Raw genomic sequence first — 54316 nt, 5'->3', positions numbered from 1 at the left:
ATTACTTCGATCTGACAAAGGATGGCTCTCTTACCACCGGTCTTGCCGGTGTGAAAGCGGCCTTCCTTGTCATCTCGGTATCGTCCGACTGGCTCTACCCGCCCTACCAGTCGCAGGAGATTGTCTCGGCCCTGACCGCGAACGAAGCAGAGATCCACTATTGCGAGATCCGCTCCAATTATGGTCATGACGCCTTCCTGCTCGAATCCGGCCAGCTGAATTACATTGTGGGGAAGTTCCTGTCCCACACCGTTGTCGGCGATGTTATGGTACGGGATATCGAGACGATAGAGGAGGGGACAACTATTTCCGTGACCGCCCGGCGGATGATCAAGGCCGGGGTCAACCACCTGCCGGTCCTTTCCACCGGGGGGCAGCTCGTGGGCATCGTCACTTCGTGGGATATTGCCAAGGCAGTTGCGTCCAACTTCCTCTGGTTGGATGAGATAATGTCCCGAAACGTTGTCACGACAACCCCCGGTGAGCCGATCGAGAGTGCAGCAAGAAAAATGGAAGAACACCAGATCTCCGCGCTTCCGGTTATTGACGAAGACCAGCATGTGATAGGGCTCATTACCGTGGATGCCATCAGTGTCCTTGTCGGGAGAGGAAACCCATGACAATTGCCCAACCCCCCGGTAATGCCCTCCTCATCCTAGGGTGCCCGGAAGTCCCGGTCCAGCAGGCGCTCGCGCTCCATATTGCGTGGAGCCTGCAGAAGCAGGGAACCCGCGTTCATGCTGCCGGTAACCCCGCGGTTTTGAACCTGCTGAAAGTGTCTGACCCGGAGAAACGGTACCTTCCGGCGATGCAGGTTCTTGAGAACTGCATTGAGGAAATTGTTGAGAAGAAGCGGACATGTGATCTCTGCATAGTCTTTGCCCACAGCGATGCCGGTATCTCGTATGCGGCAACCCTGCGCCATCTCCTGCCGTCATCGCGTCTTGTGGTCATCATCTTCGGCAAAGACCCTGAAGCACTGGCTGCGCTGGCTGATTTCCCCTGTGAGAAGATTGTGGAAAAAGCGGTGCATAACCCCATGCAGATCAGGCGTAAGATCAACGAGGTGTTCGGATGGGCTGCATAGAGAACCTGGAGTACGAGAAGATCCTGCCGCTCGGCGCCTCGTTTAAGGAGTGTCGGGAATACGTGGAGAAGAACTTTCAGGAGTTCTGGTATGTTGATCCCGGTTACAAGCTCTTTGACGAGTATATCATCGGGCTGCCCCCGATTGCTCTTGGTATCGATGGCGGACGGGTAATCTTCCCGTACACCAAACCCTGTCATGGGACGTACCTGCTCGCAGTGGACGATGCGGTGGAAGCTGAACGCGTCCGGAAAACCGCCCGGAAGAAGAAGTGAACACGCGGCGGTACATGAAATGAAACAACAATGGCTTGTACGGTATTCGGAGATATTCCTCAAATCGGACCCGGTGCGGCGCCAGTGGGAGAATACCCTGATCGCCAACATCCGTGAGGTGATGCCCGGCATCCATGTGCGGAATGAGCGGGGACGGATCTGGCTGGATGGGGATGTGAAACCCGAACTGCTGAAAAACATTTTCGGCATTGTCTCGTTCTCCCTTGTGGAACACATACGGCTCGATGAGATCGAATCCTCTCTTCCGGACTACTGTCGGAGGCATGATATCGGGACGGCCAAAACCTTTGCCCTCCGGATAAAACGGGTGGGAACGCATGAGTTCTCTTCGAATGACAAGGCAAATGAATACGGCAATCTCCTGCGGCGGGAATTCCCGCACCTCAAAGTGAACCTTGCAATGCCCGACAAGGAGATCCACATTGAGATCCGGGCCGGCGAAGCGTACCTCTACGACAATATTACCCGGGCGGTTGGCGGGCTCCCGCTCGGGGTCGAGGGGACGCTCGTTGCTCTTGTCTCGGGAGGAATCGACTCCCCGGTTGCAGCGTGGATGATGATGAAGCGGGGCTGCCGGATCCTTCCGCTCTTTGTTGCGCTCGATACGTTCCTTGACGCAACAACCATTGCCCGGGCAGAACGGGTAGTGGAAATTCTCGCCCGGTATCAGCCCGGTATTGAACTGACCGTGATCCACGACTCCTATCTTGCTGAGGCAAAGCGGGAACTGACGCAGAAGCACTTGGAGAAATACACCTGCATCTTCTGCAAGCGCCGGATGTACCGCGTGGCTACAGCGTTTGCCGGGCAGCACGGGGCAAAAGGTATTGTAACCGGGGAGTCTCTCGGGCAGGTGGCAAGCCAGACCCTTGACAACCTGGTTGTCCTTACGGATGCCGCAACAGATGTTCCGGTTCATCGTCCGCTGATAGGATTCGACAAGGATGAGATAATGAAAATTGCACGCGAGATAGGCACGTTTCCGGAATCCGTATCGAAAGCATCCGGCTGTAAGGCAGTGCCTGCAGGGCCCTCTACCAAAGCCAGACTCGAAACGATCCGAACGATCGAAGCGGAAATGGAATCTACAAAAATACCACTTCCCGGATAATTCCGGAACCTTTTTTCATAATCCATGTCCTGGTAAGAAAAGGAACAAATCCATATACCTGACAGCAATATTGTATCCTATGCCATCTCCCATGGTTGGTCACAAGCTCGGGGTCGATGCCATCCCGGCACCGGACCCGGCGCAGGTTAAGGGAACGCGGGTGGTCGGGATATCCGGTTCGAGCCGGCAGGAGCCGGGGATGTCCAAATCGGAGCGGCTCTTAATCTCTGCCCTTGACCGGTGCAAGGCGCTTGGCTGCGAGACAACGTTTATCCGGCTCAAGGACCTGAAGATCTACGAGTGCGAAGGCAACTATTCGGAAAACCCGGATTACTGTACCTACCCCTGCCAGTCCACCATGAAATACGAGGACGACCAGATGGAGGTAGTCTACAATGCCGTACTCGACTGCGATGTCCTCTTCCTTGCAACCCCGATTCGCTGGAACAACCATTCGGCCCTTGTCCAGAAATTTGTTGAGCGGATGAACTGCATCGAGAACCAGTCCTCGTGGTTTGGAAAACGGATGATCTCAAAGAAAGTTGTGGGCCTCATCATCATCGGGCACGTTGACGGCATGCAGCACGTTGCCGGCAACCTCCTGAACTTCTTTGCCTGGCTCGGGTTCCACAGCCCCGAAGTCTCCATAGCGTCCTGGGTGGGGGAGAATGACGAAGATACGACAAGGGACTGGGATCTTATCCAGAAGAATCCGTACACGCAGGAAGATCTCGTGGACATGGTGCACAGCTCGCTGTGCCTCTCCTGCAACCTGAAAAAGGGGATCTGAACCGGCCGAAGAATTATTTCCCGCACCTGTTTTTCCCTGTCAGATGGGATCTACGGCCAGGTAGTTTTCTCCCTGCCCGTTTACGTCCCGCTCCCTTTATTGATAATTGAAATCTATAACAGCCGCAGATCTCACGAGGGCTTTGTTGAAAAAACTAAGAAATGGTGCGGGAACGAGCAACAAAAAAGATTATTCTTTCCTCTGGAAGAGGAACATGCACCCGCCAATAATTCCCAGTGCTGCAAGGGGCAAAAGCAGCGAGGAAGGGGATTGTGTTGCTGTCGGATACGGTGTTGGGACTGTAGTCTTGGCAGTCACTTTTTTCGTTGGAGTGACCGGTGCAGTAACACTGCTGATGGTAGCAGCGGTTGTCGGAACCGCGGTGACGACCTCCCCCGGTGTTGTAATCTGTATATTGTCGATTACACCCTGTGAAACGTACGCTCCGCCGTAATCCCCGAGAGATCCAATCCAGAGGCGACTCATGCCGTTCAGTTCATCGGTGAGTTTTATGAAATACCCCCAGATTTCCTGCCCGGATTCTTTCTCCCTCACTTTCATGGTAATGGTGTTCTGCTCCTTGTCATAAACCACTGCAACATGATAGGTCTTGTTGATCTCATACTTGACGGTTGATCCCTTGTACGCAGTAACGTCGGACTGGCTGTTCACTTCCACCATCTTGTTGCTCGGGGTGACTACCTGGAGCCACATGATCTGGCCATACTTTCCATTGGTGAATTTCGTAACTATGGCGGGCCCTTTCTCCGGGTTCATCTCGTTGCTGGAAAACACCAGGCGGAAGGTTGAGCCATCCTGCATTTTCGTGAGCATGACGTCGTAATCCAGCTTAAATGAAGTATCCTTGAAACTGACCGGTACCCAGGCATATCCCCCGGTACTGGGATCAATGGTGAAGTGATACCTCCCTGCTCCGGGCTCCCAGTAGTTGGTTGAAGGAACGTTGGTGGTCCAGCGGGGATCACTTGCAAATGAAGTCTGGTAAATCACATTCACATTCTGGTCGTCACCAGTGTCCGCTGCTGCCTGAATGGGCATCACAAGGACAAGCAGGCATACTGCTATTAAGATCAAGAGTGTATGGCGTTTTATTGTCATGGGAATACTCTGCTCATATGTTCCTTGCCATCACCGGCATGGTATTGATGCTGTGCAAGGGCTGGAAATTTGTGTTCTTATGTAGGAGTGATATGGGAATATGTACTATCTACTATGTACTGCTGTCCGTCACTCATAAAAATATCGACCTGTTCATGGGTGGTCTGGCGCCCCTCATTGTAAACTGCTGACAAGCATTAATCCGGAGACCCGGTCCTTCTCTCCAGCCTTTTCACAGGCACTATATTTATGTTAAAATCGCCCAATATTAGAGAGCAACAAAGAGAACATGCGATAATAGTCTAGCGGTAGGACAGGAGCTTCCCAAGCTTCTAACCCGGGTTCGATCCCCGGTTATCGCATCAGGATTATGGAATCGGAACCACAGCGCTCGGCTATACGGATCATTGCGGAGAACCGCCGTGGGGTTCTGCGCGATATCACCACGGTAGTGGCCAACCATGATGCCAACATCGTGATGGTCAGCCAGGAAGTCTTTGATTCCGGACCGTACACCGGTCTTGCGGAACTCTATTTTGAATATGACTGCGGGGATCTTGATACCGAGGACAGCCTTATTTCTGACCTCAACAACATCCCGTCCGTTAAGGATGTCAAGACCTACCAGCCGTTTGGGCATATCTTCGGCACGCGCGTCATCATTATGGGCGGGGGAGCGCAGGTTGCACAGGTAGCGCTTGGCGCAGTGAACGAGGCCGATCGCCACAACATCCGGGGTGAGAGGATCTCCGTGGATACCATACCTCTTGTTGGTGAGCGGACCCTTGCGCTTGCGGTGGACGCGGTCTCGCGTCTGCCCCGGGCCTCGATCCTGGTGCTTGCAGGGTCCATCATGGGTGGGGAGATATCGAAGGCAGTTGACCGCGTCCGCGAAGCGGGGATACCGGTCATTGCCTTAAAGATGGCGGGAACCGTTCCCGAACACGCGGATCTTGTGGTCACCGATCCCATCCAGGCCGGCGTCTTTGCTGTGATGCATGTCAGCAGCAAGGCGGTTTTTGATATCAACCGGGTCCGCGGGCGGGAATTTTAATGGATCTCATCGACAAAGCCGTCTCCATCCTGATGCACGACGGGCTGGTAGTCTATCCCACCGAGACGGTCTACGGTCTGGGCGCGGATGCATTCTCTGACGAAGCGATTCTGCATGTCTACGAAGCCAAGCAGCGGCCGATCTCGATGCCTGTCTCCATCGCAGTCTCGGATTTTGAGATGCTCTGTGCAGTAGCCCATGTCCGGCCCGGGATGCAGGACTTCATCCAGGCGTTTCTTCCCGGCCCGGTCACCGTTATTCTTCCCGCACGCAACAGTGTCCCGGCAATCCTGACCGGGGGTACCGGTCTTATCGGGATCCGGATCCCGTCCCATGAACGTGCTCTCGAGTTAATCGAGCGGTTCGATGCACCCATCACGGCTACCAGCGCGAACCTCCACGGCTCAAAGGAGCCACAGACTCCCGACGAATGTACGGTCCCCCGCGAACTGCTGATTGACGGCGGCCGTCTTCCTGGCATACCCAGTACGGTTGTTGATCTGGCAGAACGCCGGATTATCCGCAAAGGGGCAGAGGCGGGGAAAGTCGAGCAGTACCTGTCATCCCTGTGAGGTTTTTTTATGATCCCGGTCCGGTTGCGCGATTTTATTTCAGATCCTGACGGATGGCTCTATGCCGTATCAACGTATGATAACAGGGAATCGGTTGGCTGTGTGCTCAGGTATGTTCCCTGTGAGGATGGCGAACGGGTCCACCCCTCCGGACGCCGCTACCGGAAGTACGATTTCGAAGAGGCGTACGAAATGGTCAGACAGCATAAACCCCGGTACGCCGGCCTGCTTCACCGTGTGCCGTACCAGGATGTGAAAACCGTGCTCAAGCCTGATCTGGAGCTTGGCCGTATCGTATCAGCCCATCCCCGGGTAAAAAAGCTTGTAGCTCTCATCGGGTTGCCGGAAGGAACCGTTGGATGTACCGGCTCGCTTCTCTGTGAGCTGGAGAACGGGTTGTCGGATATCGATATGGTGGTCTATGGCCGGCACTGGTTTTCTGCCCAGGCGCTCGTACGGCAGGGAATCCGTGACGGCAAGATCGAGGGTCTTTCCGAGGATATGTGGCGCAAGGTCTACGAGAAGCGCAAACCCGAGATCCCGTACGATACGTTCGTTCTCCACGAACAGAGGAAATGGAACCGGGGCCAGATCGAGGGCACGTATTTCGATATCCTCTACACGCGGTCCTACGAGGATATCCGGGCCGCTCCGTCCGGCAAGGGAACCGTGATTGGCAGGAAGACCATTGAGGCAAAAGTTACGGATGCATCACTGTCATTCGATAATCCTGCCGTGTACGAGATCGAACACGAATCGGTGAGCCGCGTTCTCTCGTTCACGCACACGTACAGCGGCCAGGCGCTCGCTGGTGAAACGATCGAAGCCTGCGGTGTCTGCGAGCAGCATGGCAATGAGCAGTGGCTGATCGTCGGGACAACCCGGGAAGCCCGGGGTGAATATATCCTGTCCCGGACCCTGCTCGGTCAATAACCCGAAGAAACGTGAACGTTCCCTTTTAAAACGCTGGTGTATCAGAGCATACCCGCATGTGCCCGTGAGGATGCTCCCTCCATACCCCTCCATGCGGGACGGCACCAGACCTCAACCACATCCTCGTACTGGTCCGGAAAATATTCTTTCGAGGGGATGAACTGGAATTTCCCAAGGATATGCTGCATCACGGGCCGGGGCATAACCACCCGTACATCATATCCCTCCGATAACCACCTGCGGATCAGCGCCTGGGTGTTTCCCTCGTTCTTGTTCCGTGAGATAATATAATGAAGATACAGGCAGTGATTATCCTGTATCTCCAGCCACCCGGAGAAGAGGTCTTCAAAAAAACCCAGCGCATCCCCTTCCGGGGTTCCTGTCTCTACCCGTTTTGCTTTCATGAGTGTCTCCTTTCACCTTTGTGTTCCTGACAGTTCGGAGACCCGGAATAAAAGGAAAAAGGATGCACAGGGTGAAAGTGATGCAGAAATCCACCAGGAGTCCGTCTGGACTGGCAACCCTCAGACTGCCGGATACGGGTGGTATTTCTGTCGGAAAAGTATCACAATATTCAAGAGTCTATAGATAAAGGAAGATATAGGGAAAAGGATATGAGCGACGTTTTGGCAAAAAAACGCAAATCTGAATCGATAACTATCATTGCGTATCTCGCAGTAATTGTTGTTCTTGCTGGTCTTTTGTTTTTTATATCCGGTCGTCTCAACCTTGCAGAATCTCTTGTAACCGCACTGTCAGCCAATGAATCCTACCAGGTGGATGAACTCCTGGTAGTCAGCATTTTTCTCGTTGTTGGGCTGATCCTGTTCATTGTGAAGTTCTATCATATGCTCAAGCAGGAACGCCATGAGAGCGACGTTCTTGAAAACCGCCTGGTTCAGACCCAGGCACGCCTCACGTTTCTCAATACCATTACACGGCAGGATATCCTCAATGAGCTTACTGAACTCTCGCTTGATATGGAACATCCCTTAAGGAGTGCCGATATCGAGAAGGTTAAGGCGGCAATCGCGAGGATCCACCGGCAGGTGAAATTCATCAAGGAATACCAGGATATCGGTGTCAGCGCCCCTGAATGGCAGAATGTTGCAGACACCATCATGCGGGCAAGGGTAGGGGCAAATCTTGGCAAGGTCACCATTGATGTTGAGATCCAGAATCTCGAGATCTACGCCGACAGGCTTCTTGAAAAGGCGTTTTTCTATATGATCGACAATGCCCTAAAACATGGCGGAGAACCGCTCACCCGGATCCGGTTCACGAGCCATATGACGGAAAGCTCGCTTGTTATCGTCTGCGAGGATGATGGTGTCGGGGTATCCCCGACAAAAAAAGGATCGCTGTTTCCTGAGGAATACGGGCGGCACGCGGGATACGGTCTATTCTTTGTAAAACAGATCCTGGCTGAGACCGGCCTGATGGTCCGGGAGGCCGGTCTCCCCGGAAAGGGAGCCCGGTTTGAGATCCATGTTCCTTCCGGGGAATACCGGAAACTCTGACGTCCACCTTTTTTTTAGCCCCTTGGTTTTTCCGGGGAAATGTCAGAAATCCGGATTAAAAACGCGATTCCAACGCCGCTGAATGGTGTTATCAATCATTTCTATCAGCCAGTCATCTGCGAGATTCCACCTTTTAATCGCATGGCACGTGGCAGACGCCCGCTCCCTATTGTCGAAGACAAATCCTCCTGCGAAAATAATATGGAATGAATCATTAAACTAAAATAGAATAATGCATCCATCTGAATGATAATAGTTTCTTTTATCAGGAATTCCGGAAAATGTTCGGACCTCATTTTTATAGTTTTTTTTTATTGTGAACTGCCGAACCCCTCCGTCAGGGGAATCTTTTTATCCTAGGAGCCGTACCGCTAATCACCTTGCATTGACTCCCAGCAGTAATGCGAGAAAGAACGGTCCTGAATATCCCCCGGATATGCACGGACGTTCGTTAACCCGGGTGGTGTAAATGGCAGAAAATATTGGTGCATTATGCAGGAGCGTCCTGGATGCAGTACCAGTTGCCGTACTGTTGATCCGGGATGGTGTTTTTGTTGATTGTAACCGTGCCGCCATCAAGGCGTTCCATGCACGGGATGCAAACGATCTTATCGGTAAAGCCCCCTCGATAATTTCGCCTGAGCGGCAACCGAACGGTAAACTGTCGGACGATGTTGCAGGTGCAAATATTGCTCTCGCCCTGCAGGGCAAGCCCCAGGTTTTCGAGTGGCAGCATAAAACCCTAGACGGAAAATTGTTCTATGTGGAAGTTGCCCTTGAAAAAGTTGAGTACGAGGGCAAGATATACCTTCAGGTCAATTTCCGTGACACAACGCTCCAGAAGAAGATGGAAAATTTCCAGCTGATCTTCCGGGAAAGTCCCATAGCCCAGGTCATTATCGATACGCAGTATAATTTCCTCGAGGTTAATGAGGCGTTCTGTCGGATCATCGGATACCCGATGGACCGTGTCCGTGCCCTCAAAATTACAGAGTTCCGGACACAGGGCTTAATCAAGTACCTGAAAGACTCGGGCCAGTCCTTTACCGATGCAATCCGCGATAAGAAAATTACCCGGGGGGAATCCACCTGGCAGAGCCCGTCCGGTATGCATGTAGTACTAAGAACAAATATCCCGATATATGATGAGAAAGGTGACGTGAGCGGGGTCTATGTCTCGTACACTGAGATCACCAAGATTGTAAAAACCCAGGAATTCATGGCCCGTGAAGTTGAGGCCCTGAACAAAGTCTATGCCCAGATGGCCGAGGGAGACCTTACGGTACGGTATGAACTCAGCCCGCCTGATGACGATACCCGGGAGGTCTACGATCAGCTCATCAAGCTCCGGAACTCGGTTCGTGGTATCGTCGTGAATCTTGAAAAGAATATTGCAGATGTCAACGAGCGGATGCTCAACCTGACCTCAACTGCAGAGAACGCCACACGGAGTGTCGAAGACGGGGCAAAAGGTGTTGCCCAGATCGCAAAGAACACGAGCAAGGTCTCTGAAAATGCAGAGAAAGCCTCAGAAAGTGTTGAACAGATTACGAAAGCGATGCAGGATATGAGTGCCGCTGTGGAGGAGATCACATCCAGTATGGAGAGTGTCTCCCATCAGGCAAAAGAGTCCGGTGACCTGGCGACAAAAGGGGCAGACCTGGCAAAGAACGTGGAGAAAGGCATGGGCGATATTGCGCAGTCTGCCGGTAAAGTGTATGATATTGTCATGGCAATCGAAAAACAGATGGCAGAGATCAGCAAGATTGTCGTACTTATCCGGGATCTTGCCAACCAGACGAACCTGCTGGCACTCAATGCCGCAATAGAAGCTGCGCGGGCCGGGGAGCACGGGAGAGGGTTTGCCGTTGTCGCATCTGAAGTCAAATCCCTTGCCCAGGATTCACGAAGCAGTGCAGAGAAGATTGAGGATATGATAGCAACCCTCAATGCCGTTACAAAAAATGCAACGATTGCTATGGAAGATGCGAGGGCCATTGTCGGGACCGGGACAAAGATGTCGTCTGAAGCTCTGGCAGTGTTCCTGAAGATCAATGAATCCGTTGATCGTGTTGCAAAAAGTGCCTCGGAAGTAGCTGCTGCAACTGAGGAACAGGCAGCAACAACGGAGGAAGTAACTGCAAGCGTGCACGAAGTGTCCTCGATCATGGTACAAACTGCCCGGGAAGCTGGTGATGCCGCAGCTGCAACGGAGCAATCCTCAGCGGCCCTCGACGAGATCTCACGTATGGTATCCAACGTCAACAAAGTGGCAATTGAAGCCATGGAAGCCAACAAGAAATTCAGGGTGGAGTAGGGGAGGGGTTATGGGGGCACAGGCAGGTATACCGCAGACACCCTCCTCCCCACCAGACGGGATGATCCAGGACCGGCAGGGGAGTATACAGGTGGTTGAATTTGTTCTGGGAGATGAACAGTTCGCTATCGACCTGTTCGATGTCCGGGAGGTTGTGGAATATACCACCATCACCAAGATCCCCAATGTTCCCTCATATGTCCGGGGGATAATCGATCTCAGGGGAGAGATCACGACAATCGTTGATCTCAAGAACCGGCTGAACATTCCCGGAAATAACCAGCACTCCGAAGAGTCTGACAGGATCATTGTTCTGGACGACAAAACCACCCGGTCCAAGAGCGGTATCCTGGTTGATGACGTTACTTCAGTATCCACGTTTGAGGCAAACCAGGTGGACTATACTTCTGCCTCGATCAGCCAGGAAGATACGGCCATTATCGGGATCATAAAGCGGAAAGTGAAGGTCCAGGAAAAGGAGAAGAACGAACTGATCATCTGGATTGATATCAAGGCAATTCTGGCGGACATTGCCGGGAAATAGCCTGGCACCAAACCCCGGGTGGCGTCGTGATGGCAAAGATAAACGTCCTGTATGTAGATGATGAGAAGGAGTTGCTGGAGATCGCCAAGATCTTCCTGGAAGTGGGTGGTGAGTTACGGATTGATACAACCCCCTCTCCGGCAGATGCACTTGAGATCCTGAGTCTTACGCCTTATGATGCCATAATCTCCGATTACCAGATGCCGGGCCTGAATGGCATCGATTTTTTAAAACTGGTTCGTGAGAAAGGATATGCCATCCCCTTTATTCTCTTTACGGGACGCGGCAGGGAAGAAGTTGTTATCGAGGCGTTCAATCAGGGTGCAGATTTTTACCTGCAGAAAGGCGGAGATCCCAAATCCCAGTTCGTTGAGCTTGCCCACAAGATCCGGCTTGCGGTGAGCCAGCGCCGGGCCGAGCAGGCACTCTCCGACAGCGAGGAACGGTTCCGGGGCCTGACCGAGAACTCCCTTGATACCATCATGCTCTTTGACCGGGATCTCCGGCACCTTTACGTTAACCCGAACATTGAACCGCAGACCGGAATATCTGCTGCACAATTCGTCGGTAAAACCCACGAAGAACTCGGTTTTCCAAAGGATCTGGTGGATCTCTGGAAAAAGTCCCTTCTGGGCGTTTTTAGTTCGGGGAAAACCGGTCGGATCGAGTTTCAGCTCCCAAACGGCATCTGGATTGACTGGCTGATTGCACCGGTGAAAGGATCTGACGGGAGCATACAGCAGGTGATCACGTCTGCCCGCGACATCACCGAGCGCCGGAACGCGGAGGAACAGATCCGCCTCGCCGAGTTCTCTCTCGAACACTCGGGAATTACCACCTTCTGGCTGGATGAAAATGCCCGGGTTGTCCGGGCAAACCTGGCTGCCTGCAAAGCTCTGGGATATACCCTGGAAGAGTTTGCATCTCTTACCGTTCACGATTTCGATCCCAATTTCCCGGCGAACAAGTGGAAGGAGATCTGGGACCGGATCGCGCAGGAAAAAAATGTTGTCATAGAGTCCTATCACAAGCGTAAGGACGGAGTGGAATTCCCCGTTGAGATCGCCAGCAGTTACTTTGAATATGGCGGAAGAAAGCTCATCTTCTCCTTTGCCCGCGATATCTCTGACCGGAGAGAGGCCGAACTTGCCTTGCGGGAGAGCGAGGCGAAATACCGGACCCTCTTTGAAAAATCAAAAGATGCCACGTTCATCGCCGATAATGATGGATTTGTCGACTGCAATGCAGCGGCCCTTGCCATGCTGGGGATGGAGAGAAAGGATCAGCTTCTCCGGCTCCATCCCTCCCAGATCTCCCCAAAATTGCAGCCAGACGGGAGGGATTCATTGGAAAAATCCAAAGAGTTAATGGCAGAAGCCCTCCGCGAGGGTAGTTATCATTTCGAATGGGTTCACCTGAAGTTGAATGGCGAACCCTTCTGGGCTGAGGTTACCCTGACCGTAATCCCGATAAAGGGGCAGCAGATCCTCCATACGATCCTTCGGGATATTACCGACCGGAAGATGGCCGAGGAGGAACTGCGGGGTGCATATGAGCAGATTACCGCCTCGGAGGAGGAACTGAGGGAGAGTTACAATGAACTGTCACGACGGGAACAGGAGGTCCGTGAAAGCGAGCACCGCCTGGCCGATATCATTAATTTTGCCCCGGATGCAACCATCGCGATTGACGATAAAGGTTCCATTATTGCGTGGAACCAGGCAATGGAGTTCCTGACCGGAGTCCCTGCCCGGTCTGTGCTGGGCAAAGGGAATTACGAATATGCCCTCCCAATCTATGGCGCCCGCCGCCCGTTCCTGTTCGACCTGCTCAATGCAGACCGTTCCGAGCTGGAACGGCTGTATTTTAATATCTATCGGGATGGGAATACCCTCACTGCGGAAACCTCACTTCCCCGGATTGGCGGTGAATCAAGAACCCTCTGGATAAAAGCAAGCCCGCTGTATGATGAGCAGGGCCAAATCGTGGGTGCCATAGAATCCATGCGCGATATCACCGAGCGTCGGAACGCTGAAGACGCCCTTCGGGAGCGCGAAGCCCTGTTCCACGGACTTTTCGACCAGGCCTTCCAGCTGGCCGGCGTGCTGGACCTGCAGGGCCGGCTCCTCCAGGCGAATGCCACCGCCATGTCACTTATTGGTACAGATGGGGGAGAGGTCATCGGCAAACCCTTCTGGGAAACCCCCTGGTGGTCGCATGATCCCCTGGCGAAGGAGAAAGTTCGTGAGGCCGTCAGCAGGGCCGGCCGGGGGGAGATTGCCCGGTTTGAAACCACCCATAACGACGCTGCAGGCAACGTCCATTATATCGATTTCACCCTCAAACCTGTTGTTGATGACCACGGGACGATCCTTGCTCTCCTGCCCGAAGGCCGGGATATAACTGATGCCAAACGTGCGGAATCGGAAAGTGCTGATCGCGAGAAGAAATTCAGGATCCTCTTCGATCTCGCTCCCTATACCTGCACAGTGATGGATATGGAAGGGCACTACCTGCTCGTGAATCGTGCATTTGAGGAAAGTACCGGGTTTGCCACTGGAGAAGTCCTCGGAAAAACGAGCCGTGAACTTGGGCTTCTTGATGCTGATACAGAAAAGACGATGCACCTTCTTCTGGAAGCCGAAGGGAGGCTTGATGCGGTAGAGACCCACATGACGACCAGGGCGGGTGTACGGAGGCAGGTCGTGGTCTCCACCCGGAAGGTACTCCTAGGCAACTCCCCGCAGTTTATATCGGTGACTCTTGATATTACCCTGCGAAAGGAAGCAGAAAAAGCGGTCCGGAAGAGTGAGGAGAAGTACCGCGGTCTCTTTGAGAATGCCGTGATCGGTATTTTCCTCACTTCACCTGAGGGGAGACTCCTTGCCGCAAATACCGCCTTTGCGCGCATGTTCGGCTATGACAGTTGCGAACAGATTATGGCTGAAGTCAATTCAGTAGGGACACAGATCTATGCGGATCCTCTGGAGCGGATTGAGTGCCTGAAACTCTTAACCGCTCATGGCAAACTCGGGCCCCGGCAAGTGAAGGGCAAAAAACGGGATGGTTCTCCTCTGTGGGTATCCATGGCGGCCAGGGTTATCCGCGATGGGACTGATAACATCCTTTCCCTTGAGGGTACTGTTGTGGATATCACTGACCGGAAAATGGCAGAAGATGCATTGAAGGAGAGTGAACAGCGGTTCCGTCAAGTGTTCGAACGATCCCCCCTGGGAATTGCACTTGTTGGAAAGGATTTCAGGTTGCGTATCGCAAATCCTGCATTCAACCGCATGCTGGGATATGGTGGCGACGAACTGGCCGGCAAAACGTTCATGGAACTGACCCATCCGGAAGATCTCCCCGCAAATATCGAGGATACAAAAAAACTCTGGGCCGGCGAGATCGAATCTTTCAGGACTAACAAGCGATACTTACGGAAGGACGGGACCCTGCTTCATGCAACGGTCACCGTTTTTTCTATACGGGATGATTTCGGTGATGTACTGTATACAATCCCTCTTATCGAAGAGATCCCGGTATGCCCGCAGGATCCGGTGCACTGAACGGGACTTTAACCATGTTCTGGTTACCCGACGGTTTTTTTGGAATCCACATCTCGTCTAACGGGTGTGTATCAATCATTTCCGAAACCCCGCTTTCATGGATATGAGGCTGGTGGTCTGACCGGTCAATTTTATTATATAGTATGGTACCGCACAGTCAAGTGTAACCGGCGGATTATGTGCATGCATTAAAGTAGACTAGACCAATTAGTTTGTCAATACCCGGGGTTGTATCGGATGTGTCGATCAGTTCGTACGATAACTCAACAGGATTCCGGCAGGAGCATTCATCTTTATCGGAGTACAGCAGTCACAATTCTCGCTCTTACCACCCTTGTCCTGATCCTTATATCCCCTGTTGCAGCACAACAGGACTTAAGTCCGATACCCGGCCTCCTTCCGGCAGCTCCTGCAAACCTTACGGACGCCGAACGCGCCTGGGTTTCAGAAAACCCCGTTGTCAGTGTCTGTATTGACCCCGCCTATACGCCCATCGAATTCAGGGATAGTTCCGGGGCTTATACCGGCCTTGCCCTGGATTATCTTGAGCGCGTTGGTGAAAGCACCGGCCTCCGGTTCCGGGTACAAGCCCCTGATACCTGGAATGTCTGCATTGATCAGATCCAGAACAAGAAGACCGATCTCCTCAGTGCTGTCTATATCTCGGATCTCCGGAAAGACTACCTCCTCTTCTCCCGGCCCTATTATAAGAACTCCCTTGTCATCGTGACCAAAACCAGTGCCCCCTCCGGTCTTGCCCTTGAAAATCTGGACGGGAAGAGTGTCGCAGTTGTTGACGGGTATACGAGCCACCTGCTCCTCACGGAGCAGTACCCGGATATCAATGCGGTCCCGGTTGCGGATGTTAAGACCGGGCTGACCAAAGTGGCGTTTGGTTCTGCTGATGCATATCTGGGAGATCTCGCAACGGTAACCTATGTTGTTGAAAAAGAAGGAATAACTAACCTCAAGGTCAGCGGGGAGTATGCCCCCTCCGGTGCAGGGCCGCTCCAGTTTGCGTTCGGGGTGCGGAACGACCGGCCGGTTCTGGTCTCTGTTCTGAACAAGGGAATTGCTGCAATTTCTCCTGAAGACAACGCGGTGATCATGAAACGATGGATCTCTTCCTCCCTGACTCCATCAGCGGGAATGGACACCCACCTGCTTCTCTCGCTGCTTGTCATGGCAGTTATTATCCTCATTATCGTAGTAGTTATTCTGCTCCTGAACCGTGCCCTCAAGCGGCAGGTAGCCAGCAAAACTGCCGATCTGGTCCGGGAACTGGAACAGCGCCGGGTGGCAGAACAGGCCCTCCGGGAAAGTGAGAACCGGAATGTTGCGATCCTTGCCGCAATTCCGGATCTCCTGTTCATCCTCTCCCGCGAGGGGCAGTACCTCGATTTCCGGGCTTCCGACAACCGCCTGCTCACACTCACTCCCGATACTATCATTGGCTCCAGCATCCGGAATGCCGGGCTCGATGAACATACCACCCAGGAGATCCTCAATGCAATTGGGAAAGCACTGGACTCGGGTTGTCTGGAATATGTCAGTTATGAGCTTGTGGTCTCTTCCGATGTCAAAAGCTTCGAAGCCCGGCTTATCCGCCTAGATGCAGACCGGGTGCTTGGCATAGTCCAGGACGTAACCGAACGCAAACGAATGCAGAAAGCACTGCAGCTTGCAAGGAGCAAGATGGGCCTTCTCAATTTGATCACGTTCCAGGATATACAGGCAGGGATCTTTTCCCTGGCTGCATATGTTGAACTCATGAAAAAAGAGGCAGTTCCTGATGACCAGGCTGCCTATCTGGAAAAGATGAGCGTTCTCCTGAAACGGCTGTCAGGATCCCTGAAGTTTGCCCAGGATTATCAGGACCTTGGAATTACCCCGCCCCGATGGCAGAATGTGCAGCAGGTCTTCCTTTTCGCCATATCCCACCTGGATTTCCTGGAAATCGGCCGGAAGGGAAGTCTGGACGGTGTTGAAATCTATGCAGACCCCCTGCTGGAGAGGGCCTTTTTCAGCATGATGGAAAGCCTTCTTGTCCTTGGCGCCCCTGTGACCGAGATTACGCTCGGGTATACCGAAACCGGTGCCGGCCTGGTGATGACCATTGGGGGTAACGGAGCGGGTATTTTCGGGGCCGGGAAGGAGATGATCTTCGAGCGGGAATCCGGTAAAACCCACGGGCCCGGTTTATACCTGGTGCAGCAGATCATCTCTATCACCGGCATCACCATCCGTGAAAACGGCGAACCGGGTCAGGGGATCAGGTTCGAGATCCTGGTGCCGAAAGGGGGATATCGTTTTTTTGATAAACCCCACGGCGAGTGATCAGGAGAATTCTGGATGCCGAACCGGAATGCATGGTCCTGTCATGCACAGCAGGGGGGCCAGTGTGGTTGAAAAAAAAGAGGCCCACATTGTTTTTTTACCTGCTCACAGCAGTTCGGAGAGCCGGTGCCCGGCACTGCTCTCGCATTTCTCCTTATATTTGCAGCGGTTGCAGGGTGCATTGAGCGGGTGCTCGGGCATATGGCCCTCGCGGATAGAGGCAAACCGGCGGAGTGTGGCGATTACCTGGCGGCGGTCCCGTGGCTGGACTTCGTGATACCGGCAAACGCCATCCGGGATATACTCGACGCTGCCCCCGGCCACCTCTTTTCCTGTCATCTCCTCAAGACATAACGCAATAGCAGCAATCCTCAGACGATCCGCCGAATAGGTACCCAGCGGCATGGCCCCGGAAGCCCGGATAATCGAGAATGTCCCGTCTCCGGTCATCCGGTCGATCATCCCCACAAATTCGTGTTTTTGCGAGACTACCCGCACATCGGTCTCCCGGGAAGGTTTCCACTCGCTCTTGGTACAGGCAGTTATGCACAGATCCAGAAAATCCCTGAGTGCCGGATCCATGTCCGGGTGGACGGTGCAGATCTCACTCCAGATGGCATCGGCATCCAGGGAAGTGCCGAGATGGTACGAGATCTGTTTGCACACCGCGTACCGATCAGATTCGGTGATGGGATCGTGCTGCTCATAGTAAAACCGGACCGGGCAGGCGTACACCCGCACCAGCCCCGAGATCGTTACATAATCACTCTGTTCTGCCAGGGTAACTCCTCCTTTAAGGGTGGGAAACTGATCGGATTATACTTATTGTCTTACATCTGACGTGAGTGACGGATAACCAATCTTTTCATACCAGCGCCGCTAACCAGTAGCTATGTCAGGCCAGGAAATATCTGTCAATATTCCCCCTACGCTCGATCCTGTTTACAGCAACATGATCCAGATCGCGTACAAAGATGATGAGTTCACGTTCATGTTCCTGCACCAGCTCCCGCAGGTGAACCAGGCACGGGCCAAAGCGATTGTCTCGATCACCCCTTCCCATGCCAAGAATCTCCTCAATGTCCTCTCCAAGACTATCGCGGATTACGAGTCCAAATTCGGGACCATTGCATCCAAGGAGACGGCCGGCAAGGAAAATGTGACCACACTGAGCGGATACTCGTGACCGGATGTTCCGGACAGATATTTTATTAGCGTAAAGGTCGACATTGTGAGGGTATTGCGCCGCCGTGGCTTAGCGGCATAGCGGCTGATTCGTAATCAGCAGGTCGGGGGTTCAATTCCCCCCGGCGGCTTCAATGCTGACGGTCACAATCCGTAATTGCGCGTGATCTCTTTTTTACTGCATGGATTGAGTCAGATTTGGTTTCTGTTCTTATCTCATGTACGTTGTGTTCAATGGGGAATCCTGATGATTATCGGCATGGATAATCCCTGATTCCATGCACTCTGGCCATCTTGGCACCGCACTTCTGCATTCTCACCAATCTCGTTTGCGACCATTGAATCAACCCCTCACATTCTGGGAATCCGGAGGTTTTTCTGCACTCCTCTCCCGACCCAACCTGCCCGACAGTTGATTTCCCCGTGTCATTAGGGTGTATTTCCAGAGAATTCCAGGACAATATCCCGGACTCAATATATTTATCATATCCTTATGCAATTCGTTAGTATGGATCTGACGTTTGTACAGAGCTCTGTTGCCCTTTTTCAGATCCTCTGTGTTATTATCGTCTTTGCCTCCGTTTTCATGAGAAGCCGGTTTTTCCAAGAGATTTTTGAGGGTCACCCGGGACTGACAACCCAGATTCTTCTCATGGTTTTTTTTGGCATGCTCTCTATCTTTGGAACATTAAGCGGGTTATCTGTTTATGGGGCTGTCATCAATATCCGTGACCTTGGCCCTATGGCTGCCGGCCTCATCTGCGGGCCATATATCGGGATTGGTTCTGGGATCATAGGTGGATTGTTCCGGTTTTTTCAGGGCGGGCCTTATATGTGGACCGGGCTGTCGGCCCCGATCCTGTCCGGTATTATCGGCGGGGTGATGTATCTCGCCAACAGACGCCAATTCGTTCCTACCTGGATTGCTGTGGTTTTAATCGGGCTTTCTGAAACGCTTATCTCCTGCTATACTCTCGTTCTCGTGACAAAACCGTCGGAATTTTTATCGGTTGTAACTATGGTTGCACTCCCCATGATCGTTTTTAATATCATCGGTATGTTCATTTTTTCCACCGTAGTTCACCGGATTCTCCATGAGGTGCAGGTACAAAAAGAGAACCAGCAGCTTGCAATCGGACGCGAGTCCCAGAAGAACCTTGGGGCGATCATCAATACCATAGCCTATCCGGTTTTTGTCAAGGATCGTAATCACCGGCTGACGCTCGTAAACGAGGGCTTCTGCCAGTTTTTCGGTTGTTCCCGTAACGATCTTATCGGGAAGACGGAACATGATGTTTTCCCGCAACCCCTGGCTGACCATTTCCGCAATGAGGCTGAGATGATATTCCTGACCGGCGCCGGAAGCGAGAACGAATCTACGGTCACCGGGCCGGATGGTCAGGAACATACCATCATCACGAAACTAAGCCTTTACAATGAGGCATTCGGAAACCCTTTCCTTGTCGGTATCCTCACAGATATCTCGGACCGTAAGAAGATAGAAGATGACCTGAAAGCCAACGAGGAACGCTACCGGGCAGTTTTTGAAACAACGGGGACATCTACGATCCTTTTCGAGCAAAATACGGTCATCTCGCTCGTGAATGCGGAATTTGAACGGATGAGTGGATATTCCCGCGAGGAAATTGAGGGAAAGATGAGCTGGACCGGCTTTATCCATCCTGAAGACCGTGAACGAATCCTTGCCCAGTATCGTCGTATGGGGGAGCACAATGACTCCGCAAAATACCACTATGAGTTCCGGCTCCGGACGCGGGCCGGGGAGATCCGTTCGCTCGATCTCATCATAGGTATTATCCCCGGGACGAACCAGTATGTTGCCTCAATGGAGGATATAACTGAGACCCTCCAGTCGCGTAAGATCCTGGAACTGGTCAACAAGAAGATCAACCTGCTTTCAAGTATCACCCGCCACGATATCCTCAACCAGCTCATGGTACTCAAGGGATACCTCTCCCTTTCAACTTCTATTGTAGAGAACCCGGTCCTGCTGGATTATATCAACAAGGAGCTTGTGGCAACCCAGACCATCGAGCACCAGATCACGTTCACACGGGATTACGAGAACATGGGTGTCAAGGCCCCGGACTGGCAGAATATCAACGGAGCTCTCCTCAAAGCGAAACTCACCCTGGTTCCCGACAATATTGTTGTTGAGGCAGATCCAGGCGACCCGGAGGTATTTGCCGATCCCCTCTTTGAGAAGGTACTGTATAACCTGACCGATAATGCCATCCGGTATGGCGGGGAAAAGATGACGTTAATCCGGGTCAGTTCCCGCGAATCCGACCGGGGACTGCTCATCACGTTCGAAGATAACGGGGCAGGTATTCCCGAGTCTGATAAGAAATACCTGTTCAAGCGGGGATTTGGGAAAAATACCGGCTTTGGCCTGTTTCTCAGCCGCGAGATCCTGTCTATAACAGGGATCGGTATCACCGAGACCGGGATAACGGGTAACGGAGCCCGGTTTGAAATAACCGTGCCAAAAGGTGTGTACCGGTTGAAAAACAGATAAATCTGCAAACACTTATTTTCCTTGTGACTCCTTTGGGTAAGGCCAGAAGGACCTGCCACCTCCTGCGAATCAACAGAGTTTTTTCGGTTTTTTTTAAAACCCGTCATCCCATCCGAGCCGCTGGACCGCATATCCCCCCATCACGAGAAGGATAACAAAGATCAGCGGATACTGCAGTATTGCAAGAAAACTCCCTGTTACCAGGTTCCGGCCCTCGGTTGCAACAGATGTGAGTGCAGGTACATAGGTCCCCAGTGACATGATCGCAGCAAGAATCAGGACTGAAAGCCCCATCACGATAATACCTCCGACAAGCAGGATAAAAATCCCTGTACATTCCTTGAAAATCGCTGTTTTCAGGTTTGCAATCTCCATACCCCAATCTGGGCGTTTTCAGAAAATATACCTGCGGTCTTTGCTGTTTGCCGGGGCTTTAACCGATCTGAAGAAATACACCGGGTTGTATTTCAATAAGGAAAAATGCGGCGATTACAAAAATGGAATCGGATTAGTGTTCTTTGCGTACCGATATGTCCCGCACCGTGCTCATGACCGCGGGCATACCGAAATATTCGGTTATACGGCTGCTGATTTCCACGGGAAGGGAAGACCCGTCCTTTTTCTTCATGACCGTTTCAAAGAGCATGTAGCCCCGGGCAAGGAATGTATCGGCTTTATCGGGTGTGAGGAAAATTTCTGAATCTACATCCAGATCCTGCAGGCTCATCTGCATGAGTTCCTTTTTTGTATACCCGAGGTACCGCGTTGCAATAATATTTGTCTCGTAGATCTTACCGTCGATATCATGCAGGAAGATCGCATCGCTTGCCCCGTCGAAGAGTGTCCTGTACCGGAGTTCGGATTCGATGAGCTCATCCTTGATGCGGTTGCGCTCGGTGATATCAACAAGTGAGCAGACCACGCTGCCATCTTTTGTTAAGGATGCCGTTATCATCACCCAGATCACTGTGCGGTCCTTCCGGCGCAGGGCAATTTCCATGTCGGTGATAATCTCTTCTTTGCGGAGCTTCCGGATAAACCGTGATTCCTGATCCACATCTATCATGAGGGACGAGAATGGCTGTTGTTTCAGTTCTTCCGGTGAGTAGCCCAGGAATGAGGCCGAGTGGGTGTTGATCTCACGGATTTTCTGTGTTTCGATGTCAAAGGTAAAAACACCCGCCTGGGAATGCTCAAAGATCTCCCGGTAGCGCCGTTCCTGGAGGAGCTGGCCAGAGTATGCCGATATGATGATGCCCAGAGAGACAAAAATGTAAAAAAACGCGATGCTTGCTGCATAGAGCTGGATATCCAGCGGTCCGTACAGATAGACGAGCCCGAGAAAGACCCAGCCAAGGAAGACGGTGAAATACACTGCATACCTTGGGTGAAAATAGGCAAGGATCAGGATGGGCAGGATATAGAAATACGGGAAGATGTTAAAATAACCATTTTTTAAGGAGAAGATCGAGATGAGCACAATGCCGATTGTCAGGAGTGCCGTGATCGTGAGTCCCAGTGTATTTTTCGGCGAGATGGTCTTCATATGCGTAATCAGCCCGGCACGTGATCTGTGTGATTCCAGAATGGATCTGAAGATTAATTATATCTTATTATCCGCCATCCCGCATTTTTTCAGATTCCCTGTCCAATCCCGATCACCGGGATGGGAATACATCGCGGAGGGACATCTGTGCGTGGATTATCCGGTTGCTGGTTTTCCCTTCTGGATAAGCCACTCTTTGTCTCCGGCTTTTTTAAAGCGGATCAGGATGTATTTTTCGGAAAATCTGGTTCCTTCAAAGACCACTTCGATCCTGTCGTTTGTCCAGGTGAGTGCCTCATACTTGCCGCTATCGGCAATCTTTACTTCGCCCCCTCCGTATTCTCCTTCAGGAATGGAGCCCTCAAAGCCGATATAGTCCAACGGGTGATCCTCTACCTGGATTGCAAGCCTCCGCTCGCCCGGCTGTTCCGGCAGACCCTTTGGTACCGCCCAGCTCACAAGAGTACCCTCATGCTCCAGACGGAGATCGAAATGATGGTGTTTGGAGAAATGTTCGTGCAGGACAAACCTGCCTCTGCATGGCTCAGTCATACCTGCCACTTCTTTTTTTCACTTGCAATAATTGTAGCGAGTTCCCGTGCGGCCGCGGTAATATCCGGCTTTTCAACCACCGCTGAGATCACGGCAACACCCTGTGCCCCTGCCAGTATTACTTCCGAAATGTTGTCCGGCCCGATCCCTCCAATCGCTATGACCGGGATGGATACGCGCCTGTAGATCTCTTCAAGGACGCTGCATCCGTGTCCGGGTCCTGCATCTGTTTTGGATCCCGTCGAGAACGTTGGACTGAGTGCAATGTAATCTGCCCCCTCCCGCTCGGCCCGGCAGGCTTCGCACGGGTTGCCTACAGAGACTCCGATTATGAATCCCGGCGGGGCAAGCTGCCGTGCGATACCGGGACTGATATCCCCCTGGCCCAGGTGAACCCCGTCAGCGCCGCAGGCAAGCGCAATATCCAGCCGGTCGTTCACAATGAAACATACCCCTGCATCCCGGGTAATCTCCCTTATTTCCCGGGCAATCCGGATGAGATCCGTGCTTTCCCTCATCTTGTCCCGAAGCTGGATAACATCCGCCCCCCCGGCTATCGCAAGCCGGGCTATGTCTGCATGTGAACGGCCTCCGGCAATTGCCTCATCCGTGATGACGTACAGGTCGATTTTCATGTCCGCAGCAAAGCCTACTCCTGCGATGTGATCCGTGCACCAGCAGCGAGATCTGACGGAGTTAGCAGGGCGAGTTCATCGAACAGGGCTGTCTTGAAGCTGAACGGACCTCGTGCTTCTGCGGCTGCCCGCTCTCCCGCGATCCCAAATGCTGCAAGAGCTGCTGCTGATGCAAGTACGGGGTCGGAAGATACTGCGGAAAAGACACCCGTCACGGACGCTGCCATGCAGCCGGTGCCGGAGATGCTACCCATCATGGGATGGCCGTTTTTGACAAGGAGCACCCGTTTCCCGTCCGTTACGATATCCGTGGGGCCGCTTGCCACAACCGTGAGTTTCTCTGTTTTTGCATAGTTACGGACAATCGCTGCAACGTCCCCGGCAAGACCGTGGGAGTCGACCCCCCTCACTTTCCCGCCCGCTCCGGCAAGCACCCCAATCTCCCCGGCATTTCCCTTCAGGATCGAGATCTTCAGTTCACTCATGAGACGTTCTGTGGTTTCTGTCCGGAACCGGGTTGCACCGGCCCCAACCGGATCGAGGATGATGGGGATCTTCCGGTCGTTTGCCATGCCCCCGGCAAGGATCATGGACTCGATCTGTGCCTTGTTGAGCGTACCGATGTTCAGGACAAGAGCCCCGGCAACGCCGGCCATTTCTACAACTTCCTCCGGTGCATCTGCCATGACCGGAGCCCCGCCGGCACACATGGTGATATTGGCACAGTCATTGACCGTCACATAATTTGTGATGTGGTGGACGAGCGGGTGTTTTTCACGCACAAGGGTGAAGAGGTCGGAGAGTTGTTTTGCTTTCATGAGAGATCACGCAGGTCGGGTTATATCCCATAATGATTGTATGACCGGTATGGTCTGCTCGTTAATAAATCGTGAGAACGCGGAGAAAAAGAGTATTTCCGTTGGGCGTTCCTTTTACCGGACGAGCTCCTCGATGGTTGCGAGGAAGAGATCCACGTCACCTTCTGTATTGTAAGGCCCCAGGCTCACCCGTGCCGTTCCATCCGGGAGGCCGAGCCGTCCCATGAGGGGAATGCAGCAGTGGTGCCCGGACCGGATCATGATATCTGCCATCTCGTCGAGCCGCTGGGCAATCTCGTGCGGGTGGAGTCCGTCAATCGTGAAGGAGACCACTCCCACCCGGTCTTCCGGCGTTTCCGGGACATACAGGTGCACCCGGTTGAATTTGCGGAGTCCCTCCACGATACGGGTGGTGAGGGCCTGCTCGTGCTTCCGGACCCTTTCCATACCCATCTTCTTGAGGTAATCGACCGCAACGCCAAGGCCGATTCCCCCGGCAATATTGCCGGTGCCCGCTTCGTACCGCTGGTATCCCTCCGAGAGAATATACTCTGAACCTGTCACGGACTCCACCATACCGCCTCCGAGAAGCAGGGGTTCGATAGTTGGCTCTTTCATCCAGAGCACGCCGGTGCCGGTCGGCCCGAGCATCTTGTGGCCGGAGAAGGCGCAGAAGTCGCAGCCAAGGCTGGATACGTCAACCGGCATATGCGGGGCAGTCTGGGCCATGTCCACGAGAAGCGGGACATTGTGGTCATGGCAGATCCTCGCAATCTCCTTAACCGGGGTGATCACCCCGAGCACGTTTGAGGCATGCGTGACTGCCACGAGGCGGGTCGTACCGGTTATGGCCGCTTCCAGTGCGGTGAGGTCAAGGGAGTAGTTGTCGCGGATCCCCACGATATCTGTGGCAACTCCCCGTTTTTTCAGGTTGTACCATGGCAGGAGGTTGGAATGGTGTTCGAGGATCGTGGAGACGATGCGATCCCCGGCCTTCCAGGGCATGCCCTGTGCCACCATGTTGATCGATTCAGTGGTGTTCTTGGTAAATACCGTAACGCCGTTTTTTCCTCCGATAAATTCCGACACTTTTTCATGAGCGTGCCAGTAACGCTGGGATGCGATCTGGGTGAGGCGGTGCACACCCCTTCCCACGTTCGCCCGATAATTCCGCTCGAACTCAACCATGGACTGAATGACCGGCTCCGGTGAGAGACTTGTTGCCGCACTGTCGAGGTAGATGATGTCCGAGAGCAGGGGAAAGTTCCTGCGCATTGCCTCTACATCCAGGTCTTCTTCGGTTGTATCCTTCAGTCTCTTCTCCGTCATGATCTCTTTCCTGGTCTCTTCCCTTGTTTCTGCGGTTTTCTTTTTCCGTTCCTGTCCAGGCACTGCAAGCAGCGTGTTGTCTGCGTTGAGAGGTATGCCTTTAGCCCTGCAGATCTCCCTCATCTTGGGGGGGAGTTCTCTCCACCTCCAGAGACCTATGTGGCAGTATGCCTCCGGCAACCCTTTCTTGTCAGCCCATGATTCCACGAATGTGTCCCAGCGGCGGGTGTAGTCCGGGTGCGACTTACGGATCATCTCATATTCGCTTTCGAGCATCGCGGGACAGAGATAACACCCGATCCGCTCGATCCCCTGCTCATAGAGGGGGTTCATCGCGGCCTTCTGATACCAAAGATAGAGGAAGACTTCCAGTGCCCGCCAGTTCCGGATGGGCGAGACATTGAGCTGCAGCGGGTTGTCCGGGTTCTGGCTGGTCTCTTCGAGGGTTGCCCGGTTCCATGACTCGTACCACCGGTTACCCTGAATGGTGACACACGGGCCTACCTCGGCAAGAAAGAGTTTGAGCGGGCGCAGTTTCTGGAACTTGCAGCACCAGCGGTTATCTTTCCCCGGGGGTCCGGCTTTTTCCACCGCCTGCCAGAAGTCCCCGGCTTTATCGATGATCTCCACTCCCTCTGACCTTACGAACTCAAGGGTTTCGGGGAATTCAAGGTTTGTGTTGATGAAAAATGCCTTGGTGACCCCGGCTTTCCGGGCAAGATGGAGGACCGCGGTACTGTCCTTTCCCCCGGAGAACGAGACGTTTGCCGTGGGCCTGTCGTGAATGTGCTGTTTTATTGTTCTTATTGCATTGCGTTCGAGGTTTTTGAGGTGATACCGGTTCTTCTCGATCACCTCGTCCCACCCGGGGTTGGGTGGTGTTGCCGGGACAACCGAACGGAGTTCCTTTACCTTGATGGAACCGTCCTTTACCATACCCGTCCCGTATTTGGACCGGTATTTTACGATCGCGGTTCCTTCGGGCACCGGTGAGGTAAGGGCGATCCTCTTCCCCCCGATTCGTCCCTGATCTCTCCGGGCATTGGATTGTGTCTCCAGATCGACGATACCTTTTTTGGCATGGGATACAAGAAACGGCAGAGCTTCCGGTGCTATATCGAGACTGAACTTACGGGTGACCGGATCGAAGGTAAGCCAGCCGAGCCGCTCCCCGTTCATGATAACCAGGTCTGCCCGGTCAACCCCGCCGGCTTTATTCAGAAGAATAACATTTGCCAGCGGGATTTTTCCAAAACGCTCCTGGATAAGGTCGCTGATGAGTTCCCTGTCGGCAGAGAGCGCGGGGCGGAGTTCATAGGGCTGGAGGAGATCGATCACTTTCCCCTCCCTGCCACATGCGCAGCTCTTCGCAACAAGCGGAATATTGCAGTGTTCACACCAGTAGAGGACTTTTTTCACCGGCGGCTCTCGCATCACACAGATTGATGGGGCGCAAAGGGAGATAAGAGAAGCGATTGGGCAAATACCTGTACGTCATTAAAACCGGCTGAAATCATTTTTTTATTGACCGTAAAGTATATGGCTGCACAATCCTGACGGAGAAGTGGTGAAGGACTAATGACAAAACTCACTGCAGAGATGAAAGAGGCATTCTCCAAGATGAAGGTGTTCCCGGTGGCAACTGCATCCAAAGACGGGACCCCGAACGTGGTTCCTCTCGGCATTGTCGAACTGGTCGATGATGAGACCATCTGGATCACGGACAACTTCATGAACAAAAGTATGTCGAACCTGCGGGTCAACCCGAAGATCGCAATCTACATCTGGGGGCCGGAGATCAAGGGCTGCTTCCAGATCAAGGGTGTTACCTCGATCAAGAACAGCGGCAAGGAGTTCGATGAGATGAAGGAGAAGATCAACAAGAAGAACCCGGCCCTGCCCGCACGTTCGCTTGTCATTGTCAAGATCACGGAAGTCTTCGAGTGCAAACCCGGCCCGACCGCCGGAGCAAAACTTCTATGATTTCCCTCTTTTTTTAAAAATCAATCCGGTGGATTTCCCGCCCGACTCTTTCACAGGAATGTAATCTCTCTACCTGATTCTTATCCCGACCAGTGGTGCTTTGGCTCTCATGCGCCAAAAATCCCGGGCCAAAAATTATTTCGATCCCGGTGCCGCAGCCACGATCTTGAGCGCTTCAGTAAGCTCGGGGAGGATCTCTGTCGGGATACCTATTACCATCTCGCCATCTTCAATTCCCGAGAACTTCCGCGATCCGTCACATCCCAGCGAGAAATTGACCTGCCCGTTGAGGTAGGTCTGGGCGCATGTATCTGCACAGACGGACTGGATGCCGGCAAATTCGGCATGGATCCGCCCGCCCGTCCGGAAGAGATTGCTCTGGGACAGTTTCAGCATGGCCCATGGATTGGCAACGATCAGTACAACCTGCGGGTCGAAGGGTGTTTTTTCGAGAGGTGCATACAGTGTTGCATACGTGTCCCCGGTCTTCAGGTGCGGAACGCGGTCGATCGTTCTCTTGCAGGACGCAGCACTCTCAAATTTTCCCAGTTTAAAGTAAAATTCACCCGTCTTCAGGGAATCCGTGATCTCCTTGAGCCCAAGGGACCACGCGCCACCATTACATTCATGATTTTCTGGCAGCGCATAAAAGATCCTGCCTTCGTTTCTCGCAAGACCCACCATCGAGCAGTGCCGGATGGTTTTATCGATCTTTTCCATGCCTGTCGGCATATCCTCTTTCTTTGTTGCAAACCGGAACGCGACCGGCGATCCACGCAGTTTGAGGTATTTCCTGAGAACCTCAGCTGTTTCCGGATAATTGACAGGGATCTTCATTGCTGATGGCATAATGTCTGACCTCATAGTCCCCCATTGGGATTGCACAGTTACTCCATGTCGCGCTGATAGTATAAAACTAATGAACCGGTTCCCGCTCTCCAAGTTGATTCCTGGAGATGCTGCTGAAAATGTTTGTTGATCAATGATATCCAGCACTCAGAAAACCAGAGAATCAGAAGTCCTTTTCCTTTGGTTTCTCATCAATCTCTTTCCCGCAATGGGGGCAGACTCTTGGCGGCTCCTGCTCATCCTTTCGCTTTTTACTGTATTCATCGATGAACCCGGATGCAAGGATACCTGCCGGGAGAGCAAATAGACCTATTCCCACAAGAGCAACGAAGCTGGCGATGACCTTACCCAGCGGGGTGACGGGCACCATATCCCCGTATCCGATCGTAGCCATGGTCTCGATGCCCCACCACATGGACGCGAGAACACTTGAGAATTTTGTGGGCTGTGCATCATGTTCCGCATAGAAGATCATGGCAGATCCCATCACGAGCAGGACAAGCATGACAAAAAAAGCAATAAAGATCTCTTCCTGCTTTGCCTTAAATACCCGGGAAAAGGTTGTGAGGCTTCGGGTGTAATGCCCGATCTTCAGGATCCAGAATATGCGCAGGAATCGGATGAGCGAAGTTAATCCCTTGTGGGCAATGAAGGGCAGGATAATGAACGGCACAATAACGAGCAGATCGATGATCGCAGCCGGTGTGGCCATGTACCGGAGCCTGCCGGTGACCGGCAACCGGAAATCGGGATTCTGTGTGCAGCACCAGACCCGCAGGATATATTCTGCGGTAAAGATGAAAACCGAAACCGCGGCAATAATGTCAAGAATTCTTCCATAGTTCTGGAATATTACGGCGTCTGTCTCTAATACCGCTGCAATGACGTTGATAAGGATGAGGAGGATCAGTGCATGGGATACGAATATCCCTGCCCTACTATCCCTGCTCTGGCTTTCGAGTATCTCATACACCTGCTTCTGGATATCAGTTCCCATTGAGATCCCATCCTGAAATTCCGATATTCCCGGTTTTGTGTTTAATGATATCAGCAATAAATACTGGCATATCTTTTTTGCCGGATTGATCTCGTTTACCGGAGCAAGTACCATCCCGTCCAACGGTTCATGTAATCTTTCTGCTGGGGCGCTTGGCTGCATCTGCCTGTCATCGTTCCTTACCGTAACCTGCCCTTTTAAAAACTGCATGGAATCTGAAATGAATGGAACCGGATTCAGTGATCAGGTTCAATGGATTGTTTTTCAGATGAGCTGGATATTCCGACTGATATCAAAAAAGGATTATGTTGGCTTTTTGTATGATCCGGAAGGACTTGTGCAATCCTCCCTCTCTCTGGAGTGAGAGATGGTTCCCTTGTCCCATCCGGGTGAACAGGTACGGGCCACATGGTGGAAACAACCCCGGGCTACTGACACGTGAGTATGTCGGGATTATCCATAGTTGTTGTCGTTCATACGGCTACGTGGCATGTGTCATGGAACCTTATCATGAACCCGGGTTGAGGAGGTATGGCAAATTCAACTGAGCTGGATGGTCTTTGGGAGAAAGCCCCGTGCCTGTGAATGCAGGTATCTCCCGGATATCCAATGAGATTCCGTTTGGCTCACCCAGAAGTGCCACCGGCGCGGAGCCGGCTTCGCAGTGCAGCCCCTGCATTTCAGCACTCGATGGCGACACCATCAGGGCTACTGAGAGGAGGAGGAATGCAACCCCGGTCAGAATTTTTCCCGTGTCCATAGTAAGGTTCCCATAAATTGTGTATGGTCGGTGAATGCGCTGCGTTCTGCTGCAGCGTCACCCACTCACTACCTCATATGCCCGGACAGATAAATACACAAAATCGCCCGGGTTGATGCATGTAACTTCCGGGTTAGAACAATCAACCTGCAGGATGAACGCATGGGGAGGAAATATAAACCGTTATGCCTAACTCTTCCCATAACCAACGGGTAAAAAAAGATTAGGGATAACCCGGGTGGAGCGTTATGGATCCTGCAGATAAGTCTCCCACAATCATCATTCACGAGGAGTCGGACTCGCTTGAGGAACTGTCAGAGTACCTTGACGTCCTGTCGAGCAGCGCCCGGCTCAGGATATTAAAATTTATTGAAAAGAAACCCCGTGATGCCCGGTCGATCTCAAAGGAGATCGAGACCAGCTACGAGAACACGAAAAAACACCTTGACAAACTGTTGAGTATCGGCGTCATCAAGAAGGATGCCGGCCTTGGAGCGCCCACTTCAAAGGGCATTCACCCGGTATGGGAGTATTCCCTTGTTCCCGGCGGTCTGGAAGCGATCATACGGAACCTCGGTTTCTTCTCCAACACGCGGGTTCAGATCCTGGGAAGCGAGATCTCGCGCAGGCTCGATGAGGTCAAAGGCACCCTCTCAAAAGAAGTACTGGGTAACATGCCTGCAGCGATCGTGCTCGGGGGTCAGGATGATGGAAAACTCTTCCTCCTCAAGCACGATCTTGTGAATATCGGGAGGATCGATCCGGAGAACGCCGATGCCACCGGTCCCGACGACCTTGTCCTTTCCGAGGGCTATACGGCAGTAACGCGCGTATCAAAACCCCACGGACGATTCGTTCACGACAAAGACGGGTGGTTTATTGAAGATTGTGGGAGTACCGGCGGTACTCAGCTCAATAATCGCAAACTCGAAAAGAACGTAAAAGAGCAGCTGCGTGACGGGGATCTCATCGAATGTGCAAAAGGCTCATACGGTGTAAGGCTCCTGGTAATACTCCCGGAAAAAACCTGATACTATAAGCCAGATCAATGCCAACGGATACTCACGAACCAGTAATCTGAAAAACGGATAAAACCCCCATTTCCCCAACCCGGAATATCCATGATACCGATGTACCGAATCCTCTGCGCAGTCCTCTTCACGGCTCTTGCCCTTACTTGTACCTGTGTACCCGTAATTGCTGCAGATCATGTCGTTGCTCCCTCGGGAGCAGAGTTCGCCAGCATTCAGGAGGCGGTGGACTGGTCCAGTAGCGGGGACACCGTTCGGGTGGAAAGTGGAACCTATGATGAGAATGTCCGGCTGGAAAAGAAGATCTCTCTTATCGGGATTAACAGCGGAAACGGCGTTCCGATAATCGATCCCAATGGCAAGGGCAATGCAATCCAGATCCTTGCGGATGACTGTACTGTCGACGGTTTCATCATCCAGAACACCGAGATGGCAAGCGGGATCCGCGTTGCATCCAACAACAATGTCATTCGCAATAATGTCCTCCGGAATAATGGGCTTGGGATATCACTCGTTTCCGCACGGAAAAACAGCATCTCCGGTAACGAAATAACGCAGAACAACCAATACGGCATCTCCCTTGAATCCTCTTCTGATAATCGCATCGAGCAGAATACGCTCCAGAAGAACACCGTTGGCATAACACTTGATGCAACTTCGCTTGCCAACCTCATCATTAGAAACAATTTCCTCAACAACCAGAATGTAATATCCGAGAGTCCATCCTCGACGTGGAGCTCCCTTCTTGCGTATTCCTACACTTACCTTGGCCAGAAAACAGAAAGCCGGATGGGGAATTACTGGAAGGACTACCAGGGGCGGGATAAGAACGGGGATGGTATCGGGGACGTTCCGTACGTGGTCAGTGTCGGGACAATCCAGACCGGGAAAAGTGGAACGGCGCAGAACATCCTGGATGAATTTCCCTTGATGGACCCGCGCGAATATTATACCGGCGTGGTTCTTGCCACAAGCAGCCCGGGCCTGAAACCTACCGTTGTAACCCAGACCTCTTCAGCAGCAACCGTTTCAGCCTCGCCCATTTCTACTCTCACGCTCCAGGGCACGGTCACATCCTCCCCGGATGTGCAGGTTTCCAATACCCATGCCTGGCCTGCGATCCCTTTCAGCATACTAATAGTGCCCATCCTGCTGGTCATTCTGATAATTGTGGCTGGTATCTGGTATCTCCGTAAAAACGGGTCGAAACCCGGTGAGGGGCCGGGCATTAACCCGATCGTACGGGCAACATCGCTCGTGAAAACCGCCATTGGGAAAATCCCATCCCCTGCTACAATTCTCTCGAAGAAGACGGCTCAGTTGGAGGGTGCCCAGACGAGTCCTCATCTGTCGGTAACCGACCAGAAGAACTACTTCCCGCGGGAACTGGAGAATAAATATACCGAAATAATGTTCGTTGGCCGGGGGGGAATAGCATGGGTCTTCTCTGCGGTAAGGAAGACGGATGATGTGCGGGTTGCCGTGAAGATCCCGATCAGTTTCGACGAAGTTACGGGGAAATGTTTCTTAAACGAGATCGCAGCCTGGGAGACGCTGCGCCACCCGAATATTGTTGAGGTGACCGCGGTCAATATCCTGCCCATTCCTTATGTTGAGATGGAATTTGTACCCAGTTCGCTTGAGGCGATCGAAAAGCCGCTGCCGGTGTGGAAAGCAGTCCACCTCATCACCGGTATTGTTGATGGGCTGCAGTACGCTCACGAGCATGGGTTCATCCACAGGGATATCAAACCCCACAACATTCTCTTAACGGAAGATCTTGTGCCCAAGATCACGGACTGGGGGATGAGTAAGGTTCTTGCAGCGGATGTCAAGAAATCGAGCATTGCCGGCTTCTCTCTTTCCTATGCAGCTCCGGAACAGGTATCTCCTGCGGAATTCGGGCGGACCGATGAACGGACGGACATCTACCAGCTGGGCGTGGTGTTCTATGAGCTGGTGACCGGTTCACTCCCGTTTGGCGGAGAGAGTATTGTTGAGGTGGGGAATGCGATCCTGCGCGATCCCCCCATACCCCCTTCGGCGTATAATCCCGATGCAGCAGCTGTCGAGAAGATCGTCCTGAAATGCCTTGCAAAGAATCCACACGACCGTTATTCTTCAGCAGCTGAACTCATGGCCGCTCTCCAGGGATACCTTGACGAAGATGACGACTGATTATAATTCTGGTATCGTGGTGAACAGATGACTACTGGTGATTCCTGAATGACACCCCCTGAAAAAACGTTTGAACCGGCAGAGTGCGGGCATTGTGGCGGGCTCGGCTGCACCTATTGCAATAAGACCGGCACGGTTCTTGTCACCGCTCCCAAACGACAGTGCCTCCACTGTGAGAGCGTTGGCTGCATCTATTGCGGGTTCACCGGCTGGACCGGGCCAAAAAGTAAGTGCGACTGACTCCGTTACCTGTTTCTTTAAAACTTCCCCACAACTTTCCGGGGTAACACGCACTCCTCGTATCTCCTGGCAAAATAGCGATCGGTCATACCGGCGATAAAGTCCCGTACCAGTTCAGCCGGTGTAGCAGAACCAAGATAGGTTTTGCTGACATATCCACTGTCGATAAAATCGGTAAAAATACTGGCTCTGCGGTTATCCTGCTCAAGATCCCGGAGACCTGCAAAAAACAGGGTGGCAAACATCTGTCGGATCTTCTCTCGTTCGGTTATCAGTGCCGGGTTGTCATAGATATTGGTTCTGGAGAATGCCCGCAGGTTGATGAGGGCTTTCTCAACGTCCTGGCTGTACGAGATAAATCCGGTCTCTTCCGCATCGCTGTTCTCAAGGAGATCGTAGATCAGGGTATTGATGATCTGGCCGTTATTCTGGCCAAGGACCTCCCCGCAGATATCCGGTATTGGCATATCCTCATTGATGAGCCCGACTTCGCGGGCATCCTGGATGTCCCTGCCAATGTATGCGATCGTATCTGCGAATTTGACAACACATCCTTCCAGTGTCATTGGTGAACGGGATCGCTTCCCTCCCGCATTTCCCTCAACCTTCTGATCGAATGCCTCAAAACTTTCACAGCGTTCAGGTGCAATCCTGACATCGTCAGCCTCTCCGTTATGGCAGAGGACTCCGTCAAGTACCTGGACCGTCAGATCGCAGTCCTCGATCCTGTCAAGGAACCGGACGCTCTGGACATTGTGGAAAAATTTCCCGATCCCGTTCTTTTCGCAGAGTTCCGAGAGGCAGGTTTCGCCAAAATGGCCGTAAGGGATGTGACCGATATCGTGGCCGACAGCAATTGCCTCGATCAGGTCTTCATTGAGCCGGAGGCATCTCCCGATGGTACGGGCAATCTTCGAGACGAGCTGGACATGGATAACCCGGTGGGTGATATGATCGTTTTCAACGAGATAGAAGACCTGTGTCTTGTCAATATACCGGGTATAGGCCCGCGTATGGATAATCCGGTCCGCATCCCGGGAGTAGGGTGTCCGGATGTCCTCCGGTTTTCTCCCAAAACGGCGGATTGCCCCGGAGCTCCGGGCGGCAAAGGGGGAAAGGAGCGATTCGCGGCGTTCGGTCTGCATCCGGATTGCAGACTCCATCTCTGGATCCGGAACCCGTGTGAGGGCAGATCTCGGCATGTCATCGAGAATCTGTCCCGGAGCATCTTAATGGTGACGAAACCGGCAGAACCCTGCACGATTTTAGAATGCTGGAAAACGTGTATCATGCCGATGCACTCTGGGGGAATGCACCTGAATCGTGAAGCTGGCCGTTATTGATCGAAAGCGTGTCGATCTTCACCCCCGGCATTGCCGAAAGTTGTTTGTTGATTGCCTGTTCAAGACCGGTTTTTGCCTTTTCGCGGAGATTTAAGGAATTGGTATAAGGCCGAGACTGCCATCCGAGAGGTTGATTCTGACGGTACCTGAACCGGCTTTTTCCAGGGTTCCCTTGAGATATACCGGCCCTTTCACCGTGTAGCCGAACTTCTCGAGATCTGCATTGGCAGAGACTCCATCGCGTTCTTGTTGCCAAGTCTGACCTGCATGTTCTTGAGCGGGCCGTTGGCATTGTTGGTAGCCTGCATAATCGATGTCAGTACCTCGCTGGTCACTGTAACGTCCATGGGTGCCGAAGCCCCGTACTTGATCGTTGATGTGAGAGCGAAACTGGATGCAGGGCCGGATAACTTCACGTTCTCCCGTGCAAGCCAGTATACAAAACCGCCCCCGCCCGGCGTATTAGGATCATTGGCGATGATCGCAAGGCACCGTGACATGCCGGTATTCACGCCGCCAATTTCGATAGGAAGTGAGTTGTCCTCCCCATCGCAGGTATAATCGCTTGGGAGTACGCTTACTGCGATCTTCACGTTAAATTCTTCCAAGGCTCAAATAACCCTCATTTCCGAAGGATCCCCCGATACGAGCATCAACCTGTTGGTCGTGTTCTTCTTTTTTACCGTATGGCAGATGCTTTGTTGCAGAACCGGTTACTTGTATTCCTGCCCGGTAATCAGACGGTCGATCTTGGAACGTCTGTGCTTATGATCGGCCATACTTACGCGCTCCCCAAGAATTGGTTCAAGGATCCCGAAGAGAAACGGACCTTGGGAATACATCAGGTCAAATGTATGTTCTTTTTGCCCGTGCATCACATACAGGCTGTCCTGGGTGGAGGTCCTGGTTTCGCAGATGATATCCACGGATTCAATCTCCTGGATGGGAACAATGATCGTTCCCATGGAGCTGGTAGCGATACTGTCCGTTGCCATGGAACGGTATTTCTGCCACGGACCCACACTCCAGTCCTTTGCCCGGAAGTGGGTTATCTCGTCTGTTGTCTCTTCGATAGAACAGGACTCCTGCATCACCTCATCATCTGCGTCCGACATTACCTCATCCGTCTTTGGGTCCCACGTGCAGAATATGAGACGCCGGCTGGTTACAACAAGCGTGTAATGAATAACAGATATCAGTCCCTGTTCCACAAAGGGGACGATCCCGACGACGATTTCACCCGCAGCAGGTCGTGTTCCGGTTGCAGGGGCCGCTGAAACAGGGGATGCAGGTACCGTAACCGGTGAGGTAACTATGGGAATGGCCATACCGCATTGGCCACAGAACTTCATTCCGGGAACGAGGCCGGTTCCGCAATTTGTACAGAATTTTTGACCGGGTGTCATTGGTGAACGGTGAGCCGGCCGGCTATAAAATATGCATATATTGATGACTGCATACGAGACCTTTGTCTCAATCTCCACATCTTTATTGTCTTGTGCGAACAACTGCTGAGAGTACATCATTGTTTTTACTGGAGGCTACCCATGGCAAAGAATACTACACCAAAACAACAGGCGGATGAGGAGTGCAAGAAGGAATGCTCCAGTTGTCCGACCGCAACAACCTGTGCATCGGCAAAGAACGGGAAGGCCGGATTGCCTCCCAAGGTGGATATTGATGTCAAGCACGTCATCATGGTCCTTTCCGGGAAGGGCGGTGTAGGAAAATCAACGGTTTCCGTCAACCTTGCCTATGCGCTCTCGGCCCATGGCAAAAAAGTCGGGCTCCTGGACCTTGATATGCACGGTCCCAACGTGCCCAAGATGCTGGGGATCGAGGATCACAAGCTTGCGATGATGGATGACCGGATCGAACCCGTTCACGTTACAGGTAACCTCTCGGTCATCTCCATGGCGTTCCTGCTGCCCGACACCAGCACCCCCATCATCTGGCGCGGACCCATGAAGATGGCTGCAATCCAGCAGTTTCTCACAGAAGTACACTGGGGATCGCTTGATTATCTCGTGGTGGATCTTCCCCCGGGTACCGGAGATGAAGCCCTGACTATCGCACAGCTCGCCCCCAACGTCCGCGGGGCGGTTGTGGTCACGACCCCGCAGGACGTTGCCACCATGGATGCCCGGAAATCTGCAAAGTTCATCGAGAAACTCGGCCTCCCGGTCATCGGTATTGTCGAGAACATGAGCGGGATGCTCTGTCCTCATTGTGGCGAAGAGATCGATCTCTTCGGTAAAGGTGGCGGTAAGAAGATTGCCGAGGAACTCAAGGTGCCGTTCCTTGGCGCGATACCGCTGGATATCGAGATGCGCAAGGCCGGCGACGAAGGCAGGCCATTCATTATCCGGCGCGGCGACAGCCCTACCTGGAAGTGCGTGGACAAAGTCATGGAAGAGCTCATCAGGGTTGTTGAGGGATAAGCATGGATTACCTGCGGATTCTTACCGGAAAGGAGCAACCGCTCCCCATCTACAAAGGAGTGATCGTGGCGCTGGAGAATCCGCTCGCTTTCCCTGATTTGCTTGAACCGATTTACCGGGAAGCGATGAGCCTTGATGACGATACCCTGGACCGGTTCAGGTTTTCCTTAATGCGCCTTCAGCTCTGGGCGGATGTCCACAGAAATGAGGATCTGGAGAAGGCTATGCACATCAAGTACGTCTCTCAGGTGCTCGAAAAAGTGATCTTCGGCACCCTCGTTATGGAACAGGGTGAACCTTCCGTAGACTGATTTTTTCCGGTCCATAACCTTTTTATCGTCGGGCATGTGCACTGGTGATACGCTTATCACCCTGCCCGTTCAATACTAGGAACATCAATCCCATACCAGAAACCGTTTTACCTATTCGCGGTTATGAATACCAGATAATTATTCAAAAATCGGAGCAACAATGACATCACGCATGCAATCCCCGCACACAACCTGCCCGGGGTGCCAGGAAGAAGTATTTCTTGACGAGCTCGTGGGGGGCAAATGCCCCCTGTGCGGCTGCTCGCTTGAGGATTTCGATGAGGCGTTCGGGGAGTACGAAGGTATCCTCGATCGCTCTGATCTGTCCTGGCTGATCTTCAACTATTTCGTTTTCAAGAAATTTGTGGATCTGGGCGTGCCCCCTCACCAGATCATGGAGTTTGTAGCCGCCTACGAAGCAAACGCGGAGAAACCCCCCGAGGACTGGAACAAAACCGAATTTGTGCTTGAGATCCCGATGAAGACCCTCGACAAAATCCGGCCCAAGCACTGCGTCAAATGCCAGAAATGGTTTTTTGCGGGTGGGAAAAAACAGATTCGGGGCGATATGCGGAAAACCGCTCTGAAGATGGAATATTCCTGCGATCGGTGCTGACGACCTTTCTTCTTGCGATCCCCCTATTTTTCTTTAAAATAATTGTAGTTTCGTGTTTCTACCCATTATGAAGCCATTCAGTTCCGATGAATCCTGCGAACCGGAATAATCCCGTTTTTGAGGAACCTGAATTCCCAGCAGATATGTCCCAATGGCTATATGTCCCCTTTAACCATGCCACTTTTTTAATTTTATCGAGATTTGAGCCATTTTGTGGGCAAGCATATTCATATATTTGATGGGGTATTTTCCTCTTCAATTAGTATTATTATAAATACATTTTGTTTTTAAAAAACAATGTATCCGCTGGGCATTTGGTAAAATTTGTATATGTCCCCGACCTATCTGCTGTGGGGATAGGTGATATTCCAATATCCCTACACCAAGAAGGTGCCATATGAAATTGGTTAACAACAATGACAATGCATTCACCGGTCTCGAGGCAGCGATTGTGCTCATCGCATTCGTTGTCGTTGCGGCAGTGTTCTCGTACGTGGTGCTCGGCGCCGGGTTCTTCACAACCCAGAAGAGCCAGGAAGTTGTCCACACGGGTGTACAGCAGGCAAGCTCAACCCTTGAAATCGTCGGAAACGTGTATGGTAGTGCGAATAATGCCGGAGGGGTAATCAATGCAGTCAATTTCACCTGTGCTTTAGCTCCAGGGGGAACGCCGGTTGATTTTGAGAAGGTGGTGCTGACGTACAGCAATGCAACACAACTCCAGACCCTCACACAGGGAGCAAAAGGAGACGCAGCAACTGCGGGTAAATGGACCATTGTAGCTGTCCAGAACCAGGTAACCACCGATTCGGTCCTTGAACGCGGTGAGCAGTTTGACATTATGGCTATGCCAACCAACGGCATAACAAAGAACGATTATTTCACGATAGAAGTAAAACCATCCATAGGTGCTGCACTCGGTATAACCCGCACTGGCCCGGCTTCAATCCAGAATGTAAATATCCTTTACTAATTTTTTCTTTTTCACCAGTATGTGGTTTCATTCATTCGTCATTGCTTGTGGCTGCTGTTACACAGGCTTACTTTGGTTTACAACTAAAAATTTGTTTACAACCAAAAAAAACAACTATTACTGCCCGCGAGTATAATCCATGCCCAGGATTGTTCCCGTCTGGGCATCAACCCATCCGGTTGCTGTCATCGGCGGGGTTGTAGCACGAAGGGTTTCATCATCGAATGCCACGTTCCATGCCAGGGGGATGCTGCCCGGGCGGGGAGTAACCCCTGGTGCATGCTGGTCTTTCCACTGTAGTTGGGTAGAGAGGATCCTGACACTGTTGATAGATTCAGGGGAAATCTCCATTGTCTTCTGGAGTATTGCAAATGTTGCTTCCCTTTTTGTCACGAGAGGTTCCGAGGCAATGGAAAAAGCATTATCCGGATTGTTCCATCGCCGCTCGTATCCAGTGATATCCCCGGTTACCGGATCAATGGTAACTGTAAATCCATCCCCCTCACAGGGAATATCCAGTATAATCCGGTCATACTCGAACACATACCGGCCTGCAACCGGTGTCCCGTTCTCTTTTTGGGATTCGAACGTCCCAGCACTCATATTGATCGATATCGGACCGTTCCAGCCTGCAATGGTCTGGTCGGCGATCCTCTGTGCCTCGGCAAGGGAGATGACCGGGGCGGCAGGCTGTCCGCCCGCGGGGATCCTGTTGGAGAATGAGATGATCTGGCCGGTCTCCGGGTCCAGGGAACCGGAGAGGAACGTAGTGTTCATTTTTACGAGAAAAAAATCCCATGAACCTGGGGTCGTGGGGATATCCCGGTACCTGACCCGGACCGTATCGGGTTTTTGGGATCGGAAGGAGGTAGTGACAATCCGTTTTGCCTGCTCTGCGGTGATCTTTACCGCGTCCTGCCCCGGGCTGAACGGCTCACCACTGATGGCATCGATCCAGACCGGGACGTTTCCCTCCTTATCCGGATCGGATAGGGGTATGATACCAAACTCATAATACTGTCGTCCTTCCCACTCCGTGAGATTGACACTCGCAACCGTATAATGAAGTGCCGGATACTCAAGGCGGACCCGGTCCGTTGCAGTATCGACTGGAAGCAGGCCGGATCCAGTCAGATTTTGCAGGCCCGACCCAAGAATGATCTGTGGTGTAACCAGGATGGTTGCGTTCTCGGTCCGGCTGCCGGTCGGGGCCTGACTTATTGTCCCATGTTGAGGTGTGTCGGCGGATATTATCATTGAAACTGGTTGGGCCGGCGCTGTTTGTCGGAATTGCTGGTGGATGTCGGGCTGATCTCCCAATATTAATAAGGTCAGAATGACTGCGAGAACCACGATGCCGAAAAAAATTAGGATCTTTCGCAGGAGCCTGCGTTGTTTCTTGGCCACTACATGTCGGCGGTACCGTTCAGGAAGATATGGAGCATCATCCTCTTCCGGGCTCCTTTGTCTGCCGCCTTCCATGAGTCTTCACTACCATATTTCCTGCAGGGAAATAAAAAAAGACCGGGTTTGCAGTCTTTTTTTCCCCATTACCGGGCTCGTGAAATGCAAATCCCCCGGGTAATGGCGGGGAAATACCTGTACCGTTGCTAAAAAAGATGGGCCGGGATAAATACGTTCAGTTTTCCTTGTATCTTTTCCGGGAATAGACATACAAACCGGTCGCAATTGCCGCAATTATCAGGATTATGATAGCAAGGGAAATGGGATCCATGGAGAACCCGATCACGCTCGGGCCATACGCCATATCCCGGGGCCCGGGCAGGGAACTTGCCGTCACTTCCACCCTGAAAACGGAGACGGGTGGAAGCGTGCTCCGGTATTCCGATGGCACGGTCATATTCGTGACGGATACCCCGGTGCCGTTGAGATCAGGTGCTGGGGTAAGGATGCCGATCTGGTTTGCATTTCCTTCCGCAGCGAGTGCAGCCGGAACCAGAATGCTTACGAGAACCAGGGAAATGAGAATCCATGTTGTTTTTTTTATCCGGTGTTTTGTGATTCTATCCATTATGCATCGCTAAGTGGTTCGGAGGGATCGGCCAACAAGTTTGTGGTTTGCAGCAGACATGGCTCCGGGTGTTCGGCAGCAGAAATACCGGGAACGATGGGATGGATCTGATGCGGTTTTTTCGTGGGGGAAAACCCGCGGGAGTAATCAATGGATAAAAAATGGGATGATCAATAGGTACGTCCAACGAGCGTTGCGTTGCCGGGCCTGCCGCAGACAATGCACGCTCCCTCGGTTGCAGAGACATACTGCGAACGGACATCTGTCCCGAGAATGCTCGCATTTGTCTTCTCCTCAATGGCATCCCCGCAACTGCGATCCTTGCACCAGTGGACTACGGCAACTTTTCCCTCGTTGAGGGCCGCATCAAGGGCCGGCATGGAATCCACGCTGACCAGGTGGGATTTCGTGTGCTGCTCGGCCTTTTCCCGGATCGCCTCAGTGATCTCACCGAGTACTCTCGTGATGCCATCCGTAATGGTTGCCAGTTCGAGTGAGGTCTTCTCACCGGTTCGCTTCACGGCCATCACTTTTCCGGCATCGAGATCTCTCGGTCCGAGTTCGAGCCGGAGCGGGACGCCGCGGAGCTCCCACCAGTAATATTTGGCGCCGGGGCGCATGTCACGGGTATCCATCTTCACCCGGAATCCTGCGGCCTTGAGATCCGCCTCCAGTTTCCGGGCGGCTGCGAGCACATCCTCGTGTCGCTTGCCGATTGTGATCGGGACGATGATGGCCTGGACCGGCGCTGCTGCCGGTGGGAGGATGAGTCCCTTGTCATCGCCATGCAGGCTTATGAGTGCCGCAATGCACCGCTCCGATATGCCGTAGCAGGTCTGATTTGCGAGCTGCTGAGTCCCATCCTTGTCCTCGTACGTGATAGAGAATGTCTTTGAGAAGTGGGTTCCGAGGTGGTGGACCGTGCCGATCTGGAGGGTCTTGCCATTGGGCATGATCGCATCCACGGCTATTGTGTAGTCGGCGCCGGGGAACTTGTCCCAGTCCGGCCTCTTTGAGATGATGATCGGGATGCAGAACTTGTCATAGAACTCGCGGGTGAGGCCGAGCTCGTACTCGACCTGGGCTTCCGCTTCGTCCCATGTGGCATGGACCGTGTGGGATTCCATGAAGGAGGTGATCTCGCGGAGACGAATGAGCGGTCTGGTCTGTTTTGTCTCGTACCGGAACGTGTTTACGATCTGGTAATATTTCATGGGCAGGTCTGCATGCGAGCGGAGCCAGAGCGCGTACATCGGGTAAATCGCGGTCTCGCTCGTTGGCCGGAGGGCGAGCTTGACTTCGAGGGGGGTAGTTCCCCCATGGGTCACCCAGTAGACCTCGTCCTCGAACCCCTTGATGTGCTCGGCCTCTTTCATGAACTCCTGTTCCGGGATGAGCAGGGGAAAGAGCGTCTCCTGGTGGTCGCGGTCGAGGAGCTCGCGGAGCTGGTTGTACACGAACTTGCGGATTGCAAACCCGTACGGGTACCAGACATAGAGTCCCTTGACCGGATAACGGACATCCATAATCTCGGCCCGCCACAAGAGATCATTAAACCATGCAGAAAAGTCCTGTTTCTGGGGCAGGGTGCCCGCGTCATCGTCCATGTCCAGTAACCCTCTAAGTTACTAATTGTATGACGACAGGCGTAATAAAAGCCTCGACGCACGCTGCGACTGCAACAAGCGGGAGCACGTACAGGAGGAAGAGTTTAGCATATTTTCGCGCCGCGACTTCCGTATCCGGGCCCCCGTACCATTCAGCAACGAGTGCCTGGGCGAGCAGGATGCCAAGGGCGCCGGCAATGATGAACGCCGGGATTTCAAAGATCCCGTGCGGGACGAGGGCGGCAGCAACAAAGAGTGGGCTGTGATCCTTATGGATGACCTCCATGATCGCGCCTATCACGATCCCGTTGAGACTCATGATAAAGATCGTGAGGATGCCAAAGGAGGCTCCGCCAAGGAAGAGGAGAAGACAGGCTTCGAAGTTATTGAAGAAGAGCTTGACGCACATGTCCGGGGCATTGTCCGTTGACATCTGGCCGGCAACCTCCTTCTGGAACAGTTTCATGAGATCCTGGCCGATATCCGGGTTCTGGGCAGATCCGATCCACCCGACAGTGATGGTTGCAGAGAAAAGGAGGAGGGTGATAATAATGGCGTTTGTCAGGGTCGGATTAGACATACAGGACCATCCGGACCATGTCCCGCACACCCGGAGCAAAGCCTACCACAATCATTGCGAGCAGAACCAGATGCCAGAATGCGGGGTTTGCCTCCTTGCGGTAGATCTGCATGATGTAGATAGCCGGGAACAGCACTACCAGTTTCAACGGGAACATGACAAATGCCGTACCTGTTGCACTGATGAGTGCCGATCCCACGACATGCGCCTCGACATACTGGACCGATGGGTGGAGATCGATCCCGTAGCTTGTTGCGCTGGCATCCAGCAGCTGGCCGAAAAGGAGCGTGATATACAGCGGATCCGCCACATACTTCCACGAGAGGACATAGCGCATAAATAACCAGACCGCGGTTGTCGCCACAAGTGCAATGAGCGGGATTGCGAAGAGGATGAAGAAGTCAATGCCATGATGCGTGGTGCTCCATGCTGTGAGGATGAGGCAGCAGACGAAGAGCGCGAAGATCCCGGCCCCTGCATAGAATGTCACGAACTCTTTTGTTATGCCAGAAACAACGAGCCACCGTGAGATGAACATCATGCCGATGACAAAGAAAAAGAGCACAAAATAGATCAGTGGCGTTACGAGCAGGAATTTCCAGTCGCCGGTTATCATGCCGGTATCCTCGATGACCCGGACAACTCCGCCAAGGATGATGTAAGGCACTGTGGCAAGGATGAAGGACTGGTTGATGGTTATTCCGATATCTGCAAGCCATGTTGATGTCGAGAGCCAGCGGTAGAGTAAATAAACACCGGCAACGAGGATGATTGCGTAGGTGAGCGTATCCACGACATTATAGGCCTGGCCCTGCGTAATGGGATCGATGTAATATTTGTAGATGAAATCACTAATCATCCATGATAAGAATGAGCGCAGATGCAATAAAATTACTCAAACCCCGAGTCTTTGACAAGTCCAAGTGGATGCAGCTGCCACGGGTTGTCGTGATCGGCCACGATGTTCTATCCCAGATCCCGGCAGTCTCTGAAGACCTCAAGCTCGGGTCATCTGCACTGCTTGTTTCCGGGAAGGGTACCATGGGCCTTGCGGGAGAGAAGGTCCGGGATATCCTGTCGGCTTCCTGCGATGTGACCCCCTTCATGGCCGAAGAGATCAGCGTCTCGGTCATCAAGGAATGCGAGAAGGCCGCCCGGGGTATGGATTTCCTGCTCGGGGTTGGGGGCGGGAGGGTGATCGACACGGCAAAGATCGTCTCGTACAATCTCAATCTCCCGTTCATCTCCGTACCGACCGCAGCATCCCATGATGGCATCGCGTCTGCCCGGGCTTCGGTGCCAATGGCTGAAGGGCACTCGTCACTGGAAGCTGAACCCCCGATTGCTATCGTAGCCGATACCGGCATCATTGCTTCTGCCCCGCACCGCCTCCTCGCGGCAGGGTGCGCAGATGTGATCTCCAATTATACGGCAATCCTTGACTGGGAGCTTGCCCACCGGATCAAAGGCGAACCCGTGAGCGAGTACGCCATCGCCCTGTCGAAGATGACCGCTGAAATCCTTGTCAAGGATGCCCACCTGATCAAGCCCCACCAGGAGCAGTCTGCATGGCTGGTGACAAAAGCGCTTGTCTCCAGTGGCGTTGCAATGAGCATTGCGGGATCTTCCCGGCCGGCAAGTGGCGGGGAGCACAAATTCTCCCATGCCCTTGACCGCCTAGCCCCAGGTAAGGCGCTGCACGGTGAGAGTTGCGGGATTGGGACTATCATCTCCATGTACCTTCACGGGGGCGACTGGCGGGGCATACGGGCATCGCTCAAGAGTATCGGGGCCCCAACCACCCCGGCAGAAGTCGGGATCGAAGACGCTGTTGCAGTCGAAGCGCTCCTGATGGCAAAGACTATCCGTCCGGAGCGCTTCACAATACTCGATATGGGGCTTACAAGAGAATCAGCAGGGAATCTCATACAGATGCTCTACCGGGAATGAGGTGAATCGGCATGTCAGAAACAAAGACGAAAGTAACGCTTGTCGGAACTGTTCTTGCAAAGCAGGGTGTCGAGTTCATTTATGAGGGTGAGGTTGCCGAATGCGATACCTGTAAGGTGAAAAAAGCCTGCAACAATCTCCAGAAAGGCAGGAAGTACCGGATTGTCTCGGTCCGCACCACCCACCACGAATGTCTGGTCCACCTTAACGGTGCAACGGCCGTAGAAGTGATGGAAGCGCCCATCACCATCCTGATCAACCCGGATATGGCGATCGTCAACTCCAAGATCAAACCGGAGCTTTCCTGCAACAAGAGTGACTGCAGGAGTTTTGACCTCTGCCGCCCGGAAGGGGTGGTGAATGGTGAGAAGTATGTGGTCAGCGATGTGCTCGGCAATGCCCCGAATATCTGCGAGAAAGGCCGCTCGCTTAAACTGGTCGAGATCCGGCCGGCGTAACCTTTTTTTGTCAATCCGTCTCAACCTCTGTCCGGCAAATGCTGACGGCAGGTTAATCCTTGAATCCGTTGAAACTCCTTTTGATGAATGTACCTGTCCTGCCGTGGCAGAAACATGTCCGGGATGACGGCTGGCTGGCCGAACTCGTTTCAATGAAGTACAAATACACTCCTTTTACAGGAATTCATTCGTATGTGGTGTCTGTCTCTCCTGGTAGATCGAGGGCGAATCATTACCCTGAAAAAAAAGAGGAGTGGATTGCACTTGCCGCAGGTACTGCTGCACTTCACCTTGTGGATATTAAGACCGGTGTGCGGGAATCGAGGGTCTTGGATACCCGTTCAGAAGATTTGGACTGGTTTATATTTCCCCTTTCATTGCGCACTCGATAGAGAACACCGGTAACGGTGAAACCGCGGTCATTGTTTTCAGCAGAACGCCGGAAGATCCTGCGGATACAATTCCATTCCCGTTTGATACATGACATCAGAACACCATTCCCTTGGTTGCGCTGTAATGTACATGCCCCGCTCAGAACCTTTCAAGCAAACCTTGAGTTTATAATTTCAACCGGCATCACGACCCTGCATGAAAACCCGATCCGGATCAATCGAATCCTGAACTAAAATTATTAACCGGACTGTGGTTTTTTATTTTCAATCGAACCTTGATTGAAAATTTTCAAGCGACCTTTGGTTGAAAGATGCTATCTGAAATCATGCTTCCGTCGTGAATTGCATATTTTTATTTATACAAACCTGTTTAACTTTCTGCAACCGCACCTTGATTGAAATTTTTTTCGCAGACTTTGATTAAAATTTTTTCAACAGACTCTGATTTTAAAAAATTCATTGCGATCATGATAGCGATTGAAAATCCGATACGGATCAATCAAACCTTGAACTTTATTTTTCAACCGGATCTTGACTGAAAAAAAACACATGACATTGCACCAAAAAAACAAGATCCTGTCCTTCAACGGTCCATCCTTCCCGCCCACACCCTCTCTGCCAGCCGGACAAGTTCATCATATCCTTCTACTTCCCTCCGCCACCGGACTGGTATCGCATCAAGTCCCCAGTATGCCCCGGCCAGTGCCCCGGTACATGCCCCGACCGTGTCGGTGTCCCCGCCAAGATTGATGGCCGAAAGGATTGCGTTTTCCAGGGTCTTGGCATTCATGAAGCAGGTGAGGGCTGCGTGGGAGCACTCCACCGCATCCAGCCCGGGAATTATGCGATATTGATCATAATTCCCGAGTACGGCATGAACCTCTGGGTTGCTACAGAGGGACCGGGCATGCCGGAACGCGGTCTTCCGTGGAACGCCCCGGCACAGGTTGCTTGCCATGGTGTTGAGGAAGGCCGAGCAGTGGCCGGCAACCGGATCGAAATGGGTTATTGCCGAGCAATCAATGCTTACATTATATACTTCCCGTGCTGGGAAAAATATGCCAAGGGGAAAGCCCCTCATCACACTCCCGTTGGACCGGCTGCTGCCACGACATTTGTCGACAAGGTATGCGGCATGGTGCGGCAGGGTCCCGGATTGCACCAGATCAAAGAAAAGGGAGGATGTCGGGCCGTACCATTCCGTCCGTTTTTTGTAACCGGAAATAAGGCGAGATATAATGTCTTTTTGGTCAAAGCCCCTGCATGCACCAAGCGATTCCGCAACTGCCATAGCCTGTAGGGTGTCATCAGTTACCTCCCCCTTTTTCCGGAAATGGCGCCCACCGGGACGCATTTCGGTCACGAAAGGCCCTGTATGAAGAGATCCCTCCAAAGGCGCACCCAACGCATCGCCAATTGCGAGCGCAACCAGTGATCCCACGTGCCGCATTTTGCCTGTTATAAATCTCACCAGTAAGGTATATGTGCACCACAAAAAAAAGGATCAGGTTAGAGAAGGTGATAGTGTGCAAAAGGAAGAGTTACTGCATTTACATATGCTGATGATCCACATCAAGAAGTATTACGAAGGCGTCACCAACGAAGAAGTCGGAACTGAACGATATAACTCTCTTGAAATTTCACCGGTCCATATTCACAAGGACAAGAAAGCCCACAAGGACGCTCTCCTCACCCTCGGGGATGAGATCGTAACCCATATCCACGGACATTCCCTGCCTGTGGTGAACTATTCTTCAGAGACTGCATCCCAGAAAGTTGCAGCCGAACATTAATCTGTATGGATGAGGCGCTGGCATTCCGGGAGATAATCTCCCGCATCCTCACCCTTCCTCCCGGCGATGCAGCTATTGTTGCAGCCAAAATTGCTGTCTGCCGGAAGTATGGGTTATCTGCGGTACCGAAAAATTCCGCAATCCTGGCCGCTGCCGTACCGGAGGATCGGGAAACCCTCCGGAAGATCCTGATGGTCAAGCCTACCCGGACGCTCTCGGGGGTTGCACCGGTAGCGGTTATGACCTCCCCTTACCCATGCCCGCATGGCAAGTGCCTGCCCTGCCCCGGTGGGCCTGATCACCCGTATCACTCCCCGCAGAGTTACACCGGTGAGGAACCCGCCGCAAAACGGGCACGGGAGCATGACTTCGACCCGTTCCGGCAGGTGCATGCCCGGCTCGAGCAGTTCGAGATCCTCGGCCACCGGGTGGACAAGGTCGAGCTGATCGTGATGGGGGGGACCATGACCGCCCGGCCGGCTGAGTACCAGGAGGAGTTCGTCTCCCGCTGCATTGAGGCGATGAATACCTACCCGGGCGGCTCTCCCTCCCCGGCATACCTCCCGGTTGGCGGGGTAGAGGCCGCGAACGAGACGTCCGCGATACGCTGCATTGCGATCACGTTTGAGACCCGGCCGGACTGGTGCCGGCGGGAACACATCGAGCGGATGCTGGATCTTGGTGTGACCAAGGTCGAACTCGGGGTTCAGCATGTGGATGATGAGATTCTCACGTACAACCGGCGGGGCTGCACGGTTGCTGATTCTGTGGAGGCCAATACACTTCTCCGCGATGCGGGGCTCAAGGTCGGGTTCCACATGATGCCCAACCTCCCCCATTCTACCCTTGAGTCTGACAGGCGAATGTTCGAAACGATCTTCTCCGATCCCCGGTTCAAACCGGACTTCCTCAAAATATATCCAACGCTCGTTACCCCGGGTTCCGAGATCGAGGACCACTGGGAGCGGGGGATCTATTCACCGTACCAGGAAGATGAACTGGTGGATCTCATTGCATACGCAAAAACCTTGATCCCGGAATATACCCGGCTCCAGCGGATCCAGCGGGATATCCCGGCAAAACTGATCGTTGCCGGCTCCCGGCACTCCAACTTCCGGCAGCTGGCCCAGAACCGGCTCAAGGCAACCGGCCGGCACTGCCGCTGTATCCGCTGCCGGGAGATCGGCAGGCTTCCGTCCGTTGCTGAAGCAGAGATTCGGGTTCTGCAGTACGAGGCCTGTGGCGGAACGGAACATTTCATCTCGGCAGTCTCGGGCGACTCTCTGATCGGGTTTGCCCGGCTCCGTTTCCCCTCTGCAGTCTTCCGCGCTGAGCTGGAGAATGCAGCGCTCCTCCGGGAACTCCATGTCTATGGCAGTCTTGTATCCGTGGGGAAGGATGCGGAATCCGAGGAATGGCAGCACCGCAGCTTTGGGCGGATCCTGATTGGCCGGGCCGAGGAGATAGCATCCGGTGCCGGCTTTTTGCGGCTTGCCATCATGAGCGGTATCGGCGTGCGCCCGTATTACCGTAAGATGGGTTATGAACGCAGGGGGCCATACATGATCAGGGATCTCCCATGAACCCGGCCACCACCGAATTCCTCCGCCAGCGTTTTTCCGAGTATTACCGGAAGGCGGTCCTTCCTGCCCCATCATCGCTCGGACAGCGGGAGTGGGGTTTTGTCCTCTTCCAGGCAGGTTCCACCGAGATGCGCATGCGGCGCCATGTGGGTTTCTCCAGCCGGGATGAGTTGGGGGATTATATCCGGAACCTCATCCCCCAGCATACCTACTACTCAACGGCCTACTATGAGAAGCCGGATGCCGGGACCATGGCCGACAAGCACTGGCTCGGGGCCGACCTGATCTTCGATCTCGATGCAGATCACATTGTCCGCGGGCCATACGACCAGATGCTTTCCCGGGTCAAGGTAGAAGTGCAGAAACTTCTTGCCATGCTCATCGATGAATTCGGAATGGACAAAAAGACCCTTGAGCTCGTCTTCTCCGGGGGGCGCGGGTATCACGTTCATATCAAGGACATCGCGTTCCGTGGCTGGGGCAGTGCCGAACGCCGGGAACTGATCGATTATGTCTGCGGGATCGGGATCGATCCCTCTGCCATGCTCGCGGGGAAGCTTCCGCAATCACCCGGCTGGCCACAGCGCTACCGCGCAGCGCTCATTGAGACGCTGCAGTGGATCGCGAGCCTGCCGGAAGACGAGGCTCTTGTGTTCCTCACCTCCCTTGAAGGGATCGGAAAAGAGTCGGCAGGAACCTTCCTGAAAAACTGCGGCGAGATCGTGGCCGATATCGAAAAGCGGCCGAACAGCATGATCTTCAAAAACCGGGTTCTCCATGCGCTGGTAAGTCAGCCGGATGGCGAGTTCAGAACGCGCCTCCTCGCCCGGGCTGCCCTTGCCGATGAACCGGTCACGACCGATACCAAACGGCTGATCCGGATGCCGACCTCCCTCCATGGTGGCAGCGGCATGCGGGTCCAGCCCCTTGAACTCCGGGATCTTGCGGATTTCGACCCGCTCACTGATGCGGTTGTCTTTGGCACAAGGGATGTCCGGGTGGATCTCAAATTTGCCATGAAGATGCCGATGCTCGGAAGTACTTATGAGCTCCAAAAAGGCATCACTACAGTACCGGAAGCAGTGGCTGTATTCCTCTGCTGCCGTGGCATGGCAGAGATTGCCTGAGGGGTAACCGATGAATCTTGATGACCTGCGCAGTATCCTGCTATCAGAGCGGGAGACGGGAAGACTCACGTCCGTATCCCCGGATATCTTTGAAAAAGGTCACGCGGAACTGTCCGCCATCACAAAGAAGGTCTACGAGTTCGAGGACCCGTTCTCTGATGATGCCCGCGCACACATAGATGAGACCCTTGCGATCCGGCAGACTCTCCAGGATCTTTTTGCGATCCGCTCCCGCAAGATCATTGCGCTCACCATCATGCACGCGGAAGGCAACTACTACGACCGCGAGGAAGTCAAGCGCATGATCCCGGCCGAGAAGGCAATGTTCGAGGATATCACCTCCAGTATCGAGCAGTGCCAGGGCGTCCTCCTGCGCAATGTCCCGTTAGTTGCCCGCGCAGTACCGCTGCCTGCGGTGAAAACCCTGGAAGAAGAATTCGATGATGCGGGCGAACCATCTCCCTTCCCGGAAGAAGAATCTGCCATGCTGCCGGCTCCCGAACCGCAAGCCGCAGATGCTTCTCTCTCCCATCCCTGTGCCCTTGTACGGGTGCTTTCGGACATGGACTCGTTCATGGGGGTGGATGGGAGGATTTATACCCTCTCAAAGGGAGATATAGTGACGCTTCCTGAGCGGAATGCTGCGGTCCTAATGGAACGCAACATAGTCTTAAATATCAATCTTTGTAAATAATATTGGTATTCGATATCAACATTATCGGTGAAAATTTTATGAAAATGCCAGCGAAATTCACAACCTATTGTCCTTTCTGCCGGAACCACCAGGTACACGAGGTCGAAAAGGTAAAGAAAGGCAAAACAACGGGCCTCCACTGGATTGACCGCCAGAAGGCACGGAGAGGCAGAGTAGGCAACATGGGTAAATTCTCCAAGGTGCCCGGCGGCGACAAGCCGACGAAGAAGATCAACGTCCGGTACCGCTGTGTCACCTGCGGAAAGGCGCACCTGCGCAAGGGCTACCGTGTCGCGAAGTTTGAGCTGACGGAGTGAGCAAGCATGGTAAGCCAGATTCGGGAAAACCGGAGTAAATTCTACAAGGTAAAGTGTCCAGACTGTGAGAATGAACAGACCGTCTTTGAGAAGGCAAGCACGGTCGTCAAGTGTGTAGTCTGCGGGCACGACCTTGCAACCCCAACCGGCGGCAAGGCCAACTTCAAGGCTGAGATCGTCTCAGAGCTTAAGTGAGTCAACCCATGCTGGACAGAGAGTGGCCACAGGAAGCAGAACTTGTCGTCTGCACAGTCGAGAACGTTAAGGATTTCGTAGCGTTCGTATCGCTGGATGAGTATGGTGGCCGCCAGGGGCTCATCCCCATCTCTGAAATTGCAACCGGCTGGATCAAGTATATCCGTGACCACATCCGGGAGGGCCAGAAGATCGTCTGCAAGGTCCTCAACGTTGACCGGAGCCGTGGCCACATCGATCTTTCCTTAAAGGACGTTAACGAGCACCAGCGCCGCGAGAAGATCCGCGAGTGGAAGAACGAAAGTAAAGCCCAGAAGTGGCTCGGGTTTGTTGCCGAACAGACCGGTGAATCCCTTGTGGAGATCGAGGATGTCATTTTCAAGAAGTACGGGGCGTTTTACCCGGTCTTTGAAGATATCGTCATTGAGCCTGAAACAACGCTCAAGAAACTTGGTTTCTCGAAGAACGTCACCGAGATCCTCTTGAAAGTGGCGCAGGAGAGCGTCAAGGTTCCCCATGTGGAAGTTACCGGGCACCTCCACCTGACCTGTACGGAACCGGATGGTATCACCGTTATCAAGAGCGCTCTTAAGAAAGCGAATGCCGACCAGAAAAGCGCCGGGGTCGAAGTCGAACTTCTCTATCTCGGTGCACCCACCTACCGCATCAAGGTCATTGCCCCCGATTACAAGAAGGCAGAAAAGGCAATAGAAAAGGCTGCAAACGCCGCTATCGCCGTTGTCGAGAAGGCCGGCGGTGAAGGCAAGCTCGTCAAGAAGCCGAAGTCCGGGAAAAGCCAATGAGCGGCCGAATCCGGTACTGCCCGGCAGATCATACCTATACTCTTTCTCCCACCTGCCCGAAATGCGGCAGGCCGACCGCGGTTGCCCACCCGGCCCGTTTCTCTCCTGAAGACAAGTACGGGAACTACCGGAGGATGGCAAAGAATGATTGAAGAGATCACGATCCGGTATCTCGACAGTTTCAAGGATCAGAAACCGGTGGATCCCCTCTTCATTGAGGGTCTTCCCGGCATCGGCCAGGTCGGCAAGCTCGTAGCCGAGTACATGATCCACATGCTCGGGGCGGAGAAGATAGGCGAGATCCACTCAATTTACCTGCCCCCTCAAGTTATCCTGGACGAGACCGGCCTTGCCCGGCTTGCAAGGAACGAGCTTTTTTTGTTCCGTGGGGAGGGAAAAGATCTTATCTTCCTTGTCGGGGACCACCAGAGCACCTCGAATGAGGGGCACTACCTGCTTGCCGATGCATACTGCGATATCGCCGTTGAACTCAAGGCAAAGCGCATCTATACGCTCGGTGGGTTTGGTGTTGGCCACCTTGTGAATGAACCGAGAGTGCTGGGGGCCATGAACCGTGCCGAGCTTCGCCCCGAACTGGAAGCCGCCGGTGTCCGCTTTGACCGCGAAGAGCCTGGTGGCGGGATCATTGGGGCTGCCGGCCTGATGCTCGGCATGTCGGCTGAACGGGGCATTGATGCGGTCTGCCTCATGGGTGAGACGAGCGGGTATCTCGTGGATCCGATGGCCGCTGCATCCGTTCTTGCGATCCTCTCGAAACTGATCGGTGTCCCGGTAGACCTGACACGGCTCAACGAGCGTGCTTCCGAGATGGAGAAAGTCATTGAGGGTCTGGTTGAGAGCGACAAGCTCCAGAAAGATGAAGAGCTGACCTATATCGGGTGAGAAACCCGTTCCTTTCATCGTCTTTTTTGTTCGCTCTTTCAATACGGCACATACTCTGCCGGTCTGCTGTGATATGGAACGTTCCTGTTCCCTTGCCGATCTGAAACCCCGTCAGATCAGGCTCGTGGTACCGGGAAAGTACCCGCGTTGGGATCCGGTTTTCCCCACCAACTCCCCCTGCACCCTACATTTCGCAGGACTCCCTAACGAAATAATAATTTCTAAAAGCGGGACCCATGATGTTGAGGATGTCCAGAGTTTCGTCCTCCAGATTCACGATAAACCGTTTGCTTTGAGAATTCACGGATAG

General features: G+C 53.1%; 57 protein-coding genes and 2 tRNA genes. 38 read left to right on the top strand and 21 right to left on the bottom strand.

The window, feature by feature from the left end; translation table 11 throughout:
• From WC598_RS14045 to WC598_RS14025, 5 genes are all read left to right on the top strand, one after another.
• A partial coding sequence (locus WC598_RS14045; RefSeq protein ID WP_372962131.1) for a CBS domain-containing protein occupies positions 1-620 on the top strand: 620 nt, incomplete at its 5' end.
• The gene (locus tag WC598_RS14040) at positions 617-1087 is read left to right on the top strand and encodes a DUF1890 domain-containing protein (RefSeq protein WP_372962130.1); all 471 of its coding nucleotides are present in this window, start codon (positions 617-619) and stop codon (positions 1085-1087) included. The genes WC598_RS14045 and WC598_RS14040, both read left to right, overlap by 4 nt.
• A complete protein-coding gene (locus tag WC598_RS14035; RefSeq protein ID WP_372962129.1) occupies positions 1075-1362 on the top strand; it encodes a DUF1894 domain-containing protein in 288 nt (95 codons plus the stop codon). The genes WC598_RS14040 and WC598_RS14035 overlap by 13 nt, the downstream gene beginning before the upstream one ends.
• Positions 1363-1381: 19 nt before the next feature.
• A complete protein-coding gene (gene thiI / locus WC598_RS14030; RefSeq protein WP_372962128.1) occupies positions 1382-2494 on the top strand; it encodes a tRNA uracil 4-sulfurtransferase ThiI in 1113 nt (370 codons plus the stop codon).
• A 79-nt stretch (positions 2495-2573) separates the two neighbouring features.
• A complete protein-coding gene (locus WC598_RS14025; protein WP_372962127.1) occupies positions 2574-3284 on the top strand; it encodes a flavodoxin family protein in 711 nt (236 codons plus the stop codon).
• Positions 3285-3473: 189 nt separating this feature from the next.
• On the opposite strand, the gene WC598_RS14020 is transcribed toward WC598_RS14025, so the two are convergent.
• Positions 3474-4403 (bottom strand): hypothetical protein, encoded by a 930-nt coding sequence (locus WC598_RS14020; RefSeq protein ID WP_372962126.1) that lies wholly within the window; start codon positions 4401-4403, stop codon positions 3474-3476.
• A 291-nt stretch (positions 4404-4694) separates the two neighbouring features.
• Between WC598_RS14020 and WC598_RS14015 the strand changes: the two genes are divergently transcribed.
• From WC598_RS14015 to WC598_RS14000, 4 genes are all read left to right on the top strand, one after another.
• Positions 4695-4765, top strand: a tRNA-Gly gene (locus tag WC598_RS14015).
• Between the two features lie 8 nt (positions 4766-4773).
• On the top strand, positions 4774-5457 hold the full coding sequence (locus WC598_RS14010; protein ID WP_372962125.1) for a DUF5612 domain-containing protein: 684 nt from the start codon (positions 4774-4776) through the stop codon (positions 5455-5457).
• Entirely contained in the window at positions 5457-6029 is a 573-nt protein-coding gene (locus tag WC598_RS14005; RefSeq protein WP_372962124.1) for an L-threonylcarbamoyladenylate synthase, read from the top strand. The genes WC598_RS14010 and WC598_RS14005 overlap by 1 nt, the downstream gene beginning before the upstream one ends.
• A gap of 9 nt (positions 6030-6038) precedes the next feature.
• Positions 6039-6962 carry a DNA polymerase subunit beta gene (locus tag WC598_RS14000; RefSeq protein WP_372962123.1) on the top strand — a complete coding sequence of 308 codons (924 nt, stop codon included), beginning with the start codon at positions 6039-6041 and terminating at the stop codon, positions 6960-6962.
• Positions 6963-7003: 41 nt separating this feature from the next.
• Here the strand turns inward: WC598_RS14000 and WC598_RS13995 are convergent, their stop codons facing one another.
• Entirely contained in the window at positions 7004-7366 is a 363-nt protein-coding gene (locus WC598_RS13995) for a hypothetical protein (RefSeq protein WP_372962122.1), read from the bottom strand.
• 210 nt (positions 7367-7576) lie between these two features.
• Here WC598_RS13995 and WC598_RS13990 point away from each other — a divergent pair, with 210 nt between their 5' ends.
• From WC598_RS13990 to WC598_RS13965, 6 genes are all read left to right on the top strand, one after another.
• Positions 7577-8482 (top strand): sensor histidine kinase, encoded by a 906-nt coding sequence (locus WC598_RS13990; RefSeq protein WP_372962121.1) that lies wholly within the window; start codon positions 7577-7579, stop codon positions 8480-8482.
• Positions 8483-8521: 39 nt separating this feature from the next.
• Positions 8522-8692, top strand: coding sequence for a hypothetical protein (locus WC598_RS13985; RefSeq protein WP_372962120.1), 171 nt, complete (start codon positions 8522-8524; stop codon positions 8690-8692).
• A gap of 259 nt (positions 8693-8951) precedes the next feature.
• Positions 8952-10799, top strand: a complete 1848-nt coding sequence (locus tag WC598_RS13980; RefSeq protein ID WP_372962119.1) for a methyl-accepting chemotaxis protein — start codon at positions 8952-8954, stop codon at positions 10797-10799.
• A gap of 61 nt (positions 10800-10860) precedes the next feature.
• Entirely contained in the window at positions 10861-11343 is a 483-nt protein-coding gene (locus WC598_RS13975; RefSeq protein ID WP_372962135.1) for a chemotaxis protein CheW, read from the top strand.
• 29 nt (positions 11344-11372) lie between these two features.
• Entirely contained in the window at positions 11373-14909 is a 3537-nt protein-coding gene (locus WC598_RS13970) for a PAS domain S-box protein (RefSeq protein ID WP_372962118.1), read from the top strand.
• Between the two features lie 237 nt (positions 14910-15146).
• Positions 15147-17246: a transporter substrate-binding domain-containing protein gene (locus tag WC598_RS13965; RefSeq protein WP_372962117.1), complete on the top strand. Its 2100-nt coding sequence runs from the start codon at positions 15147-15149 to the stop codon at positions 17244-17246.
• Between the two features lie 105 nt (positions 17247-17351).
• On the opposite strand, the gene WC598_RS13960 is transcribed toward WC598_RS13965, so the two are convergent.
• The gene (locus WC598_RS13960) at positions 17352-17981 is read right to left on the bottom strand and encodes a recombinase RecB (protein WP_372962116.1); all 630 of its coding nucleotides are present in this window, start codon (positions 17979-17981) and stop codon (positions 17352-17354) included.
• Positions 17982-18138: 157 nt separating this feature from the next.
• Here WC598_RS13960 and WC598_RS13955 point away from each other — a divergent pair, with 157 nt between their 5' ends.
• From WC598_RS13955 to WC598_RS13945, 3 genes are all read left to right on the top strand, one after another.
• Positions 18139-18432 carry a DUF3467 domain-containing protein gene (locus tag WC598_RS13955; RefSeq protein ID WP_372962115.1) on the top strand — a complete coding sequence of 98 codons (294 nt, stop codon included), beginning with the start codon at positions 18139-18141 and terminating at the stop codon, positions 18430-18432.
• A gap of 58 nt (positions 18433-18490) precedes the next feature.
• Positions 18491-18562, top strand: a tRNA-Thr gene (locus tag WC598_RS13950).
• 377 nt (positions 18563-18939) lie between these two features.
• Positions 18940-20970 (top strand): PAS domain S-box protein, encoded by a 2031-nt coding sequence (locus tag WC598_RS13945; protein ID WP_372962114.1) that lies wholly within the window; start codon positions 18940-18942, stop codon positions 20968-20970.
• A 93-nt stretch (positions 20971-21063) separates the two neighbouring features.
• Here the strand turns inward: WC598_RS13945 and WC598_RS13940 are convergent, their stop codons facing one another.
• The 6 genes from WC598_RS13940 to WC598_RS13915 all read right to left on the bottom strand — a co-directional run bounded on the left by WC598_RS13940 (position 21064) and on the right by WC598_RS13915 (position 27284).
• The gene (locus WC598_RS13940; RefSeq protein ID WP_372962113.1) at positions 21064-21345 is read right to left on the bottom strand and encodes a hypothetical protein; all 282 of its coding nucleotides are present in this window, start codon (positions 21343-21345) and stop codon (positions 21064-21066) included.
• A 133-nt stretch (positions 21346-21478) separates the two neighbouring features.
• Positions 21479-22516 carry a PAS domain-containing protein gene (locus WC598_RS13935; RefSeq protein WP_372962112.1) on the bottom strand — a complete coding sequence of 346 codons (1038 nt, stop codon included), beginning with the start codon at positions 22514-22516 and terminating at the stop codon, positions 21479-21481.
• Between the two features lie 156 nt (positions 22517-22672).
• Positions 22673-23068: a DNA polymerase ligase N-terminal domain-containing protein gene (locus WC598_RS13930; protein WP_372962111.1), complete on the bottom strand. Its 396-nt coding sequence runs from the start codon at positions 23066-23068 to the stop codon at positions 22673-22675.
• Entirely contained in the window at positions 23065-23703 is a 639-nt protein-coding gene (gene thiE, locus WC598_RS13925; protein WP_372962110.1) for a thiamine phosphate synthase, read from the bottom strand. Before thiE ends, WC598_RS13930 begins: the two co-directional genes overlap by 4 nt.
• A gap of 14 nt (positions 23704-23717) precedes the next feature.
• Positions 23718-24521, bottom strand: a complete 804-nt coding sequence (gene thiM, locus WC598_RS13920; protein ID WP_372962109.1) for a hydroxyethylthiazole kinase — start codon at positions 24519-24521, stop codon at positions 23718-23720.
• Positions 24522-24635: 114 nt separating this feature from the next.
• Positions 24636-27284 (bottom strand): aminotransferase class V-fold PLP-dependent enzyme, encoded by a 2649-nt coding sequence (locus tag WC598_RS13915; RefSeq protein ID WP_372962134.1) that lies wholly within the window; start codon positions 27282-27284, stop codon positions 24636-24638.
• A gap of 144 nt (positions 27285-27428) precedes the next feature.
• On the opposite strand from WC598_RS13915, the gene WC598_RS13910 reads away from it, so the two are divergent.
• Positions 27429-27833: a pyridoxamine 5'-phosphate oxidase family protein gene (locus WC598_RS13910; RefSeq protein WP_372962108.1), complete on the top strand. Its 405-nt coding sequence runs from the start codon at positions 27429-27431 to the stop codon at positions 27831-27833.
• Between the two features lie 135 nt (positions 27834-27968).
• Here the strand turns inward: WC598_RS13910 and WC598_RS13905 are convergent, their stop codons facing one another.
• The 3 genes from WC598_RS13905 to WC598_RS13895 all read right to left on the bottom strand — a co-directional run bounded on the left by WC598_RS13905 (position 27969) and on the right by WC598_RS13895 (position 30439).
• Positions 27969-28682: a DUF169 domain-containing protein gene (locus tag WC598_RS13905; protein WP_372962133.1), complete on the bottom strand. Its 714-nt coding sequence runs from the start codon at positions 28680-28682 to the stop codon at positions 27969-27971.
• A gap of 163 nt (positions 28683-28845) precedes the next feature.
• Positions 28846-29679, bottom strand: a complete 834-nt coding sequence (locus tag WC598_RS13900) for an ion transporter (protein ID WP_372962107.1) — start codon at positions 29677-29679, stop codon at positions 28846-28848.
• 508 nt (positions 29680-30187) lie between these two features.
• Positions 30188-30439, bottom strand: coding sequence for a hypothetical protein (locus WC598_RS13895; RefSeq protein ID WP_372962106.1), 252 nt, complete (start codon positions 30437-30439; stop codon positions 30188-30190).
• Positions 30440-30687: 248 nt separating this feature from the next.
• Between WC598_RS13895 and WC598_RS13890 the strand changes: the two genes are divergently transcribed.
• From WC598_RS13890 to WC598_RS13880, 3 genes are all read left to right on the top strand, one after another.
• Positions 30688-31470, top strand: coding sequence for an FHA domain-containing protein (locus tag WC598_RS13890; RefSeq protein WP_372962105.1), 783 nt, complete (start codon positions 30688-30690; stop codon positions 31468-31470).
• Between the two features lie 90 nt (positions 31471-31560).
• On the top strand, positions 31561-33648 hold the full coding sequence (locus WC598_RS13885; RefSeq protein ID WP_372962104.1) for a protein kinase: 2088 nt from the start codon (positions 31561-31563) through the stop codon (positions 33646-33648).
• 48 nt (positions 33649-33696) lie between these two features.
• Positions 33697-33888 carry a hypothetical protein gene (locus WC598_RS13880; protein WP_372962103.1) on the top strand — a complete coding sequence of 64 codons (192 nt, stop codon included), beginning with the start codon at positions 33697-33699 and terminating at the stop codon, positions 33886-33888.
• Between the two features lie 17 nt (positions 33889-33905).
• Here WC598_RS13880 and WC598_RS13875 read toward each other — a convergent pair whose 3' ends face one another.
• The 3 genes from WC598_RS13875 to WC598_RS13865 form a co-directional block, all read right to left on the bottom strand.
• Positions 33906-35051 carry a deoxyguanosinetriphosphate triphosphohydrolase family protein gene (locus WC598_RS13875; RefSeq protein WP_372962102.1) on the bottom strand — a complete coding sequence of 382 codons (1146 nt, stop codon included), beginning with the start codon at positions 35049-35051 and terminating at the stop codon, positions 33906-33908.
• A gap of 371 nt (positions 35052-35422) precedes the next feature.
• Positions 35423-35839, bottom strand: coding sequence for a hypothetical protein (locus WC598_RS13870; protein WP_372962101.1), 417 nt, complete (start codon positions 35837-35839; stop codon positions 35423-35425).
• A gap of 105 nt (positions 35840-35944) precedes the next feature.
• Entirely contained in the window at positions 35945-36637 is a 693-nt protein-coding gene (locus tag WC598_RS13865; RefSeq protein ID WP_372962100.1) for a zinc ribbon domain-containing protein, read from the bottom strand.
• Positions 36638-36778: 141 nt separating this feature from the next.
• On the opposite strand from WC598_RS13865, the gene WC598_RS13860 reads away from it, so the two are divergent.
• The 4 genes from WC598_RS13860 to WC598_RS13845 all read left to right on the top strand — a co-directional run bounded on the left by WC598_RS13860 (position 36779) and on the right by WC598_RS13845 (position 39572).
• Complete coding sequence (locus tag WC598_RS13860; protein WP_372962099.1) at positions 36779-37672, top strand: Mrp/NBP35 family ATP-binding protein; 894 nt, start codon at positions 36779-36781, stop codon at positions 37670-37672.
• 2 nt (positions 37673-37674) lie between these two features.
• Positions 37675-37983, top strand: coding sequence for a hypothetical protein (locus WC598_RS13855; protein ID WP_372962098.1), 309 nt, complete (start codon positions 37675-37677; stop codon positions 37981-37983).
• Positions 37984-38143: 160 nt separating this feature from the next.
• Complete coding sequence (locus WC598_RS13850) at positions 38144-38599, top strand: hypothetical protein (RefSeq protein WP_372962097.1); 456 nt, start codon at positions 38144-38146, stop codon at positions 38597-38599.
• A 397-nt stretch (positions 38600-38996) separates the two neighbouring features.
• The gene (locus WC598_RS13845; RefSeq protein WP_372962096.1) at positions 38997-39572 is read left to right on the top strand and encodes an archaellin/type IV pilin N-terminal domain-containing protein; all 576 of its coding nucleotides are present in this window, start codon (positions 38997-38999) and stop codon (positions 39570-39572) included.
• Between the two features lie 117 nt (positions 39573-39689).
• Here WC598_RS13845 and WC598_RS13840 read toward each other — a convergent pair whose 3' ends face one another.
• From WC598_RS13840 to WC598_RS13820, 5 genes are all read right to left on the bottom strand, one after another.
• On the bottom strand, positions 39690-40829 hold the full coding sequence (locus tag WC598_RS13840) for a hypothetical protein (protein ID WP_372962095.1): 1140 nt from the start codon (positions 40827-40829) through the stop codon (positions 39690-39692).
• Between the two features lie 382 nt (positions 40830-41211).
• Complete coding sequence (locus tag WC598_RS13835; RefSeq protein WP_372962094.1) at positions 41212-41604, bottom strand: hypothetical protein; 393 nt, start codon at positions 41602-41604, stop codon at positions 41212-41214.
• A 170-nt stretch (positions 41605-41774) separates the two neighbouring features.
• Positions 41775-43211: a proline--tRNA ligase gene (proS, locus tag WC598_RS13830; protein ID WP_372962093.1), complete on the bottom strand. Its 1437-nt coding sequence runs from the start codon at positions 43209-43211 to the stop codon at positions 41775-41777.
• Between the two features lie 13 nt (positions 43212-43224).
• Positions 43225-43791 (bottom strand): stage II sporulation protein M, encoded by a 567-nt coding sequence (locus WC598_RS13825; protein ID WP_372962092.1) that lies wholly within the window; start codon positions 43789-43791, stop codon positions 43225-43227.
• Positions 43784-44650 carry a DUF63 family protein gene (locus WC598_RS13820; protein WP_372962091.1) on the bottom strand — a complete coding sequence of 289 codons (867 nt, stop codon included), beginning with the start codon at positions 44648-44650 and terminating at the stop codon, positions 43784-43786. Before WC598_RS13820 ends, WC598_RS13825 begins: the two co-directional genes overlap by 8 nt.
• 11 nt (positions 44651-44661) lie before the next feature.
• Between WC598_RS13820 and WC598_RS13815 the strand changes: the two genes are divergently transcribed.
• From WC598_RS13815 to WC598_RS13805, 3 genes are all read left to right on the top strand, one after another.
• Positions 44662-45741: an NAD(P)-dependent glycerol-1-phosphate dehydrogenase gene (locus tag WC598_RS13815; RefSeq protein ID WP_372962090.1), complete on the top strand. Its 1080-nt coding sequence runs from the start codon at positions 44662-44664 to the stop codon at positions 45739-45741.
• A gap of 11 nt (positions 45742-45752) precedes the next feature.
• Positions 45753-46199: a UPF0179 family protein gene (locus tag WC598_RS13810; protein WP_372962089.1), complete on the top strand. Its 447-nt coding sequence runs from the start codon at positions 45753-45755 to the stop codon at positions 46197-46199.
• Positions 46200-46282: 83 nt separating this feature from the next.
• A complete protein-coding gene (locus tag WC598_RS13805; protein WP_372962088.1) occupies positions 46283-46591 on the top strand; it encodes a hypothetical protein in 309 nt (102 codons plus the stop codon).
• Positions 46592-47174: 583 nt separating this feature from the next.
• Here the strand turns inward: WC598_RS13805 and WC598_RS13800 are convergent.
• The gene (locus tag WC598_RS13800) at positions 47175-48041 is read right to left on the bottom strand and encodes an ADP-ribosylglycohydrolase family protein (protein ID WP_372962132.1); all 867 of its coding nucleotides are present in this window, start codon (positions 48039-48041) and stop codon (positions 47175-47177) included.
• 106 nt (positions 48042-48147) lie between these two features.
• On the opposite strand from WC598_RS13800, the gene WC598_RS13795 reads away from it, so the two are divergent.
• From WC598_RS13795 to WC598_RS13755, 9 genes are read left to right on the top strand one after another with little or no spacing between them, the layout of a single operon-like run.
• Positions 48148-48384, top strand: coding sequence for a UPF0058 family protein (locus tag WC598_RS13795; RefSeq protein ID WP_372962087.1), 237 nt, complete (start codon positions 48148-48150; stop codon positions 48382-48384).
• A 5-nt stretch (positions 48385-48389) separates the two neighbouring features.
• Entirely contained in the window at positions 48390-49967 is a 1578-nt protein-coding gene (locus tag WC598_RS13790) for a tRNA uridine(34) 5-carboxymethylaminomethyl modification radical SAM/GNAT enzyme Elp3 (RefSeq protein ID WP_372962086.1), read from the top strand.
• Positions 49964-51094 (top strand): DNA primase small subunit domain-containing protein, encoded by a 1131-nt coding sequence (locus WC598_RS13785; protein ID WP_372962085.1) that lies wholly within the window; start codon positions 49964-49966, stop codon positions 51092-51094. The genes WC598_RS13790 and WC598_RS13785 overlap by 4 nt, the downstream gene beginning before the upstream one ends.
• 10 nt (positions 51095-51104) lie before the next feature.
• On the top strand, positions 51105-51788 hold the full coding sequence (locus WC598_RS13780; protein ID WP_372962084.1) for a hypothetical protein: 684 nt from the start codon (positions 51105-51107) through the stop codon (positions 51786-51788).
• Between the two features lie 38 nt (positions 51789-51826).
• A complete protein-coding gene (locus WC598_RS13775) occupies positions 51827-52105 on the top strand; it encodes a 50S ribosomal protein L44e (protein WP_292547521.1) in 279 nt (92 codons plus the stop codon).
• Positions 52106-52111: 6 nt separating this feature from the next.
• On the top strand, positions 52112-52300 hold the full coding sequence (locus WC598_RS13770; protein ID WP_319377697.1) for a 30S ribosomal protein S27e: 189 nt from the start codon (positions 52112-52114) through the stop codon (positions 52298-52300).
• Between the two features lie 8 nt (positions 52301-52308).
• A complete protein-coding gene (locus WC598_RS13765) occupies positions 52309-53103 on the top strand; it encodes a translation initiation factor IF-2 subunit alpha (RefSeq protein ID WP_372962083.1) in 795 nt (264 codons plus the stop codon).
• Positions 53100-53255, top strand: coding sequence for an RNA-protein complex protein Nop10 (locus WC598_RS13760; RefSeq protein ID WP_372962082.1), 156 nt, complete (start codon positions 53100-53102; stop codon positions 53253-53255). The genes WC598_RS13765 and WC598_RS13760 overlap by 4 nt, the downstream gene beginning before the upstream one ends.
• Positions 53248-54006 (top strand): proteasome assembly chaperone family protein, encoded by a 759-nt coding sequence (locus WC598_RS13755; protein ID WP_372962081.1) that lies wholly within the window; start codon positions 53248-53250, stop codon positions 54004-54006. The genes WC598_RS13760 and WC598_RS13755 overlap by 8 nt, the downstream gene beginning before the upstream one ends.
• Positions 54007-54316: the final 310 nt, after the last annotated feature.

The sequence above is a fragment of the Methanoregula sp. genome (genome assembly GCF_041645475.1).
GTDB lineage: Archaea > Halobacteriota > Methanomicrobia > Methanomicrobiales > Methanospirillaceae > Methanoregula.
This window is presented reverse-complemented; position numbering and strand designations above follow the sequence as displayed.

What these genes read in the sequence shown, in the direction of transcription:
- WC598_RS14040 (WP_372962130.1), top strand. Translation starts at nt 617, where the DNA reads ATGACAATTGCCCAACCCCCCGGTAATGCCCTCCTCATCCTAGGGTGC.
- WC598_RS14035 (WP_372962129.1), top strand. Translation starts at nt 1,075, where the DNA reads ATGGGCTGCATAGAGAACCTGGAGTACGAGAAGATCCTGCCGCTCGGC.
- thiI (WP_372962128.1), top strand. Translation starts at nt 1,382, where the DNA reads ATGAAACAACAATGGCTTGTACGGTATTCGGAGATATTCCTCAAATCG.
- WC598_RS14025 (WP_372962127.1), top strand. Translation starts at nt 2,574, where the DNA reads ATGCCATCTCCCATGGTTGGTCACAAGCTCGGGGTCGATGCCATCCCG.
- WC598_RS14020 (WP_372962126.1), bottom strand. Translation starts at nt 4,403, where the DNA reads ATGACAATAAAACGCCATACACTCTTGATCTTAATAGCAGTATGCCTG.
- WC598_RS14010 (WP_372962125.1), top strand. Translation starts at nt 4,774, where the DNA reads ATGGAATCGGAACCACAGCGCTCGGCTATACGGATCATTGCGGAGAAC.
- WC598_RS14005 (WP_372962124.1), top strand. Translation starts at nt 5,457, where the DNA reads ATGGATCTCATCGACAAAGCCGTCTCCATCCTGATGCACGACGGGCTG.
- WC598_RS14000 (WP_372962123.1), top strand. Translation starts at nt 6,039, where the DNA reads ATGATCCCGGTCCGGTTGCGCGATTTTATTTCAGATCCTGACGGATGG.
- WC598_RS13995 (WP_372962122.1), bottom strand. Translation starts at nt 7,366, where the DNA reads ATGAAAGCAAAACGGGTAGAGACAGGAACCCCGGAAGGGGATGCGCTG.
- WC598_RS13990 (WP_372962121.1), top strand. Translation starts at nt 7,577, where the DNA reads ATGAGCGACGTTTTGGCAAAAAAACGCAAATCTGAATCGATAACTATC.
- WC598_RS13985 (WP_372962120.1), top strand. Translation starts at nt 8,522, where the DNA reads ATGTCAGAAATCCGGATTAAAAACGCGATTCCAACGCCGCTGAATGGT.
- WC598_RS13980 (WP_372962119.1), top strand. Translation starts at nt 8,952, where the DNA reads ATGGCAGAAAATATTGGTGCATTATGCAGGAGCGTCCTGGATGCAGTA.
- WC598_RS13975 (WP_372962135.1), top strand. Translation starts at nt 10,861, where the DNA reads ATGATCCAGGACCGGCAGGGGAGTATACAGGTGGTTGAATTTGTTCTG.
- WC598_RS13970 (WP_372962118.1), top strand. Translation starts at nt 11,373, where the DNA reads ATGGCAAAGATAAACGTCCTGTATGTAGATGATGAGAAGGAGTTGCTG.
- WC598_RS13965 (WP_372962117.1), top strand. Translation starts at nt 15,147, where the DNA reads ATGTGTCGATCAGTTCGTACGATAACTCAACAGGATTCCGGCAGGAGC.
- WC598_RS13955 (WP_372962115.1), top strand. Translation starts at nt 18,139, where the DNA reads ATGTCAGGCCAGGAAATATCTGTCAATATTCCCCCTACGCTCGATCCT.
- WC598_RS13945 (WP_372962114.1), top strand. Translation starts at nt 18,940, where the DNA reads ATGGATCTGACGTTTGTACAGAGCTCTGTTGCCCTTTTTCAGATCCTC.
- WC598_RS13940 (WP_372962113.1), bottom strand. Translation starts at nt 21,345, where the DNA reads ATGGAGATTGCAAACCTGAAAACAGCGATTTTCAAGGAATGTACAGGG.
- WC598_RS13935 (WP_372962112.1), bottom strand. Translation starts at nt 22,516, where the DNA reads ATGAAGACCATCTCGCCGAAAAATACACTGGGACTCACGATCACGGCA.
- WC598_RS13930 (WP_372962111.1), bottom strand. Translation starts at nt 23,068, where the DNA reads ATGACTGAGCCATGCAGAGGCAGGTTTGTCCTGCACGAACATTTCTCC.
- thiE (WP_372962110.1), bottom strand. Translation starts at nt 23,703, where the DNA reads ATGAAAATCGACCTGTACGTCATCACGGATGAGGCAATTGCCGGAGGC.
- thiM (WP_372962109.1), bottom strand. Translation starts at nt 24,521, where the DNA reads ATGAAAGCAAAACAACTCTCCGACCTCTTCACCCTTGTGCGTGAAAAA.
- WC598_RS13915 (WP_372962134.1), bottom strand. Translation starts at nt 27,284, where the DNA reads ATGCGAGAGCCGCCGGTGAAAAAAGTCCTCTACTGGTGTGAACACTGC.
- WC598_RS13910 (WP_372962108.1), top strand. Translation starts at nt 27,429, where the DNA reads ATGACAAAACTCACTGCAGAGATGAAAGAGGCATTCTCCAAGATGAAG.
- WC598_RS13905 (WP_372962133.1), bottom strand. Translation starts at nt 28,682, where the DNA reads ATGCCATCAGCAATGAAGATCCCTGTCAATTATCCGGAAACAGCTGAG.
- WC598_RS13900 (WP_372962107.1), bottom strand. Translation starts at nt 29,679, where the DNA reads ATGGGAACTGATATCCAGAAGCAGGTGTATGAGATACTCGAAAGCCAG.
- WC598_RS13895 (WP_372962106.1), bottom strand. Translation starts at nt 30,439, where the DNA reads ATGGACACGGGAAAAATTCTGACCGGGGTTGCATTCCTCCTCCTCTCA.
- WC598_RS13890 (WP_372962105.1), top strand. Translation starts at nt 30,688, where the DNA reads ATGGATCCTGCAGATAAGTCTCCCACAATCATCATTCACGAGGAGTCG.
- WC598_RS13885 (WP_372962104.1), top strand. Translation starts at nt 31,561, where the DNA reads ATGATACCGATGTACCGAATCCTCTGCGCAGTCCTCTTCACGGCTCTT.
- WC598_RS13880 (WP_372962103.1), top strand. Translation starts at nt 33,697, where the DNA reads ATGACACCCCCTGAAAAAACGTTTGAACCGGCAGAGTGCGGGCATTGT.
- WC598_RS13875 (WP_372962102.1), bottom strand. Translation starts at nt 35,051, where the DNA reads ATGGAGTCTGCAATCCGGATGCAGACCGAACGCCGCGAATCGCTCCTT.
- WC598_RS13865 (WP_372962100.1), bottom strand. Translation starts at nt 36,637, where the DNA reads ATGACACCCGGTCAAAAATTCTGTACAAATTGCGGAACCGGCCTCGTT.
- WC598_RS13860 (WP_372962099.1), top strand. Translation starts at nt 36,779, where the DNA reads ATGGCAAAGAATACTACACCAAAACAACAGGCGGATGAGGAGTGCAAG.
- WC598_RS13855 (WP_372962098.1), top strand. Translation starts at nt 37,675, where the DNA reads ATGGATTACCTGCGGATTCTTACCGGAAAGGAGCAACCGCTCCCCATC.
- WC598_RS13850 (WP_372962097.1), top strand. Translation starts at nt 38,144, where the DNA reads ATGACATCACGCATGCAATCCCCGCACACAACCTGCCCGGGGTGCCAG.
- WC598_RS13845 (WP_372962096.1), top strand. Translation starts at nt 38,997, where the DNA reads ATGAAATTGGTTAACAACAATGACAATGCATTCACCGGTCTCGAGGCA.
- WC598_RS13840 (WP_372962095.1), bottom strand. Translation starts at nt 40,829, where the DNA reads ATGATAATATCCGCCGACACACCTCAACATGGGACAATAAGTCAGGCC.
- WC598_RS13835 (WP_372962094.1), bottom strand. Translation starts at nt 41,604, where the DNA reads ATGGATAGAATCACAAAACACCGGATAAAAAAAACAACATGGATTCTC.
- proS (WP_372962093.1), bottom strand. Translation starts at nt 43,211, where the DNA reads ATGGACGATGACGCGGGCACCCTGCCCCAGAAACAGGACTTTTCTGCA.
- WC598_RS13825 (WP_372962092.1), bottom strand. Translation starts at nt 43,791, where the DNA reads ATGTCTAATCCGACCCTGACAAACGCCATTATTATCACCCTCCTCCTT.
- WC598_RS13820 (WP_372962091.1), bottom strand. Translation starts at nt 44,650, where the DNA reads ATGATTAGTGATTTCATCTACAAATATTACATCGATCCCATTACGCAG.
- WC598_RS13815 (WP_372962090.1), top strand. Translation starts at nt 44,662, where the DNA reads ATGAGCGCAGATGCAATAAAATTACTCAAACCCCGAGTCTTTGACAAG.
- WC598_RS13810 (WP_372962089.1), top strand. Translation starts at nt 45,753, where the DNA reads ATGTCAGAAACAAAGACGAAAGTAACGCTTGTCGGAACTGTTCTTGCA.
- WC598_RS13805 (WP_372962088.1), top strand. Translation starts at nt 46,283, where the DNA reads ATGAATGTACCTGTCCTGCCGTGGCAGAAACATGTCCGGGATGACGGC.
- WC598_RS13800 (WP_372962132.1), bottom strand. Translation starts at nt 48,041, where the DNA reads ATGCGGCACGTGGGATCACTGGTTGCGCTCGCAATTGGCGATGCGTTG.
- WC598_RS13795 (WP_372962087.1), top strand. Translation starts at nt 48,148, where the DNA reads ATGCTGATGATCCACATCAAGAAGTATTACGAAGGCGTCACCAACGAA.
- WC598_RS13790 (WP_372962086.1), top strand. Translation starts at nt 48,390, where the DNA reads ATGGATGAGGCGCTGGCATTCCGGGAGATAATCTCCCGCATCCTCACC.
- WC598_RS13785 (WP_372962085.1), top strand. Translation starts at nt 49,964, where the DNA reads ATGAACCCGGCCACCACCGAATTCCTCCGCCAGCGTTTTTCCGAGTAT.
- WC598_RS13780 (WP_372962084.1), top strand. Translation starts at nt 51,105, where the DNA reads ATGAATCTTGATGACCTGCGCAGTATCCTGCTATCAGAGCGGGAGACG.
- WC598_RS13775 (WP_292547521.1), top strand. Translation starts at nt 51,827, where the DNA reads ATGAAAATGCCAGCGAAATTCACAACCTATTGTCCTTTCTGCCGGAAC.
- WC598_RS13770 (WP_319377697.1), top strand. Translation starts at nt 52,112, where the DNA reads ATGGTAAGCCAGATTCGGGAAAACCGGAGTAAATTCTACAAGGTAAAG.
- WC598_RS13765 (WP_372962083.1), top strand. Translation starts at nt 52,309, where the DNA reads ATGCTGGACAGAGAGTGGCCACAGGAAGCAGAACTTGTCGTCTGCACA.
- WC598_RS13760 (WP_372962082.1), top strand. Translation starts at nt 53,100, where the DNA reads ATGAGCGGCCGAATCCGGTACTGCCCGGCAGATCATACCTATACTCTT.
- WC598_RS13755 (WP_372962081.1), top strand. Translation starts at nt 53,248, where the DNA reads ATGATTGAAGAGATCACGATCCGGTATCTCGACAGTTTCAAGGATCAG.